53 protein-coding genes and 3 pseudogenes (1 of these 56 running past the window's edge) are annotated in these 57,671 nt (G+C 34.1%); 23 read left to right on the top strand and 33 right to left on the bottom strand.

Annotated features, from left to right (window positions below):
* Positions 1-259, bottom strand: partial view of a YisL family protein gene (locus tag ACTNDN_RS10970; RefSeq protein ID WP_031536629.1) — the 5' portion only. 80 nt of this gene lie to the left of the window's left edge; the window shows 259 of its 339 coding nt (coding positions 1-259); it begins with the start codon at positions 257-259; its stop codon lies beyond the left edge, outside the window.
* A 64-nt stretch (positions 260-323) separates the two neighbouring features.
* Positions 324-1,229, bottom strand: coding sequence for a fumarylacetoacetate hydrolase family protein (locus tag ACTNDN_RS10965; protein WP_235251549.1), 906 nt, complete (start codon positions 1,227-1,229; stop codon positions 324-326).
* A 289-nt stretch (positions 1,230-1,518) separates the two neighbouring features.
* Here ACTNDN_RS10965 and ACTNDN_RS10960 point away from each other — a divergent pair, with 289 nt between their 5' ends.
* The 7 genes from ACTNDN_RS10960 (at position 1,519) to ACTNDN_RS10930 (ending at position 3,881) form a co-directional block, all read left to right on the top strand.
* Positions 1,519-1,740 (top strand): spore germination protein, encoded by a 222-nt coding sequence (locus ACTNDN_RS10960; protein WP_031536631.1) that lies wholly within the window; start codon positions 1,519-1,521, stop codon positions 1,738-1,740.
* Between the two features lie 22 nt (positions 1,741-1,762).
* Positions 1,763-2,002 (top strand): spore germination protein GerPB, encoded by a 240-nt coding sequence (locus tag ACTNDN_RS10955; protein ID WP_031536632.1) that lies wholly within the window; start codon positions 1,763-1,765, stop codon positions 2,000-2,002.
* Positions 2,003-2,029: 27 nt separating this feature from the next.
* Positions 2,030-2,632 (top strand): spore germination protein GerPC, encoded by a 603-nt coding sequence (gene gerPC / locus ACTNDN_RS10950; protein ID WP_441131241.1) that lies wholly within the window; start codon positions 2,030-2,032, stop codon positions 2,630-2,632.
* Positions 2,629-2,808: a hypothetical protein gene (locus tag ACTNDN_RS10945; protein WP_031536634.1), complete on the top strand. Its 180-nt coding sequence runs from the start codon at positions 2,629-2,631 to the stop codon at positions 2,806-2,808. The genes gerPC and ACTNDN_RS10945 overlap by 4 nt, the downstream gene beginning before the upstream one ends.
* 2 nt (positions 2,809-2,810) lie before the next feature.
* Positions 2,811-3,317 (top strand): spore germination protein GerPE, encoded by a 507-nt coding sequence (locus ACTNDN_RS10940; RefSeq protein WP_065429055.1) that lies wholly within the window; start codon positions 2,811-2,813, stop codon positions 3,315-3,317.
* Between the two features lie 68 nt (positions 3,318-3,385).
* Positions 3,386-3,604 carry a spore germination protein gene (locus ACTNDN_RS10935; RefSeq protein WP_031536636.1) on the top strand — a complete coding sequence of 73 codons (219 nt, stop codon included), beginning with the start codon at positions 3,386-3,388 and terminating at the stop codon, positions 3,602-3,604.
* A 58-nt stretch (positions 3,605-3,662) separates the two neighbouring features.
* A complete protein-coding gene (locus ACTNDN_RS10930; RefSeq protein ID WP_031536637.1) occupies positions 3,663-3,881 on the top strand; it encodes a spore germination protein in 219 nt (72 codons plus the stop codon).
* 71 nt (positions 3,882-3,952) lie between these two features.
* On the opposite strand, the gene addA is transcribed toward ACTNDN_RS10930, so the two are convergent.
* From addA to ACTNDN_RS10900, 6 genes are all read right to left on the bottom strand, one after another.
* Complete coding sequence (addA, locus tag ACTNDN_RS10925) at positions 3,953-7,690, bottom strand: helicase-exonuclease AddAB subunit AddA (RefSeq protein ID WP_031536638.1); 3,738 nt, start codon at positions 7,688-7,690, stop codon at positions 3,953-3,955.
* Positions 7,677-11,168, bottom strand: coding sequence for a helicase-exonuclease AddAB subunit AddB (gene addB, locus ACTNDN_RS10920; RefSeq protein ID WP_441131240.1), 3,492 nt, complete (start codon positions 11,166-11,168; stop codon positions 7,677-7,679). Before addB ends, addA begins: the two co-directional genes overlap by 14 nt.
* Positions 11,169-11,436: 268 nt before the next feature.
* On the bottom strand, positions 11,437-11,991 hold the full coding sequence (gene lepB / locus ACTNDN_RS10915) for a signal peptidase I (RefSeq protein ID WP_031536640.1): 555 nt from the start codon (positions 11,989-11,991) through the stop codon (positions 11,437-11,439).
* Between the two features lie 39 nt (positions 11,992-12,030).
* Positions 12,031-12,651 carry a TVP38/TMEM64 family protein gene (locus ACTNDN_RS10910; protein WP_031536641.1) on the bottom strand — a complete coding sequence of 207 codons (621 nt, stop codon included), beginning with the start codon at positions 12,649-12,651 and terminating at the stop codon, positions 12,031-12,033.
* 227 nt (positions 12,652-12,878) lie between these two features.
* The gene (locus ACTNDN_RS10905) at positions 12,879-13,820 is read right to left on the bottom strand and encodes an LCP family protein (RefSeq protein WP_031536642.1); all 942 of its coding nucleotides are present in this window, start codon (positions 13,818-13,820) and stop codon (positions 12,879-12,881) included.
* Positions 13,821-14,198: 378 nt separating this feature from the next.
* Positions 14,199-16,190 (bottom strand): S9 family peptidase, encoded by a 1,992-nt coding sequence (locus ACTNDN_RS10900; protein ID WP_031536643.1) that lies wholly within the window; start codon positions 16,188-16,190, stop codon positions 14,199-14,201.
* A gap of 249 nt (positions 16,191-16,439) precedes the next feature.
* Here ACTNDN_RS10900 and ACTNDN_RS10895 point away from each other — a divergent pair, with 249 nt between their 5' ends.
* The gene (locus tag ACTNDN_RS10895; protein WP_031536644.1) at positions 16,440-16,805 is read left to right on the top strand and encodes a hypothetical protein; all 366 of its coding nucleotides are present in this window, start codon (positions 16,440-16,442) and stop codon (positions 16,803-16,805) included.
* 26 nt (positions 16,806-16,831) lie between these two features.
* Here the strand turns inward: ACTNDN_RS10895 and ACTNDN_RS10890 are convergent, their stop codons facing one another.
* Positions 16,832-17,419 carry a competence protein ComK gene (locus tag ACTNDN_RS10890; RefSeq protein WP_048717148.1) on the bottom strand — a complete coding sequence of 196 codons (588 nt, stop codon included), beginning with the start codon at positions 17,417-17,419 and terminating at the stop codon, positions 16,832-16,834.
* Between the two features lie 190 nt (positions 17,420-17,609).
* Between ACTNDN_RS10890 and ACTNDN_RS10885 the strand changes: the two genes are divergently transcribed.
* Complete coding sequence (locus tag ACTNDN_RS10885; protein ID WP_031536646.1) at positions 17,610-17,840, top strand: IDEAL domain-containing protein; 231 nt, start codon at positions 17,610-17,612, stop codon at positions 17,838-17,840.
* A 302-nt stretch (positions 17,841-18,142) separates the two neighbouring features.
* Here ACTNDN_RS10885 and ACTNDN_RS10880 read toward each other — a convergent pair whose 3' ends face one another.
* From ACTNDN_RS10880 to hemE, 6 genes are all read right to left on the bottom strand, one after another.
* Positions 18,143-19,423 carry a M48 family metallopeptidase gene (locus ACTNDN_RS10880; protein ID WP_235251555.1) on the bottom strand — a complete coding sequence of 427 codons (1,281 nt, stop codon included), beginning with the start codon at positions 19,421-19,423 and terminating at the stop codon, positions 18,143-18,145.
* Between the two features lie 271 nt (positions 19,424-19,694).
* Positions 19,695-20,684, bottom strand: a complete 990-nt coding sequence (locus ACTNDN_RS10875; protein WP_031536648.1) for a lipoate--protein ligase — start codon at positions 20,682-20,684, stop codon at positions 19,695-19,697.
* A 246-nt stretch (positions 20,685-20,930) separates the two neighbouring features.
* The gene (locus tag ACTNDN_RS10870; RefSeq protein WP_031536649.1) at positions 20,931-23,150 is read right to left on the bottom strand and encodes a YhgE/Pip domain-containing protein; all 2,220 of its coding nucleotides are present in this window, start codon (positions 23,148-23,150) and stop codon (positions 20,931-20,933) included.
* 73 nt (positions 23,151-23,223) lie between these two features.
* Positions 23,224-23,814 (bottom strand): TetR/AcrR family transcriptional regulator, encoded by a 591-nt coding sequence (locus tag ACTNDN_RS10865; RefSeq protein WP_031536650.1) that lies wholly within the window; start codon positions 23,812-23,814, stop codon positions 23,224-23,226.
* A gap of 343 nt (positions 23,815-24,157) precedes the next feature.
* Positions 24,158-25,102 carry a ferrochelatase gene (gene hemH / locus ACTNDN_RS10860; protein ID WP_031536651.1) on the bottom strand — a complete coding sequence of 315 codons (945 nt, stop codon included), beginning with the start codon at positions 25,100-25,102 and terminating at the stop codon, positions 24,158-24,160.
* 66 nt (positions 25,103-25,168) lie between these two features.
* A complete protein-coding gene (hemE, locus tag ACTNDN_RS10855; RefSeq protein ID WP_031536652.1) occupies positions 25,169-26,227 on the bottom strand; it encodes a uroporphyrinogen decarboxylase in 1,059 nt (352 codons plus the stop codon).
* 517 nt (positions 26,228-26,744) lie between these two features.
* Between hemE and ACTNDN_RS10850 the strand changes: the two genes are divergently transcribed.
* On the top strand, positions 26,745-27,263 hold the full coding sequence (locus tag ACTNDN_RS10850) for an antibiotic biosynthesis monooxygenase family protein (protein WP_048717151.1): 519 nt from the start codon (positions 26,745-26,747) through the stop codon (positions 27,261-27,263).
* Between the two features lie 35 nt (positions 27,264-27,298).
* Here the strand turns inward: ACTNDN_RS10850 and ACTNDN_RS10845 are convergent, their stop codons facing one another.
* The 3 genes from ACTNDN_RS10845 to liaF are packed head-to-tail and all read right to left on the bottom strand — an operon-like array spanning position 27,299 to position 29,716.
* Positions 27,299-27,934 (bottom strand): response regulator, encoded by a 636-nt coding sequence (locus tag ACTNDN_RS10845; protein WP_441131239.1) that lies wholly within the window; start codon positions 27,932-27,934, stop codon positions 27,299-27,301.
* Entirely contained in the window at positions 27,927-28,970 is a 1,044-nt protein-coding gene (locus ACTNDN_RS10840) for a sensor histidine kinase (RefSeq protein WP_349204127.1), read from the bottom strand. The genes ACTNDN_RS10845 and ACTNDN_RS10840 overlap by 8 nt, the downstream gene beginning before the upstream one ends.
* 8 nt (positions 28,971-28,978) lie before the next feature.
* A complete protein-coding gene (gene liaF / locus ACTNDN_RS10835) occupies positions 28,979-29,716 on the bottom strand; it encodes a cell wall-active antibiotics response protein LiaF (RefSeq protein ID WP_031536656.1) in 738 nt (245 codons plus the stop codon).
* A 454-nt stretch (positions 29,717-30,170) separates the two neighbouring features.
* Here liaF and ACTNDN_RS10830 point away from each other — a divergent pair, with 454 nt between their 5' ends.
* Entirely contained in the window at positions 30,171-31,574 is a 1,404-nt protein-coding gene (locus ACTNDN_RS10830; RefSeq protein ID WP_441131238.1) for a hypothetical protein, read from the top strand.
* Positions 31,575-31,850: 276 nt separating this feature from the next.
* Here ACTNDN_RS10830 and ACTNDN_RS10825 read toward each other — a convergent pair whose 3' ends face one another.
* Positions 31,851-32,510: a phosphatase PAP2 family protein gene (locus tag ACTNDN_RS10825; protein ID WP_349204129.1), complete on the bottom strand. Its 660-nt coding sequence runs from the start codon at positions 32,508-32,510 to the stop codon at positions 31,851-31,853.
* Positions 32,511-32,679: 169 nt separating this feature from the next.
* On the opposite strand from ACTNDN_RS10825, the gene ACTNDN_RS10820 reads away from it, so the two are divergent.
* Positions 32,680-33,888 carry a M20 family metallopeptidase gene (locus ACTNDN_RS10820; RefSeq protein WP_441131237.1) on the top strand — a complete coding sequence of 403 codons (1,209 nt, stop codon included), beginning with the start codon at positions 32,680-32,682 and terminating at the stop codon, positions 33,886-33,888.
* A 359-nt stretch (positions 33,889-34,247) separates the two neighbouring features.
* On the opposite strand, the gene ACTNDN_RS10815 is transcribed toward ACTNDN_RS10820, so the two are convergent.
* The 3 genes from ACTNDN_RS10815 to ACTNDN_RS10805 form a co-directional block, all read right to left on the bottom strand.
* Positions 34,248-34,973, bottom strand: coding sequence for an EcsC family protein (locus ACTNDN_RS10815; RefSeq protein WP_031536661.1), 726 nt, complete (start codon positions 34,971-34,973; stop codon positions 34,248-34,250).
* A gap of 118 nt (positions 34,974-35,091) precedes the next feature.
* The gene (locus ACTNDN_RS10810) at positions 35,092-36,312 is read right to left on the bottom strand and encodes an ABC transporter permease (RefSeq protein WP_284561463.1); all 1,221 of its coding nucleotides are present in this window, start codon (positions 36,310-36,312) and stop codon (positions 35,092-35,094) included.
* Positions 36,305-37,045, bottom strand: a complete 741-nt coding sequence (locus tag ACTNDN_RS10805; protein ID WP_031536663.1) for an ABC transporter ATP-binding protein — start codon at positions 37,043-37,045, stop codon at positions 36,305-36,307. Before ACTNDN_RS10805 ends, ACTNDN_RS10810 begins: the two co-directional genes overlap by 8 nt.
* Before the next feature lie 705 nt (positions 37,046-37,750).
* Here ACTNDN_RS10805 and ACTNDN_RS10800 point away from each other — a divergent pair.
* The 6 genes from ACTNDN_RS10800 to ACTNDN_RS10775 all read left to right on the top strand — a co-directional run bounded on the left by ACTNDN_RS10800 (position 37,751) and on the right by ACTNDN_RS10775 (position 42,378).
* On the top strand, positions 37,751-38,173 hold the full coding sequence (locus ACTNDN_RS10800) for an HIT family protein (protein WP_349204132.1): 423 nt from the start codon (positions 37,751-37,753) through the stop codon (positions 38,171-38,173).
* Between the two features lie 312 nt (positions 38,174-38,485).
* Positions 38,486-39,568 (top strand): 3-phosphoserine/phosphohydroxythreonine transaminase, encoded by a 1,083-nt coding sequence (gene serC, locus ACTNDN_RS10795; protein ID WP_031536665.1) that lies wholly within the window; start codon positions 38,486-38,488, stop codon positions 39,566-39,568.
* A 78-nt stretch (positions 39,569-39,646) separates the two neighbouring features.
* Complete coding sequence (locus ACTNDN_RS10790; protein ID WP_031536666.1) at positions 39,647-39,997, top strand: YtxH domain-containing protein; 351 nt, start codon at positions 39,647-39,649, stop codon at positions 39,995-39,997.
* Positions 39,998-40,496: 499 nt separating this feature from the next.
* Entirely contained in the window at positions 40,497-41,066 is a 570-nt protein-coding gene (locus ACTNDN_RS10785) for an HTH-type transcriptional regulator Hpr (RefSeq protein WP_031536667.1), read from the top strand.
* A gap of 367 nt (positions 41,067-41,433) precedes the next feature.
* On the top strand, positions 41,434-41,982 hold the full coding sequence (locus ACTNDN_RS10780; RefSeq protein ID WP_031536668.1) for a DUF3267 domain-containing protein: 549 nt from the start codon (positions 41,434-41,436) through the stop codon (positions 41,980-41,982).
* Between the two features lie 216 nt (positions 41,983-42,198).
* Positions 42,199-42,378 (top strand): hypothetical protein, encoded by a 180-nt coding sequence (locus ACTNDN_RS10775; RefSeq protein WP_035416273.1) that lies wholly within the window; start codon positions 42,199-42,201, stop codon positions 42,376-42,378.
* A 118-nt stretch (positions 42,379-42,496) separates the two neighbouring features.
* Here the strand turns inward: ACTNDN_RS10775 and ACTNDN_RS10770 are convergent, their stop codons facing one another.
* The 4 genes and pseudogenes from ACTNDN_RS10770 to ACTNDN_RS10755 form a co-directional block, all read right to left on the bottom strand.
* Positions 42,497-42,586 carry a YjcZ family sporulation protein gene (locus ACTNDN_RS10770; RefSeq protein ID WP_035416274.1) on the bottom strand — a complete coding sequence of 30 codons (90 nt, stop codon included), beginning with the start codon at positions 42,584-42,586 and terminating at the stop codon, positions 42,497-42,499.
* 92 nt (positions 42,587-42,678) lie between these two features.
* Positions 42,679-42,762 (bottom strand): YjcZ family sporulation protein, encoded by an 84-nt coding sequence (locus ACTNDN_RS10765; protein WP_035416275.1) that lies wholly within the window; start codon positions 42,760-42,762, stop codon positions 42,679-42,681.
* A 674-nt stretch (positions 42,763-43,436) separates the two neighbouring features.
* The gene (locus ACTNDN_RS10760; protein WP_031536670.1) at positions 43,437-43,631 is read right to left on the bottom strand and encodes a sporulation YhaL family protein; all 195 of its coding nucleotides are present in this window, start codon (positions 43,629-43,631) and stop codon (positions 43,437-43,439) included.
* A gap of 179 nt (positions 43,632-43,810) precedes the next feature.
* A pseudogene (locus tag ACTNDN_RS10755) lies at positions 43,811-44,017 on the bottom strand (3'-5' exonuclease); the annotation flags it as partial.
* 220 nt (positions 44,018-44,237) lie between these two features.
* Between ACTNDN_RS10755 and ACTNDN_RS10750 the strand changes: the two are divergent.
* Positions 44,238-44,405: pseudogene (locus ACTNDN_RS10750) on the top strand (recombinase family protein); the annotation flags it as partial.
* 455 nt (positions 44,406-44,860) lie between these two features.
* Here ACTNDN_RS10750 and ACTNDN_RS10745 read toward each other — a convergent pair.
* On the bottom strand, positions 44,861-45,301 hold the full coding sequence (locus ACTNDN_RS10745; protein WP_031536671.1) for a cell wall hydrolase: 441 nt from the start codon (positions 45,299-45,301) through the stop codon (positions 44,861-44,863).
* A 176-nt stretch (positions 45,302-45,477) separates the two neighbouring features.
* Here ACTNDN_RS10745 and ACTNDN_RS10740 point away from each other — a divergent pair, with 176 nt between their 5' ends.
* Positions 45,478-45,918, top strand: a complete 441-nt coding sequence (locus ACTNDN_RS10740; RefSeq protein WP_031536672.1) for an Hsp20/alpha crystallin family protein — start codon at positions 45,478-45,480, stop codon at positions 45,916-45,918.
* 807 nt (positions 45,919-46,725) lie between these two features.
* Positions 46,726-47,544 carry an AraC family transcriptional regulator gene (locus ACTNDN_RS10735; protein WP_031536676.1) on the top strand — a complete coding sequence of 273 codons (819 nt, stop codon included), beginning with the start codon at positions 46,726-46,728 and terminating at the stop codon, positions 47,542-47,544.
* Positions 47,545-47,676: 132 nt separating this feature from the next.
* Here the strand turns inward: ACTNDN_RS10735 and ACTNDN_RS10730 are convergent.
* The 4 genes from ACTNDN_RS10730 to ACTNDN_RS10715 form a co-directional block, all read right to left on the bottom strand.
* Positions 47,677-49,037, bottom strand: a protein-coding gene (locus ACTNDN_RS10730; RefSeq protein WP_109768643.1) for an IS3 family transposase whose coding sequence is annotated in 2 segments (ribosomal slippage) — positions 47,677-48,581 and positions 48,581-49,037 — 1,362 coding nt in all. Because the reading frame shifts where the segments join, the coding sequence is not laid out codon by codon here.
* A gap of 95 nt (positions 49,038-49,132) precedes the next feature.
* Positions 49,133-50,299, bottom strand: coding sequence for a Ger(x)C family spore germination protein (locus ACTNDN_RS10725; RefSeq protein WP_081836587.1), 1,167 nt, complete (start codon positions 50,297-50,299; stop codon positions 49,133-49,135).
* Entirely contained in the window at positions 50,296-51,822 is a 1,527-nt protein-coding gene (locus ACTNDN_RS10720) for a spore germination protein (RefSeq protein ID WP_251628979.1), read from the bottom strand. Before ACTNDN_RS10720 ends, ACTNDN_RS10725 begins: the two co-directional genes overlap by 4 nt.
* Before the next feature lie 3 nt (positions 51,823-51,825).
* Complete coding sequence (locus tag ACTNDN_RS10715; RefSeq protein ID WP_251628981.1) at positions 51,826-52,905, bottom strand: endospore germination permease; 1,080 nt, start codon at positions 52,903-52,905, stop codon at positions 51,826-51,828.
* A gap of 216 nt (positions 52,906-53,121) precedes the next feature.
* On the opposite strand from ACTNDN_RS10715, the pseudogene ACTNDN_RS10710 reads away from it, so the two are divergent.
* Positions 53,122-53,380 (top strand): annotated as a pseudogene (locus ACTNDN_RS10710) (hypothetical protein); the annotation flags it as partial.
* Between the two features lie 461 nt (positions 53,381-53,841).
* Positions 53,842-55,074 carry an HD domain-containing protein gene (locus tag ACTNDN_RS10705; RefSeq protein WP_048717159.1) on the top strand — a complete coding sequence of 411 codons (1,233 nt, stop codon included), beginning with the start codon at positions 53,842-53,844 and terminating at the stop codon, positions 55,072-55,074.
* A gap of 49 nt (positions 55,075-55,123) precedes the next feature.
* Here ACTNDN_RS10705 and ACTNDN_RS10700 read toward each other — a convergent pair whose 3' ends face one another.
* Together ACTNDN_RS10700 and ACTNDN_RS10695 are read right to left on the bottom strand one after the other, a co-directional pair.
* Positions 55,124-55,837: a hypothetical protein gene (locus ACTNDN_RS10700; protein WP_031540262.1), complete on the bottom strand. Its 714-nt coding sequence runs from the start codon at positions 55,835-55,837 to the stop codon at positions 55,124-55,126.
* Positions 55,783-57,381 (bottom strand): site-specific integrase, encoded by a 1,599-nt coding sequence (locus ACTNDN_RS10695; protein WP_031540261.1) that lies wholly within the window; start codon positions 57,379-57,381, stop codon positions 55,783-55,785. The genes ACTNDN_RS10700 and ACTNDN_RS10695 overlap by 55 nt, the downstream gene beginning before the upstream one ends.
* Positions 57,382-57,671 lie beyond the last annotated feature (290 nt).

Genomic DNA, 57,671 nt, shown 5'->3' with positions numbered 1-57,671 from the left:
TTTTTGTGCGAATAAGAACCATTTCAAGCATCCCAATCACCCAAATGCCGACTAGCATTTTTATTGTGTGCATGAAATCCATGCCTGTTTTTGCAAGCAAGCCAATTCCCGAACCAATAATCAGAATGTATACGACACGCAATACCATATGGAGGATTTTACTTCCCTTTTCTTTTCCAGCTTTATGTAAACCGAATGATATGGCAAATAGAACTAGTCCAATAATCCATGTCAGTACATGAGCATCTGTAGAACTCATATATCTCCCTCCTTTTCTCCATCATTTTAACACATATCGTAACCTTCCTTCTATTCGCGAAACATCATACGTCCTTTATTACTTTATTAAAAAGGGTGCCGATTCCTTCAACAGCAATTTCAATCGAATCCCCACCCTTTAAAAAACGTGGCGGATTAAAGCCTTTCCCCACTCCAGCAGGTGTTCCAGTTGCAATAATATCACCTGGCTCTAAAGTCATTCCTTTAGACAATACATGAATTACCTCTTCGATTGGAAAGATAAAATGCTTGGTATTCGACTTCTGTCTAATTTCACCATTGACCATTGTCGTAATATTTAATTCATTCGGATTCGGAATGCTGTCCTTTGTCACAATCCATGGACCCATCGGTGCACTTGTATCAAGGCTTTTTCCGATAAAAAATTGTTTATGTTTCTTCTGCAAATCTCTTGCAGTGATATCATTCAATATCGTATAGCCAAATATATAGTCCAATGCCTCCTCCTTCTTAATTCCTTTCCCTCTTTTTCCAATCACAACAGCAAGTTCACCCTCGTAATCAAGTTGTTCCGTTACTTCCCTATGCTCCAGAATGTTATCCGTATGTCCAATAATAGTTGTAGGAGCTTTCGTAAAGACCATTACATGCTCTGGAATATCCTCTTTACTTCCCATTTCAATTGCATGTTCCACATAATTTTTTCCTACACAAAAGATATTTTTTCTTGGTCTAGGAATAGGTGCTAGAAACTTCACTTTTTCCAGTGGGATATAATAACTAGCATGGTCATTTTGTTCTTCTACCCAATGAATTAACTCCTTCACATTGTCCAAAAATCCTTCTTGTTCTATGCATGTAACAAGGTCTTCCACATATGATCGTTTTCCCGTACGCTTCTCTTCTACATCATTTAAGGGCAATATCCCCGCTTCTTCTACTAATCCTATAAATACTTTGTCATCAAATCCAACCGTTGCAATCTTCATTTCTTTCCTCCCTTTTTTTCAAACATGTAAGAAAATTATAAACTTTCTTTATTAATTTTCCAAATAAAAAAAGATTTGTTCAAATAGAAGCAAAGTGAGCTTATCAACAGATAAAAAGAAATGAAAGGCTCTTTATAGAACTTCCCTTCCTTCTTGCTGTATTTCTTGTCATAGTACAACCATTCATAAGAATAAAGTAGTTAGGAGAAGAATTTATCTGTATAGGTGAATCACCTATTTTGCGGAGTTCCATAGTATGTATAAGAATATTGTATAAAGGATGTTGAATATGCCAGCAATTGTTGGAGTAGCTCAAGTTATTTCAGTGGGAGGTAGTTCTATTTTTAATATTGGGGATGTATACAAAATGATGCCTATCTCTAATGCGAAAACATTTTCTGGATCTGGCTCTTTTAATACAGGTGATGGATTAAGGGTTACTAACTATCGCAGTTCTACTAATACGTATGATAACGATGGACTGGATCAGCCAATCGCAGCAAATGCGTAAGTAGACTAAAGGGTGATGTGTAATGAATTATTTTATCCAACAATCGATAGTCATAAACACCATTAAAATTGGAGGTATTTCCAACTCCTCTGTATTACAAATAGGAAGTGCAGGTATTATTAAACCTGCTTCGTATTTATATAATACAGGCGGATTCACAGAATCAGCTCCTGAACTAAAACCAGATGAACCTGGTCCTAACGTAGCAGATGAGGAAACACTTTTCTCGCCTGCAGTTCCCTTGCAGTCTCCTCGAAAATAGGTATTAAGGAAAAAAGGGGGGATAGAAATGTCTTATGATTTTTACCAATATAGTGAAAAAATGAGCCATTATTTACAGCTGCTTGAAAAAAGAATAAAGGATTTAGAAAAACAAGTAGCCACCCTGACCAATGAGATTACAACAATAAAAGAAAAACCAAGTGTTCATATTGAACGAATTGACTACAGTTTTGATCAATTAAAAGTGGAGACACTAGAAGGTACACTAAATATTGGACTCAATCCAGAAGATTTAAGCAATATTGAAGAGCTAGCTATTAATCCGAATTCACCCATTGATCCAAAGCAAATGATGAATCGGTCCATGGATATTGAAGAAGAAATGAATCAATATATTCAATTAGAACTGCCAGACATCATTCGAAAGAAGCAAATAGAACTAAATATGCCGGAAGAGGAATCATATATCTCTTTTATACAAGAGGATATTATCAAGCAAATGCCAACCAGAATCCAATATTATTTACAGCAAGGTTCTAATCGTAAACAAAAGGAAGGCAAATTAACCAATGAAGATATTATCCAAGCCTTAAAGGAAGAAATGGAAAATGGAGTCCATTTATTTTTAAGCCATATACCAGATAACATGAAAGGAAGTGGAAAAGAATGAATTTTCAAGTATATAACCGAGAGCTTCAAGTTGGAAATATAAATATCATCGGTGTTGCGAGCTCCTCTATTTGCTTGGTAGGAGATGCACAATCCATTCAATTGGCCTCTACATTCGATACACCCGCTGAATCACTAATAATAGGTCCATTTGTTCCACTGCATCCGAAAATTTAATCATGCTACAGCGAACATCTGTTGTCGATTTAATCAATGTTAGGACAGTATCCTTTTCTTCGATTGTAGAGATTGGTGACGCTATTTACCATCAAGCCGTTTCACGAGCTATAGCTGTTCAAAGGCAGAAGGAGCTCTTTTATGGAAAGGAAGGGGCTTATGAAGACTATGCTGTCTTTAAAGAACCAATTCCATTAACCCCTATAATAGAAAACGTAGAATGCCATTTTGAAAATATGAAACCCATTATTAAAGTTCATCATATAGATATTACAGGAATATCTTCCTGCTCTTTATTGCAAATTGGCAATTGTCGACATATGTATGCAGAAGCACGGATTAAGCATATTCGTCAAATCGAGCAAACTATTGCGTCAGAGGTTGGAAATAATTTAATCCAATTAAATGAACCTAGCCAATTAGGTGTTCCAACCTCCCAAAGTCCTGTTACTGTTACTGGTACAGATAATACTGGGTCGCCATTTTCAGATGTGGAGCAAGAACAATAAAGGGATGGCTCAATAAGAAGGGCTTCCTCCCTTAATAAGAATAAGCTATGTAACAAGGAGGTAAAAAAATGCCTGCAATCGTAGGTCCAGTACAAATTGTTAACGTAGGGGAAGGAATTGTCCAATTTGGGGATTCATTGTTTATTTCTCCTAAAGGAAATTCTAAAGCAACCTTAGGCTCAGGTACCTCCAATACTGGAGCTTTTATCATTACAAACAATGGTGTGAATGCAAGTAACTATGTGGACACTAGTTTACTAGATCAACCAGTTGTTGCCAATAACTAACATAATATTCAACCCGTTCTATAGATAGTTATTTTTATCTTGCAAGGAGGATAGAATCATGCCTGCTATAATAGGTCCGATTCAAATTGTCAATACAGGAGCAGGAATTGTTCAGTTTGGAGATTCTCTATTTATCTCTCCTAAAGACAATTCAAAATCAACAATAGGTTCAGGCACTGGGAATAGAGGTGCATTTGTTATTACCAATAATGCGGTTAATTCCAGTAACTATACAGATAGTAGTGGCGTTGATCAGTCAATAACCGATAATAACTAAACGAAAAAAGGCATCTCGCAGAAGTTTTTGCGGGATGCCTTTTATTCTGCACTATTTAAATTAGAATGTTTTTATAACTCCAACACTTGTCCACCATCAAAGAAAAACAAATATTTCTCTTCTATGTTTCGCTTTAAGATTTTTTCTAATGCTTCTGTATATAGCTCCATTTGTATTTTATACCGTGATTCCAGTATCGGCTTAGCCTCTTCATACCCTCCTTTATACCGGGCAGTTATCGTGTCTGTTTTATAATCAAGCAACACCGTGCCTAACTCATCTTCAAAGAATACATCAATAATTCCCTGTACAAGAACTGGCTCTTCTTCTCCCGACCAGTCTGCATATACTCGACTTGCTGGATAGGCAATATTAAACGGAATTTCGCGTACAAGCTTTGGTGCTTGCTGCATTCTTTTTCCTAGAGAGGACTGGAAAAAAGATAGGATAGAGGAAATATCAATTACTTCCACTTGCTCACTTGTTAATAATTCTTTTCTAACCATCTCTTCTAATAATTGCTTCAGACTAGCTTCTGTAACCTCCGCTTTTACATCAACATGCTGCATAACCATATGCATTGCGGTTCCGATTTCTGCTGGACTTAATTTTTTTTCCTGCATAAACCTTGGTCGATTCCACACGGTTTGCTTCCACGCCTTTACAAGCTCTGTTCCACTTTGAGCATCTCGCAGTTCCCCTTGGCGTTTTAATTCAGAAACAGACTGCTTGGAGCGATGTGACGTACTTTCTTCTGAAGAATACGACCATGCAAATGTTTCTTTTATTGCTTCCTTGTAAACAGAAGAACTTTCTATTTTTTTCCCCTCTACTATTTTATTTAACCATTCCTCATCCTTTATCTCTTCCTCAACGGATCGGGTTAAAAGCTCTTCTTTTTGCAATACTTTCACTTCCCAATTGGATGGATGGGAAGAAATTTCGTCTTTTTCACTCCAGCTTTCTAAATGAATCCATGTATTGTCCCGATGTCTGACTAACGCCGGTCCAATCCAATCTAAATAAGACTTAGCTTGTGCACGATCAAATTCATTTAAAAGCCAATTCGAATGTCCTGCAATCTGTGACCATTTCTGTTTTGCCTTTTCTATATCTTTTACAGCACCTATTAAAATCAGCTTTTCCTTTGCTCGAGTTAAAGCAACATATAATACGCGCATTTCTTCTGCAAGGAGCTCCATTTTTTTCTTTTTGGAAAACGCAATTTGAGGAAGAGATGGGTAGGATATACGCTTTTTCGCATCAATATATTTCGTAGCAAAGCCTAAATCCTTATCAAGTAAAAAGTTTTTTCTTAAATCCATCGTATTGAAATTGCGTCCCATACCTGCCATAAACACAAAAGGGAATTCCAAGCCTTTACTGCTATGAATGGTCATAATTCGAATAACATCTTCTTGTTCCGTTAAGGCTCTTGCAGCACCTAAATCATTTCCTCGATCTCTCATTCTCTCCACGAAGCGAAGGAAGCGGAACAACCCACGAAACGATGTCTCTTCATATTGACGAGCTCTATCATAAAGTGCACGCAAATTAGCCTGACGCTGATTTCCTGCTGGTAAGCCCCCAACAAAATCATAAAAATACGTTTCACGATACAGCTTCCAAATCAGCTCCGATAAAGCTCCTCTTCTTGCCTCCGAACGCCACTCAGCCAATTTATCAAAAAACGGTCTGATTTTTTCATATAGTTCTTCTTCTTTCATCCTGTTCATATGGATATACACCTGAATAGCTTCATAAAAAGCTCCTTGCTTTTTCGCAATTCGCAATTTACTTAACTCCTCTTCTGATAACCCAACAATCGGGGAGCGAAGAACCGATGCAAGAGGAATATCTTGGTATGGATTATCAATAACCTTTAGTAAAGACATCATGATATCCACTTCTGTTGATTCAAAATAACCGGTTGTTAAATTAGCATATGTCGGTATATTATACTGCTTTAATTCTTCCATAATTTGCGGAGCCCATGTCATGGACCGTAATAAAATGACCATATCCTTATAACGAATTGGTCGGTATGCTTTTAGTTTTGCATCATATACCTCTTGGTTTGTTTCCAACAATTCTTTAACCTTTTCAGCAATAACTCTTGCCTCCAATTGTGATTGCTCTAGTTCTGCTGCATCTATACCTGTTGTCTCTCCATCTATTTCACTATCTTCACTAGAATCAGCACTTTGATTTACTAATGCAACTTCAATCGGATAAGAATTTTCTTCTGGATAACTCGCACCTAGCTTTAATTCAGCACTTTCATCGTATTCAATTTCGCCTACCTTTACTCCCATAATTTGCTTAAAGAGAAAGTTCGTTCCTTCTAATACTTCTTTTCTACTTCGAAAGTTTTTTGCTAAATCAATTTTAAAGCCAGCGTCCTCCCGCTCTTGAAAGCGAAGATATTTGGCTAAAAATAAGTTTGGTTCCGCTAATCGAAACCGATAGATACTTTGTTTTACGTCCCCGACCATAAAAAGATTTCCTTCCGATTCTCTATCCTTTGTCACTAGTTTTAGAATAGATTCCTGAACTAAATTCACGTCCTGGTATTCATCTATAAGGACTTCTTTAAATTGAGCTCGATAAAATAATGCAGCTTCTGATGGAATTAGTTCATTTTCTTCTGGACGACTTAAAATGGATAGACAATAATGCTCTAAATCAGCAAAGTCGACTAATCCTTTATCCATTTTTATTTGCTGAAATCTTTCTCCAAAGGCTTCCACTAGATAAACAAGTGTCTCCACGTGTGGCTTCATCTCCGCCATATCCTTTAAAAAGCTTTGCGGCTTTCTTGTAAAAAGATCACCTTGCATTTCTTGCAATATTTTTTTGGCACGCTCTCTAATTCTTTGCCCCTCTTCTACTAGTGAAGGATCATAGTCGTCTCCTTTACAAGGCTTTGCTCGTGAAAATTTCAATTTCTGCATTGCCTCATATAAAGTTTCCCAAGATTGAGCCTTTGCTTTTTCAAGAATGGAAACCAATTCCAAATCCTCTAGAAAATTGCTTGCACGTGGTGCTGGCCCTCCCGGAAGCTTCGTCAATTCATAGCCATATTCAAGTAGCTTCCTTACTCCTTCTAATTGCAGTTCCACATCATCGATTAAATGCTTCACAAATGGTAATTCCATGATATCTGCATCTTCTCCGATAGCATACATCTTGATTAAAGACTGTAAATAAGCAGAAGGAAATGGATTAGAACGAGAAAAATCATATATTTCTTGAATCATTCGCTGCAAAGCATCATCACTGCGATCATTTGTAAAGGCATCAACTAAATCAAAAAATGCTACATTATTTTCCTTCCCATATTCCTCTTCAAATAGATCTTCTAAACATTCATCTCTTAATAATTGTCCTTCTGTTTCATCTGCAATTCTAAATCCTGGATCTAAATCAATAACATAATAATATTTTCGAATGACTTCTAAACAGAAAGAATGAATTGTCGAGATATGAGCTTTATTTAAAAGCGCCAATTGTCTTTTTAAATGCTGAGATGTTGGATTCGCATTAATTTCCTTTTCTAATACTTCTCCAATCCGGTGCTTCATTTCAGCTGCAGACGCATTCGTAAACGTAACAACAAGCAATTCATCGACATTTATCGGCTGATCGGATACAATTTTCCGAATCATCCTTTCTACTAAAACAGCTGTTTTTCCAGATCCTGCTGCAGCAGCAACTAAAATGTCCTGCCCACTAGACATAATCGCCTTCCATTGATCATCTGTCCAGGTTACATCTGCTGGCTTGTCCGGTATGCTAATCTCTTTCATTCCTGTTAGCCTCCTCTCGGATTAATTGCAGCACTTCATCCTTTGAATAGGCTGGCAATTGTCTATATTGGTTTGTTTCTAATGCTTCATCAAATTGGCAAACAGATTTAAACGAACAGAAAGTACAAGGCTTTTTCTCATTTAAGCGATACGGTTCAATGCCTACTTCCCCACTAATAATTTTGTTTCCTGAATCCCTATATTTATGGCGAACAAACTTTTGCATTTCACTAAAGTCTTCTTTTGTTGCGACTTTAGAAGCTTTTGTTAGAGTTCCATCTGTCTTAAAACCTGCTGGCACAATTGGAGAACTCCCTTTTTCTAACGTTTCATCCATTAGCTGAATAACTCGCTCTTCTCCAAGCATTAGCCCATTCATTTTAAATTTCTTCAATAATTCTTCTTCGATTTCATCTAATGTTAATATTTTCTTACTAGAAATCATCGGATTGTGTACATGAAAATATAATACTCCTGCTGGGCTCGCTTCCTTATCTACTAATATTGTACTGTTTGTAATAATTAAATCTAAATAAGTAAGCATCTGTAAAGATAGTCCATAATATACTTCATTCATATTTAATTCTTGGCTACTTGATTTATAGTCGATGACTCTTAAATATACTTCTTCTCCAACAACCGCTTTATCGACACGATCGATTCTTCCAATCAAATCCATATTTGAACCGTTTTTTAACGGAAAAGAAATGGATGGAAGCTTTCCTTTTGGACCAAATTCTAGTTCTAAATCAATTGGTGAGAAGCCACTATGCTTAGCATGTTCGCTTAAAATAAGGGAAGCCCTACTGATGATTTGCTCTAACTTTCTTTTTATATAATGATGTCTATTTGTGCTAAGCAATATTTCATTTTGCAATTTAGGTGCGAGCATATCTACGGCATCCTTTGCAAGCCGCTCACATTGCTCTCTCGTTAAACTAGACCACATTAACTCCTTATTCATCACTGTTTCTGCTATATATTTCAAGGCAGCATGAAATAAATCACCGATTGCCGGTGCCTCTAAGCGATATACTTGTCGTTCTCGGAGCTTTAATCCATGTGTCGCAAAATGTGAAAATGGACAAGCATGAAATAATTCCATCCTAGAGACACTTGCCGAAATAGTATCTCCATATAATTCACTGCTTGTTTGTTCTGATAATTTTTCTGTTTGATTTTGATACGTTAAACTAGAGAACACCTTTTTGGCAGGTTCTCTCCAATTTGTATTCTCTATATATTCATTGTAAACATCCCACCAGAAATCATAGATAGGATATTCTCTTTTCTTTAAATAAAGCTGTCCTGTTAAATAAGATAAGGTCGTTTGAAAATGGACCACATAATCCAGCTGCCCTTCTTCTGACAGCTCTTTTGGATCTGACATAAAGAAGAGAGTAGTGGCATTAGGAAATAAATCTCTCATTCTTTTGATATAAGTAGATGCCAAAATAGATTTCCCTTCATCATTTGCTAACGGATAGGTTAAGTAAAGACAATCAGATGGCGTAGTAAATGCTTTGTATGCAAGAAATTCTTCATCTAACAGTCTCGTTTTACTTGTAGGAGCTAGCTTCATTCCTTTTTGTTGCAAAGCTTCTCTATCCGTGTCTGCAAGTATTCCTTCATCCTGAAATCTCGATGGAAAAACACCTTCGTTTAGACCGATAACAAACGCTACTTTTATATCATTTAACCGAGACTGTTCTATATCGGCGATTAAAACCTGATCCAGGGCTGGAGGAACGAGGGAGAATTTCAATGTATCTAAACCGGCATTCACAACTGTTGCAAATTGCTTCGTTGAAAATTCCTCTTCTCCTAGTATTTCTACAAATTGATCAAGCATTTCCACTATGCTATTCCATGCTTGATCATGTTCTCCAGCTTTTACTAGCTCTCCTTTTTCCTCTAACTCATTCTTCCAGTATTCCATTTTCAGCGGTACTTCAAGTTCTTCTAAAAATAGATATAAAGCTTCACATTTAGCGCGTCCTGTTTTCCCTCTTTTCAAACGGTTTTGAAGGCGAATTAACGGCGCAGTTAAAGACAAACGCAGTTCATTTAATTCTTGCTCGAATTCTTTTTCTGCATCTGTCTGAACTCCTTGCTCCCATTCTAATCCTTGGATTCTTCTATATTTCCAACGCTCTTTGGAAGTCCACTTATTTCCTTTTATTCCATAAGCAAGACAATAATTTTCAAGTCTATCTACCTTTTCTCGAATATTATTTTTGCGTTCATGGAGTGGGAAAAGTAACTCCGTTTTTATAGAACGAAATACAGGCTCATAACGCCAATTTGTTTCAAAAATTTCTAAAGAAGAACGAATCAGTTCTACTAAAGGATGATCATGCATTCTGCTTTTCTGATCAATAAATATTGGAATATGATAGTCTCTAAAAACCGTTTCAATAATATTTTGATACGTAGCCAAATTACGAGAAAGTAAACTTATCTCCCGATAACGGTAGTGCTTATCTCTAACAAGCTTGACAATTTCCCGCGCAATCCCTTCTATTTCTGCGCGTGGATTAATGCTTTCCGCAAATTTGATTGTTGTTTCTTCTGTATAAGCTTGAACTGGTCTGCTGTCAAAATGAGTTTCTATATGCATTAACGACGGATGGCTATCTTTTTTATATTCCGTAAACTCTACAATATCAACTTCAACTCCTACTTGCTTGGCCATCGAGTGAATGGTTTGAAAGGATTCTGTCGACATTCGAAATAAGCTTAAGTCATCATGTTGTGAAAATGAAGGATCTAATGTATTGGTAATTGTTACCCTTTCACAAAGGTGCATTAACTTTTGAATAATCAAATATTCTTGAGGAGTAAAGCTATAAAAACCATCGATATAAATTTCCGCACTTTTCAAATAGGAGGATTCACTCATCTTTTCCGCAAGTAAACGAAAATAATCCTCTCCATCGATGTATTTACCGATCAATCTTTGTTCAAATTGCTCATATATTAGTTCAAGATCACTGATTTTATCCATTAATGCCTTTGCTGATTCCTGGTTGTCCTCTATTTGTTCTTTTGTTGTTAGCAGTTCTTCAGGAGTAACCGTGTATCTCCTAAATTCAGTGACTAGTTGTTCAACCTGCTCTATAAATCCATTTTTATCGGCTACCTTTTTAAAAAGAGTTAGCTTATTTTTATTTTCTTCAATAATCTTGCGTATGAGCATATTAACACCAATACTATTTATATGGTAGCGACTAATTCCACCAGTCTCTTGCAATATTCTCCAAGCAAGACGAGTAAAACTATACACTTGTGCCCGAAACATTCCTTGAACCTCAGATCCGGATAGTAATCGCTGATCGGATAAAAAGGTCATCTGATCTGGGACAATATAAATTACAGGATTGCCTTCCGGATTTGCGGCAAGCTTTGCTTGGATCTCTTCTATACAAAACGTTGTTTTTCCAGTACCAGATCGACCTGCTAATAAGCGAACAGTCATCCAATCCCTCCCCTTTTTTTCTCTATCACCATAATACTTTATATGTATATAACATCATATCATAGAAACACATGTTTCCATAGAAAAGCGACACTGGATAATTTTTCTCATCCTCAACTTAAACGATACTACTCGAATAGTCGTGAAGAAATGAGAAATAGGGAAAAGCTTTATTACTCCTCGTGTGCTGATATCTCCTGACTTTATACCAATCAAAACAACATAAAGAAAAAAGAACTCAAACTTGAGTTCTCCTTTATCCATCCTTCTAAAAGGTAAATTGAATTTCATTAAATGGCCAATAACGCAAGCTAACTTTTCCAACTACTTGATCAATGGAAATGAATCCGAAATGGCGACTATCCCAACTTCCTAATCGATTATCCCCTAATACAAATAATTTCCCTTTTGGAACAGTAGCCTCCCCGGTTAGTTCTTTTAACGTAAAATTCCCCGTTAGCCTTCCGGATGAAACTTGTTTACGATAATCATTTAGAAATGGCTCCTCATACTTTTTCCCATTTATAAATAGATGGTCATCTCTATATTCTACTCTATCTCCAGGGATGCCAATTACTCGTTTCACATAATCATCATTTTCATTTGCATGAAAAACAATAATATCAAAGTGATCAAAATCAGTCATTTTATAACCAACTTTATTAACAACTAATTTGTTTCCGTCCTGTAATGTAGGCATCATCGATTCACCTTCCACTACATAATTGGAGAAGAAAAAAGCACGAATTATAACAAAGATGATAATCCCGATTGCAAATGCCTTTAACCATTCTATGCTTTCTTTCTTTATAGCTTCTTTCAACCTCTATCTCCTCCAAATAAATTTTGCAGACCATCTTTTCTAATGGCTTCTCTCTTTCTCTTCCATTCCCGGATTATTCATTTTTATCTCGATTCGTTTCCCAATAGCCCAAAGAATAAAGATAGCTATCCCAACAGGTATTGTACGTAATGGCTGCGCAATCATTGATTTCAAGTCATAGCCAATAAAGCTAATCGTACTAATCATGACTAGTTTACCTGCTATAACGGCAAGCACATATTGGCTCGTACTAATTCTCGATAAACCAGCCACTATATTTACAAGTGCAGAAGGTGTAAACGGAAAACATAGCATTAAGAACAACGGACCAAATCCATGTCGCTCAATCCAGATTATTGGTTTCTGCACCTTTTTATGTTTTCTTAAAAAGCTCAGCAGTCTTTTTTTCCCATACTTTCGGATTATCGAGAATACTAGCAATGCACCTAAGATTGTTCCAGCCCATGAATATAAAAATCCTAGCCAAAATCCAAAAGCATTTACATTAGCCATAATAAAAACAAAAAGCGGCAAAAAAGGGATAAACGCCTCAATCATTGGCAATAAGACCCCTGGCAACGGTCCGAACGAGCGATAACTGTCAATTAAGTCCATTATATTTTCAAGCGTAAACCATTCTTTAATTAAGTTCATATCCATGAGCAAAACCCCTTGTATAACAACTTACGCATCTTTTTGTATTTGTATTCTTTTAACTCTGGCGTTTTTGATGAATCCACTTAAAACACAAGTGGACTTCATACCATTTCCCTTCTATTAGAACCTTTTGTTGCTATAGCATTTATTAGCAAACAATCTACTTAACTATTCTAGTTTAATTCTTTATTCTTTCTAAAATATAAAGAATATGTTAAAGATAATTCAATTTATTGTGCCAAAAATTCTTTTATTGCTGTTTTATTCGCTTCTAAATCGACAGATAAGACAGCAGCTCCATTTACTCGCATATCTTGGAAACTTCCATCTACTGGAACTCTTAGCGACTCTACCTCATGATTTTTTGAAGTCAATAATTCCTTCCCAATAAACAGCATATCCCCTGTTTCCATACTCGTATTAATGTAAGGCATTATTACCCCTGCTAGTTTTGGCAGCTTAGCAAATGTCTGTACAGCAGAAACTTGATCAGCAAGTGCTTGCAATGTTTTTTGTTGTCTTGCCACCCTTCCGAAATCAGATTCTGCATCATGTCGGAAACGCACATAGCCTAGTAACTGCTTGCCATTTAAATGTTGCAATCCTGGCTCCAACGTTACGCCTATATTTTCAGACATTTGTTTCTCTACATTGATTTCCACACCATCTGGAAATACTTCATCAACTACAGCTTCAAATCCTTCAAAATTAATAATCGCATAATATTGCAATTCTATATCAAAATTTTGTTTGATTGTTTGCCTTAAAAGCTCAGGACCTCCGAGAGTATAGGCAGTATTAATCCTCCCTTGACTATATCCAGGTATATCCACATACATATCTCTCATGAGTGATATTAGTTTATATGTACCATTATCAGGATGATATTGGGCTACCATTATGGTATCTGTTCTGGATTGATTTTCCCCTTTACGCTGGTCACTTCCAAGCAAAAGGATATTCGTTCCACCATTACTATCCTTTTCCCCATTAAATTCGTATTTAACCTCGTCTACTCCAATCTTCCCTAACGACTGTTTTTCTCCTTGCTTAAATTGAATAATACTGTATATACCTACCAAAAATATAAATAGAATTAGGAATAGAAAGAAAACCCTCCCTTTACGTAATTTCCTTCTTTTCTTTCCTTTTCTATATTCCGCTCTCCCCATTTCATTAATCCTTTCCATATTAAAGTTCTTTTTATTTTTTTATGACTCTTTATTACTATCAAGTGTAACCTTTGTACAAAAATATAGACCTTCTTCTCCTTGTAAATCCTGTTTGCTATTGAACTCTTTCATTTCTTAATGGATAGCTTTCTTTTTACTATCATAACAAAAAAAGTTCTTTTCTACATTTTTTTCTTGCTTAAAATTACATTACAGGATAGAATTATACTTTTTCTATTTATATACACTTACTTATACTTCGGTATTTTATAAGTTAATCTTAAAAATGGAAGACCCATTTTGCTTCAGATTATATAGGCAAAAATAATAATTTTGCGCATAAAAAAAGGCGCCAGATGGCACCCTTTTATTTAATCGTTATACATATTTCAAAAACCAATTGTTAATATAGTTTAGTCTTTCTATTCTAAGTGTAGGTTTTCCACTTCTTGAAAGTTCATGATTTGATTCTGGGAAACGGACAAATTTCGTTTCTTTTTTTTGCACCTTTAAGGCAATAAATAATTGCTCTGCCTGTTCAATTGGACAACGAAAATCTTTTTCTCCATGCAATATAAGCAATGGTGTTTGCATATTATTTACATAAGCTAATGGAGAATGCTTCCACAGTGTTTCAATATCATTTAAGTCTGCTTTTATTTGCCAATCAGTAAAGTAGTATCCTATATCACTAACTCCATAAAAACTTATCCAATTGGAAATAGAGCGCTGTGTGACTGCTGCCTTGAAACGATCCGTATGACCTATAATCCAGTTTGTCATGAAGCCACCATAGCTCCCTCCTGTAACCCCTAAACGAGAAGCATCGATAAAATCAAATGTCTCTAGACAATAATCCACCGCATCCATAATGTCTTCATAATCCTTCCCGCCATAATCTCCACGTACAGCATCTACAAATTGCTGCCCATAGCCATGACTTCCTCTCGGATTAATAAACAATACCGCAAACCCATTAGAAGTTAGTGTTTGGAATTCATGGAAATAGGAATTAGCATACATTGCATGTGGTCCCCCATGAATTTCTACTACCATTGGATATTTTTCGCCCGCTTTAAAGTCTTGTGGCTTCATTAACCACCCATGCAGCTCCCAGCCATCTCGAGAATGAAATTGTAATGGCTCAGCTTCAGAAAATGTATGTGTTTCCGCAAACTCTTTATTTACATCTGTAATTTGCTGAACCTCGCCTGTCTCTAAATTTAGGGTGTATAAATCTCCTGGATGTGTAGGTGTACTAATAGCTACAATCGCTCTTTTTAAACTTCCGCCAGTTGATAACCCATACACATGATGATTATCGATAAGAGACGGATAGATTGCACCTGAAATATTTCCAAAATAGACAATGGTATTTCCATGGTCAGTTCCTAAAAAAGTAAAGCTTTCATTATCCTCTCCCCATAGTATGCCAGGTGTTACAGATCCCTGTTGAAAATCTCCGATTGCATAATCGCCAACATTTACATCCCATTCCGGTGTTAAGCATTGTAGATAATCAGATTCTAAATCATATACCCATATTTTTGACAGAGTCGCATTCTCGTATTCTCTGCCACTTCCTATCAATCCTAGTCTTTTGCTATCAGGTGTCCAAGTTGCTTTTCCATAAGAGCCATTACTTTCTGTAACCTTCTTCCAGTTCCGTTCTTTTCTATTATATAGATAAATATCTGCAATAAAGCTAAAATCCTTTTCATCGCTTTCATCTGCACTAATTGCTATGTACTGTCCATCAGGGGACCAGCTTTGCACATAATAATTATTTTCTCCTGATGTAATCTGCTCTAGATCGCCACTTTCTATATTTATGATAGCAATATGATCATAGCTTCCATCCCAAAAGCCCTTGCCGTCCGATTTGTACTTCATATTAGTTACTTCTAGTGAAGTAACCTTTTCCTCTTTCTTCTCCGTTATATTTTCTTTGTCTTCAACTGTTTCTCCCATTTTTAAATTACATTGAAAAGCTATTTCCTTGCTATCCGGGGACCAAACTGGATTACTTACTCCATTGGCTAAAAAGGTTAGTTGCTTTGCTTCTCCACCTTGCTTATTTAATAAAAACAATTGATTTTTCCCAGATCGATTCGAAATAAAGACAACTTGTTCTCCATTCGGTGACCATCTTGGTGAATAGTTTCGATCTTTCCCAAATGTCCATTGAGTTGTATCTAATGTATCTAGACGCTTATAAAAAATATTGGAATAATACTTATCGGTCTCTTTACAAATGGAAGTGAGTACATATAAACATTCCTGTCCTTTTTCATTAACCTGAGGATCAACGACAGATTTTAATTCATACAAAGCTTCTGCATTTATTCTATTGCTTTCTTTCAATTTCATCTTCCTTCCCTTATTTAAAGTAACTATATATTTCGACAACTGAAATAATTTCCCCTCCTTCTCTCTCTCTTTTCTTCTAAAAAATTTTTTCAGGAATTACAGCATTAATATCCACCTTCCTAAATTTACATGTAACATGCTTTTTAGAGACTGTGAAAAATATCATTATCAACTTGAAAATTACAGCCAAACAAGGTATTATCGAATAAGAACAAATGTTCTATAACATATAAGAAGGGGTCAATGATTATGACACGAATTCCTGAAATAGAAAGGGACATTATGGAAAAAGCTATTTATCTTCCTATGCTTTTAACTATACTTAATCGGGATCTGCAGGTCATCAAAAAAAGTAATTTTAAGCTAAAACAACCTTATATAGACCTTATAGAAAATACAATGAATGCAGTACAAACGGAGTTAAAAAAAACGAAGAATTATATGTATAAGCATGCTTTGAAGATTCAAGAAGTAAATCGTGATGAAGCATTTACCATGTTTTTGTTTATTTACAACGGTTATGAGGAATATCATAATTACTTTAACCCACGTCTTCGGAATAAAGTTCAAGAACTATTAGAGTATTATTTATACAAAAGGTTTACTATTAGTTAACAAAAGTAAATAAAAAAAGCTCCTTTTCAATTGCTATCCGATTTACTCCACTTCTTTTTATATTTCATTTGGTTTTCTGCCAGCTCTATCTGTTTATCCATTCCACTTTTATACGTGAGTTTGGGATTCATACTAGCTTCATAATTATAATGTTGCAAAGTTTTATATGAATTCGTCCTCATTATTTGATTTCTCAGAGAATAGATGGAAATCCCTATTTCAATCTTTTGTGAGTTTTGGAAGGTGATTCTTACTTTGGACGCTTCTATTTTTTTAATGTCAAGAATATGATGAAGTGAAATCCATGCACAGTTTTGATTTCTAGGAGAATGAGTAGGAAAAAAATAAACAGAATTATATGGATCAATTACGATTGGAACCTTATGGTAATAGGTCATTAACCGACGAGTTCCCTCTCTCCTTCCTTCATAGGAGCTCCCCAGATAACTACAGGTATTTTTAACAATCATTAGCGGGCTATGTTTGCATAAAAAAACGTTATTTTGTTCGTATATCTTTGAATAGATAACACCATTAGCCAACTTATAAGGGAGCACTGCTCGCGTATGATAATTAATAGCATAATTATCAACTATTACATATTTTTCTTCCATCAATAAATCACTCCTTTTATTTAGTAAACTAACCTAATAATAGCACTTTTTACCTAATTAACCTAAATACTTCCTAAATTTTCAGAACATAGACATACTTTATAATCAAATTTCTAAATTATTAAAAAATAGATTGATAATTATCAAATTTTCCCATATAATATTAAAAAGGCATCAGGAGGGAAAGACAATGAATGATAAGTCCTACACTGAGTTTACAAAGTTAAGTGGCAAGAAAAAGAACACAGAAACTTATGTAAAAGACCTCTACATTGAAATGCTGCTTTCTGAAATTCAATTAAATAATGAAAAAGCAAGTTTGATGTCCTTGATTGATAAAGCCATTGATGAACGAAATAAAGAAAAATTTAACGAACTAAGTATTAAATTCAACTTATTATGTAAGCGCTTCGGTACTTGATAATAAAGAGTTCTAAATAATTTAAGGATGCCCCAAAGAGCTAATCCAGCTAGCTGAATTAAGCCCTTTGAGACATCCTTTATCTTTTGCTCATGATAGTTATCTATGTTTTTAAATTTAGTCAAGTATAAAAACTAAGTCGTTTTTACATCTATGTTTAAAATAATAAACACGAGCATTTATGCAAAATGATTACATAATACTTCGTGTTTATCGTTATTTGAAATAAAGGTAGCTTTATTCAAGAGCTAAATTAGAGATTATTCGTCTTTAAAGATTAGTAGTATCCCACATGGAAACGATCATTCTTGCTGTTGATTTTGCAAACGGATACTTTCCTCTTCTAGCTTACTGATTCTTTCTAGCATTGTCGGATGACTATAACGGAATATTTTTACTAATAAAGGTGGGTTTACTTCACTCAATCCCGTTTTTGCTAACTTTTGAAAAGTAACAATACCTGCTTCTGGATCTTCTGTTAATTGGACTGCATAGTCATCAGCCCTTTTTTCTTCATATCTTGAAATTAAATTAGTTACTGGATTTACAGCAAACAGCAACATGGAAATTAATAAAAGTACTAGAGGAAAAGAATGGATATCCTCTACTCTCGATATTTTAAGTGCATCTCCCCATCTATTCACAATCCAGTGCATTAATTTATAAACAAAATATAAACCAAACAAGGAAAAGAATAAAGAAATGCCTATCCCAATATAAATATGTTTTTCTACATAATGAGCCATTTCATGTGCCATAACAAATAAAATTTCGTCATTCTCTAATTCCTTTAAACTCGTATCCCATAGGACAATTCTTGCATTGCTTCCTATTCCAGTAACATATGCATTTAATGCACTAGTTTTATCAGACATATTCACTTCGAAAACATGGTTAGCTGGTATATTCGAAGCACTCGCTAACTTCAATATTTCAGCCTCTAATGCCTTATCCTTTAAAGGGGTGAAATCATTATAGAGCGGATCAATAACAACCGGTTGGATAAACGTGAGAAATAATGTAAACGGAATAGATAAAAACCATGCATAAAGCCACCATCTCTTTTGACTTTTTTTCATAAGCCAATATAAAACGATGACAAGGAGATACAAAATAACATAATTCACCCAAAAATCAATCATTTCGTCCTTCATCCAGGATGGAAAGCTTTGTGTAGAGATATGATAAGTCTTTGATAAGGAATAACTGATATACCCAAGAGGAAAGGTCAAAACAAATGCTGTTATATTCAGCCAAAATAAATAAATAGCTGTTTGTAGCGGCTTATATTTAGCAGAAGACTCTCCCCATTTTTTAAATGCTTTCGAAAAACCAAATAATAAAATGAATAAGTATAGAAGCCATTCAAATGGTGTTGATATAAAAAACAAGAAATTTCTTACCCGTGAATATTCCTCACTTAATACTAATTCTCTGCTATTTAGAAAAGTACTTGGATCAGCTCTAGACCCCTGAAATTCAAATGGCAAAGTTGGACTAGTGTATTGAAATAAATACCAATAAAAAAACAAGCCGTATAACACATAGGCAACCACTGCATAAAAACCAATTTTTCTAGTCATAATCTCCCTCCTGCCTAGTACAACCTATTATTAATAAGTAGTCCAAAAAAGAATTTTTAGAACTAAAAGGAGTATTTTTTGCTATTTATTTTGTTTATCTTATTAGTCATTGGAATCGACATCTGTTTAACACTGTTTTATCAGTTAAACATAAAAAATTGTCCGCGCCATTCCACTAAAGAAATATTATTCACTGAAAGAACGTAAAAAAGCATCCTAAACAATAGGATAACCACTATCATTTTAGATGCTAAAATATGCTCTGAAGTTATTAATAAATCAATTGCAGAAAATCTTCTTTTGTTACATTCCCAAAATAATGCTTAATAGAAATGTCTTCTAATGCCTTTTCTAACTCTGCGCGGTCATAGCGGATACCAATAAGGCGTTTCTCGATATCCTCTACATCGCCAACACCAAAGAAGTCACCATAAATTTTACAGTTTTTCACAATTCCTTTAACCACATCGAATCTTACATCAATTTGCCCAACTGGGAAACGATGTGAATGCTGCAGATTGAATTTAGGTGATTTTCCATAATTCCAATCCCAATTTTGGTATCTTTCTTTTGATAATTGATGAATTTTCTCCCAATCTTCTTCTGTTAATACATACTCTTGGATATTCTCTTCCCCGTCAAAAAGATAAACTAATAAAAGACGACGAAACTCTTCCACCGATATTTTTTCTGGTAGAAATTCAGTAATGTTCGCTACTCTACTTCTTACAGATTTAATCCCTTTTGACTCAATTTTGTCTTTTTTCACTTTTAATGCTGACACAACATGATCCATTTCAGAATCAAATAACAAGGTACCATGGGTAAACATTCTTCCTCTTGTAGAGAATTGGGCATTACCAGAAATTTTTCTACCTTCTGCAAGAAGATCATTGCGACCACTTAATTCAGCATTTACTCCCATGCTTTTAAGCGCTTGGACAACAGGCTCTGTGAATTTTCTAAAATTATGAAAGCTATCCCCGTCATCCTTTGTAATAAAGCTATAATTTAAATTGCCTAAATCATGATAAACAGCACCGCCACCAGACAATCTTCTGACAACATGTATGCCTTTTGATTCTACATAATCGGTATTAATTTCTTCTATCGTATTTTGGTTTTTCCCAATAATGATGGAAGGTTCATTTATATAAAATAAAAGAAAAGTTTCATTTATGTCTAGATTTTTCAAAGCATATTCTTCTATTGCAAGATTAATACGCGGATCTGTAATCCCTTTATTATCTATAAATAGCATAAAAAGACACCCCTTAAAATTTTGTAGAATTATATCCTATTTTCCCGAATTTAATTACCCTTTTATACTATAACGAAAAAACCTGAAATAATCACTTCATTTGTACTTTTTTCATAGAATTGGCAAAGTTTTTTATAACACAGATTTGGCTGCACAATCAAAAAGCTGCTATTTGGCAGCTTCAAGAATTTCTATCATAAATATCCAATAGAGTTTCTATGAAGATACAAAGCAGCAGCTTTCTTATTATTCCGCAGTAACTTCCATGTCATTGTTTATATAATGACGTCTATATTTAAAGATAAAGTAAATAGCTGTACCTGCAAAGAACAATATTGGATAAATCCCCAAAATCTCTGCATTATGCCACATATACTCAAAATCACCAGTTGAGATTACCGCTTTTAAGCCAGCTACTGAATAAGACATTGGCAATAGATTGTGGATATGTTGTAATACATTTGGTATTAACTCTAACGGAAATGTTCCCGCACTTGTAGTTAATTGGAAAATCATGATTATTACGATAATAAACCGTCCAGGATTTCCAAATAACGTAACAAAAAATTGGATAATCGAGAAAAATACTAAACTAGTTAGAACAGTAAATAGGATAAACAACGGTACGCTTTGAACTTCCATACCCAAAATAACGAGCAATACAAAGGACGCAACTAGTGCCTGCAAGACACCCACTCCAACTAGAATGATCGTTTTGCTTAAAAACCAACGCATACCACTTTTTGGCTGTCTCTCTGGTTCGGCAAAAGAGAAAACGATAGATAACATTAAAGCACCAACAAACAATCCAAGTGAGATAAAATATGGAGCTAAGCCCGTTCCATAATTCGGAACATCCGATACCTTTTCTTGGTCCACTAAAATCGGTTCTGCAATCATATCATAGGTTTTTTCATCCGAATGTATGGAACTTGCTTCCTCCGCTCCATCGGATAATTTAGAAGATAGCTCTTTACTACCATCCAATAAGGTAGAAGTTCCATTAACCAGTTCCTTTGAACCGTTTTTCAGCAAGTTGGTTCCATCTGATAAAGCAGTGGAACCAGTTGCAAGTGTATTCATTCCTGTTAGCAATGTATTCGCACCTTCAGCTAAATTAAAAGACCCATCGACAGCTTTTGAGAATTCAGAGGCATACTGATTCATTCCAGACACAAATTGTTCTTGACCAGCTACCTGTTGCTTTACCCCACTTTCTAACTTCGAGCTACCATCACTTAACTGATTAACACCTGTTTGAAGCTGTTTTTGACCTTCATTTAATTCAGTTAGACCGCTTGAAAGGCTCACTCCACCTTCTGCCAGCTGGTCTGCTGCTTGGCTCAAAGCCACTGTATTTGTAGCAATAGAAGAGCTTCCGTCCACCAACCCTTGAATGGCTGCCATTAACTGCTGTTGATTTTCTTCTGGTAATCCTTGTAGCATCGGCATAATCGAATTTATTGTTTCCTGTAAGGTTTTAGCACCTTCATTTAATTGATTTGCTCCAGCAGCTAATTGTTCTGATTTATCACTCCATTCTGTTAAACTTTGCGATAAATTATCTGAACCAGTTTGAAGCTGATTTGTCCCTTCGATTAGCGAAGGTATACTCGCTTTAACTGTATTGATTCCATCTTTTGTTTGAGACACGCCATCCAGAATGGATTGATCCCCTGCTTGTAATTGCTCAGCGGCAGTACTTAATTCCCCTTGTGCGGATTGTAACTCCGATAACCCTTTATTCAAATCCCCCGCACCATCTGCTAGCTCTTTCACTCCATCATTCGCACTATTTACACCATCAGAAAATTGAATTGACTTTTCAGCAAGTGTTTTTAAGTTAGAATAAACCTCTTCTGTCCCAGATTTAATTTTATCTGTTCCTTCTTCTAAATCTTTTGCACCAGAGCTTGCTGTTTTTAAGCCATCTGACATTTCTGTAATGTTTTCAAAAATAGATTCCGCATAAGTTTCCGTTACTTCTTTACTTACACCTTGCTTAATTTTTTCAATTGCAGAGTTCCCTATTTGAGAAGAAATAAAGTTATAGCCAGGATTAGAGATATATTTCAAATCTAATTTCTGTGGATTATCTTCAAGTAAGGTCGTCGCATTTTCCGAAAAATCTTTTGGTATCTCTATCAACATATAATACTTTTGCTTTTCTAAATTTTCATATGCTGTTTTTTTATCAACAAAAATAAAGTGGAAATCTTCGCTGTCCTTTAAGTTTTCAACTAAATCGTTACCAATCTCTAATGATTTCCCGTTCATTTCTGTCCCGGTATCTTCATTAACGACTGCAACGGGTAATTTGTCTAAGTTTCCATAAGGATCCCAAAAGGCCCATAAGTAGATGCCTGCATATAATATTGGAATAAATACAATAGCAATAACAGAAATGAGCATCATTTTATTTTTAAAAATAGAGGACAGCTCTGCCTTTAATAAACTTTGTTTCATGTAATTCCCCTCCATTTTTCCATAACTCTATTATTCTTTTCCATTACTTTCAATTATTAATTACAAATCCCCTTTACTTAGAAACTAGAGAATCACCTGATAATCCATAAAATAAATGCATTTCTAAACTAGAAGCTATTTCCTCTGAGCTTAGAGGCGGGTGGTTTTTCTCCCACTCAAATATTAATGCTAAATATACTTTAAAGATAATAAACGAGGTTAATTCTGTATCCTTTATTTGAATTTCCCCTTTATCTACTGCCTCTTGCACACGTATCTTCATATAATTTAATATGGCATTTTCTAAATGACTAATAACTTCCTTTACTTCTAAAGTGCCGATTTCTCGTTGCTCTTGAAAAAGTTTAACCGTCAACTGATGTTCTTTGCGGTACTCAAGCATATTCATCAATGCACGATGGACATTTTCCATAAACGTAGAGGATGGATCAAATGACTCATCTGCTCTTTCCTTCATTTCTGCTATCAAATCATTTATGATTTCGTAAAAAAGCTCTTCCTTATTCTTAAAAAAAGTATAAATGGTTCCTTTTCCTACGTTTGCGATTTTAGCGACATGATCCATAGTTGTTGCTTTATAGCCGAACATGGAAAATGATTTTGCCGCTGCTTCTAAAATAAGATTCCTACGATCAACAGTCATATATCCCACCTCTTTCTTATAGCGCAATTTTCCATATGTAAGCAGAAAACAAAGCACCAGTCTTTTCCTTCCTATTATTAAGCGAGTAAATATTCTCCATTAACTGGTTCACTCAAAAACATGTCTCCAATGTACTCTAATCTTAAAAATATAAAGGAAAAACTCCCTTATGAAAGACCGCTTCTATTACGAGACTGACTAAAATAACGTTTCGGTCAGTTAGTACAAAGAAGAATATATCACAGTGTTAAGCTGCTTGCAACAAAAGAAACCAAGCGATTTTCGTAATAATCACTTGGTTCCGTTTACAATATAATAATGTCAAGAAAAATTATTTTTTAGCTTATCCTTTAGTAGGTACGGCAATTTCTTTTAATACGACTGTTGCTAATACATCAATAAATTCTGGCTGTGCGTTCGGCATTTTTGGTCGATAATAACTTGCACCAACTTCTTTTGTAACTACCAAGCATTCGTAGTCATTGTCATATAAAACCTCTAAATGTTCTGCAACAAATCCTACTGGAACATAAACAAATGCTTTATATCCATATTTATCGTATAGATCTCTTGTTAAATCCTGAACATCTGGTCCTAGCCAAGGATCTGGTGTATTGCCAGCACTTTGCCAACCTAGATAATAAGTAGAAATTCCTGCCCCTTTTGCAATTAAATTTGCTGTTTCCTTTAATTGCTCTGGATAAGGGTCTCCATATTGAAGAATTTTTTCTGGCAAACTATGTGCTGATACGATTAAAGCTGCATTATCTCTTTCTTCTTGAGACATTTTGCTATATGTCTCTTTTAGTTGATTTACCCAATAGTTGATAAACTTAGGCTCTTTATACCAACTTTCAATACTATGAATAGTTAAATCGCCTAGCTTATCCGCTTCTGCTTTTGCACGATTATTATATGATTTAATACTAAATGTAGAATAATGTGGAGCTAATACAATACTTACTGCTTCTTTTATCCCATCATCATGCATCATCTTTACGGCATCTTCTACAAATGGTTCAATATGCTTTAAGCCCAAATACATTTTAAATTCAATATCCTCTTGAATTTCATTAAGACGGGCCTCCAAGCCTTTTGCTTGTTCCATCGTAATTTTTGCTAATGGAGAAATCCCGCCAATTGCTTCATAGCGACTCGTTAAGTCTTGAAGCATTTCATCTGTCGGCTTTCTGCCATGTCTAATATCCGTATAATATCTTTCAATATCCTCTTCTTTATATGGAGTTCCATATGCCATCACTAGAAGACCCATTTTTTTACGACTCATTTCATTACCTCTCTTCTTTCCTATTATTTTGTATCTTATTTCTTTATATATCCTTTTAAATAATTTTTATTTACCTTCACGCTTGCTTAATAAATCACCAGAATAGTCATGAATAAATCCAGTCAATCTTTTCAACACCGCTGGATCTACATCCGGGAATACGCCATGCCCTAAATTAAAGATAAAGCCAGGGGTTTTAATACCTTGCTGAATAATTGCTTTCGTTCTCTCTTCAATGACACTCCATGGTGCAAGCAGAACTGCCGGATCCAAATTCCCTTGAACTGCTTTTTTTATCCCCATTTTTCTTGCCTCAGATATAGGTAATCTCCAATCTAGGCCAACTACATCGAGGGGAAGGTCGTTCCATTCTAAAGCTAAATGGCTTGCACCAACTCCATGCATAATTAGTGGTACATTTTCATCCTTTAACGCTGAAAAAATTCTTTCCATTACAGGCTTAATAAAAATACGATAGTCTACCACGTTCAATGCGCCAACCCATGAATCAAAAATTTGAATAGCACTAGCTCCAGCTTGAATCTGTGCCTTTACATAGGTAATAACCATATCGCCAAGTTTATCCATAAGAGTAGTCCAGGCTTCCGGTTTTGCATACATAAATGCTTTTGTTTTATGATAATTTTTCGATGGACCCCCTTCAATCATATAACTGGCAAGGGTAAATGGTGCACCAGAAAAACCAATTAAAGGAACATCTAATTGCTCGGTTGTAAGGAGCTTAATCGTATCAAGGACATACTTAATATCTTGTTCAGGATGTAACATACCAAGTTTTGCAACATCATCCATTGATTGAATGGGATTCTCTATCACTGGTCCAATTCCTGATTTTATTTCAACATCAACACCGATTGCTGGAAGTGGTGTCATAATATCTTTATAAAGCACGGCTGCATCGACATCATACTGATCGACTGGTAATTTCGTAACATATGCACATAATTCTGGCTGATGTGTTATTTCGAATAAAGAATATTTTTCTTTAATTGCTCGATATTCAGGTTGGGAACGACCAGCCTGTCGCATATACCATACCGGAACATAATCAGTCGGCTGTCCTTTTGCCGCTTTAATAAATGTATCTTTCACTTGTTTGCTCATCCTCTTAATGTCCACCTTTCAAAGGTATGATTTCCATTGTATCTATATTAGTGGTTATACTCAACTTATTTATAATCATTATTAAATTATAATATTTATAAATATTATGCAAGTAAAAAGTTTTGAAAGCGGGAAATTTTTTTGCACTTTCCCAATTACTTTTCTCAAAAACTTATCATCCCCAATAAAAAGGAATGTCCTCACTCACCAGACACTCCACCTTATTTTATGTAAAATTACTCCCACTCAATCATGCATACATTTTAATAATATATCTTTTTCACTACCTTTGCATAGATAACTCATCGGATTGTCACAATTTAGACATTTTTATCCGATTAGCCATGCAGCACCCCAACAATTAAAAGCATCTTAGAAAAACATCTGCTTCTTCCTATTTGCGATTATTTAAAAATCCGTTAAAGGTTTATTCATGTGCCTCCCTTCTCTATTTCCATAGTAACTTTTCCATTTTTATTGTATGCTAATAGTATCTTGTGACATAGGAGGAAGATCAGTGAACATCTATCTTACTAGCGGAACATATGATTATTTATGGAAAAAATACGAGAATGAATTTTCTAAAGAAACTTTATTGTTAATGCAAGATATAAATAGTGACAGGGCAATACTGCTTCATGAAAGTCAGAATCCTTCTTTTTTCAAGGAACCAAGAAGCTATGACATTTTATTTACCTATGGAATATTAGAAAATAACGGATTTATAACAATGAATTATGTACCTGTAAGTGAAGATAATAAACCTGTTTATGAGCATAATATAATGAAATATTTTTCATCTAATCCACATAGAGAAATGAAAGCCATTCGATTCCTCCGTCCTAAAAAAGGAGATACTTTTATTATCCTTTGTCTATGGGAAAATAAAGCAAGCTATATTAAGTGGATGCAGCATCCAGAAAATGCAAATGCGCCAATCGGAAATAATAGTGAAAAAGGCTGGAATAATTCGCAGCATTCTATCTTTAATGGAAAACCATATTTCATGCAATTAACGATTCCAGAGGAAGATTAATCATACATAATCCCTGTAGCCTGCTGAACAACTAACTACCTTGTCTTAATTATGCCATTTCGATTTGCATAAACAGCTGCTTGTGTTCGGTCGGCTACTCCTAGCTTGGATAATATATTGCTAACATGGGTCTTTACCGTTTTTATCCCGATATATAATTCCTCACTAATCGCTTGATTTGTCATGCCTTCTCCAATACACATTAGTACTTCCGATTCTCTTTCTGTTAGATCATCATGGGGTTTTCTTTCTGTTGCTCGTAATTTTTTGACCATAACATTAGCAACTTTAGGCTCAATTATTGCTTCTCCACTATTGGCTTTATTAATAGCCTGAACAACTTCAAAGGCACTCGCTGTTTTTAGTAAATAGCTAAAGGCACCTGCCTCTATCGCTGGAATTACTTGAGCTTCATCATAGAAGCTTGTTATAATAATGATTTTACAGCTAGGATATTCTGTTAGAATGGCTTTAGTTGCTTCGATTCCATTTCCGTTTTCCATCAGTAAATCCATCAGGACAATATCTGGCTTTTCTTTTATAACAAGCTGAACAGCATTTTGTCCACTATTGGCTTCTCCTACAATTTGCATATTCGACTCTGTCATTAAATAAGAAATAATCCCTTTCCGGACCATCTCATGATCGTCAACAACTACTACTTTAATCATTTTCCCACCCCTTAGTCGGAACTCTAATATCAATATATGTACCTTCTCCGATTTTCGAGCGAACTTCCATTATGCCACCAATTTCTTCACAACGCTCTCTCATCGTTTTTAATCCATAGGAAGCTATCCTTTCTATAGTTGGATCAAATCCTTTTCCATTATCTCCAATATGTAAATGAGCATAATTTCCGCGCTCTTCCAAAATGATTCTTACTTTATCTGCATGGGAATGACGAAGCACATTGGATAAGGCTTCCTGTACGATTCGAAATAAATGTTCTTGTCCAGCCGTAGTTAAACCTTCTATTTCATCAATGCTCGCAGAAAAATGGAGCGTTGTTTTTCCCTTCAATTCTTGAATTAGCTTAATAATTCCATCACACAATGTATCATTACTTAATTCAACGGGCCTTAAATGTAGCAATAATGCTCGCATTTCTCCTTGTGCTTTTCCTGCAATCGACACAATTTCTTTTAACTGTTCTTTTGCCAAAACTGGATTGCTGTCAAAAACTTTATATGCAGCAGAAGACATCATGTTTAATGCAAATAATTGTTGACTGACAACATCATGCAAATCTCTTGCAAGTCTTTGCCTTTCTTCTATAACTGCAGCATTATGAGCAGTTTGGCCAAGTGTTATTTTTTCATTTGCTAATCTTTGCAATGAATGGACTTGTTCTTGTTGATAGTCTGCAAGTTGATTAAGTTCTTCTTTCACACCGTATACATACTCATTCGTGGATAGCTGCATTTTCCCTGGTATTTTCCCTCTCCGTAAAGACGATGTAAACCAAAATACCTCATCTAATTGCTTCTTAATCGTGCTATTCCATTTAAAGGCGAAGTAAAAACCAATTATAGAAGTTAGGAAAAACCAAATAACTGCTAAAATGAAACTTTCTATAGCTGTCATAACAAAAGCAGAAAACAAATATAAATAAATTTGTATACTTATAAATAACAATAAAGCACTAATCATACTTGTTAAAGCTACATTTCGGTAATATCCATAACGGCTACTTGTCTGCTTCATGTTTCCTCCTATACCTTTTGCACAGCTATATCGCCTATATTTATTAAAATATTCAATTTAATTTTTTTTATTGCCTCTTCATAATCGGGTGTTACATACTCTAAGCTATTTCCAAGCCCATCTCTAATTGATTGAAGTATGCGTACTTCTCCAATTTTCGCTTCTGCAGTAACATTCATCGCTAAATCATCTGGAACAATAATTTTTATGTCACCAATTCTAGCATGTATAAACAATTCAGTTTCTCCTTCTGGAATAAAGGCTTTGCTAAAATCGATATAGACATCTCCTATCCCATGAGATATATGCATTGGTTCAACAGACCAGTTGTCTGTGTTATATTTCACGTCGCCAATTCGAAATGATTTCTTTGTGTAGCGGTTTCCTCCATTATCATATTCAAAAGAAAATTTCTTTGGGCTAATAAGCCTTAATGCCAAAAGAATAATTACTAATGGCCATAATCTCCAAAAATCCACGAAACCAAATTCCAATACTTGGAATCGATCCAATATTAATAAAATTGAAAACACAAGAATAAATAAAGTGAAAAACAAATTATTTTTCCTCTTTAATGAAATATGATAAAGAGATAGACTTCCATATATAAACAACAAAAACGGATATATTATGACAAATATTTTTTTTATTTCCAAGGAAATGACACCTATACTAATGAGTAATAGGATAACGCCTAGAACCAGTAAAGTAATGGAAAACAATGTTTTGGGGATAGATTTTTTCAAAGACTTCCCTTCTTTCTTTAAACATTTATACTTTGGGTGATATTTCTTCTTTCTATATGGATAAAATTCCAAAAAGGACAACAAGAATATAAACTTATTGTACTATCATTTCGACTATTTTTGTTCCTTCTATCGAAGTTTTTTTCTCCGTCCTTAGAAGTAGTCTCCATTTTTTCATGTAATAATTTCTCCTTACATCAGATATAGGGAGGTTCCATAAAACGAAGCAGAATCTCCCCTGATCGATAATAATAGAAATCTTCTACTCATTGTCCTCCTCCTTTCTCTTTATTTGCTATCTCGAGCAATAGATATTACTTCCGTTAAGAGGGATACCCATTTTTCTTAAAAGGACTTATCACCTTTTACATGCAGCCACATAGTCTGTATTAACCGAATTGTGATAAATGCCTATTGCATTATCGACCTTAAATCGGGAAAGGAGCTGCATTAAATGGGGATTGAATTAACAGTACTTCATTGGATATATGTATTATTTATTGTCTTTATTATCGGATTTATGGTTATGAGAAGAGATACTACATTTATTTGTATTGTCGGAATCTTTCTTTTAGCCATTACAGCAACTGGGTCATTAAGCACGTCGATTAGCAGTATTTTTAATAGTTTTATCTTTGCGATCACAGAATTGTTACCTACTATTGTGGTCATTTCCATTATCGTTGCAATGAGCAAAATTTTGACAAAAACAGGGATTAATGATGTGATGATTTCTCCCTTTTCGAAATTAATTCGTTCACCAAGTCTTGCATATTGGACGATTGGTATCGTAATGATGTTGATTTCTTTCTTTTTCTGGCCTTCTCCTGCAGTAGCATTAATTGGTGCTGTTTTATTACCAGTCGCGCTGCGTGTTGGTTTGCCAGGAATTGCTGTTGCCATGGCTATGAACTTGTTTGGTCATGGAATCGCTCTATCAGGAGACTATATTATTCAAGCAGCTCCAAAGCTAACTGCAGATGCTGCTGGTATCCCTGTGCAAGATGTCATGCATGCAAGTATTCCCCTAGTTATTGTTATGGGACTTGTGACCACTATTTCTGCTTTCTATTTTATTAAACGTGATATGAAAAGAGGAACATTAACTTATTCGACCGGCATCAAATCTTCCAGTACATCAGAACTACTTCCTTCAGTTAATCAATTACTGCTTAGCAGAACCCAAAAGAAATTATTTGCCATTCTTATTCCGATTCTTTTTATTCTTGACGTAGTTGCCATGTTTCTTCTAGATTTACAAGGTGGAGATGCTACTGCACTAGTTGGAGGAACATCCATTATTATTCTTCTTTTAATTACACTAGTAAGCTATAAAAACAAGGGGTTAGAAAAAACAACCAGTTATTTAATCGAAGGTTTTCAATTTGGCTTTAAAGTTTTTGGTCCAGTTATTCCCATTGCCGCATTCTTTTATTTAGGTGACTCAGGCTTTAATACGATTATCGGAGACTTTCTTCCAAAAGAGTCACACGGAATTGTAAATGATCTCGGAGTTGCTATAGCTTCCACTGTTCCATTAACGAAAGAAATTGGAGCAGTCACATTAACTGCTGTTGGTGTTATTACAGGCTTAGACGGTTCTGGCTTCTCCGGAATTTCTTTAGCAGGATCCATTGCTGGTTTGTTTGCCCATGCAATTGGCAGTGGTATAAGCACCTTAACTGCTTTAGGGCAAATTGCTGCAATATGGGTTGGTGGCGGAACTCTAGTGCCTTGGGCGTTAATTCCTGCTGCTGCAATATGTAATGTCGATCCATTTGAATTAGCTAGACGAAATCTTCTTCCAGTTTGTATCGGATTAGCGGTTACCACCATTTTTGCAATGTTTCTTATCTAAATAGACAGCCGGACCACACTAATAAACAATCAAGGTATTAAGCTCCATATTTTCAAAATAAAAAAAAGGCTGGGACAAAACTAAATAACTAATCTTTAAAGAGCTACAATTTCTAATTTAGTTTTTAAATATAGTTAAGCGTAAAAACTAAGTCGTTCCATTGCGCTACAGATGCTCCATTTCACTTCATTATTAAACCTTTTTCCAAATTAATAAACACGAATTTTTATGTAAATTAACCACATAAAAATTCGTGTTTATTATTAGTTGCACCGCTTATGTCCCAGCCTCATTCTTACGTCTATTCAGTCTATCTTTAAAAGTTTCGTACAAACCTACCCATATAAATAACCAGATTCCTCCTAATAAGTAGCCACCAATAACATCTGTTGGATAGTGTGCCCCTAAAGCAATTCTGCTTATCCCAATTAGTAGAATTAATACAAAGGCAGCACCTGCTAATATTAGTTTCCCTGCATTTGCTTTTATTTCCTTTGCGATAAGATGGGCAATAAACAAGTAGAGAAGCAATCCTACCATTGCATGCCCACTAGGGAAACTAAAACTGTCTGCCTCTATAGCATCCGCTGTTATCGGTCTAGGTCTTGCTACTAGATCCTTTATCCATTTATTTAATTCATTACCTATTCCCACACATAGAACAAATGTGACAATCCCAGCATAATCTTTCTTTTTCCACCAAAGAAAAAGGATGAAAAGCAAGGCAATGATTCCAATCCCAATCTTATCTCCTAAATTAGATACCCCTTCCCAAAAAGGATTTAAGCTAGTTGAAAAAAGGATATGTATAAAATCAGTTATCGCTGTATCAGTGGCCAATTTCTCCTGACCAGATACGCCAATAATAAGAAGGATAAAAAATAAGAACGAAAGGATTAACAGACCCCAAGCCATTTTTGATTTTCTAATATCCATGTTTTGCCCTCCATACGATATTCCATTTAAACCTTATTTTAACAACATTCCCTTCATTAGGATAGGGGAAAATTAAGAACTAATCCTTTTCCATCTACCTTTCTCCTATCCTCCTACTTTTTCCATGCTATAATAAAAATATTCAAAATAGTAAAACGAGGTGAAAGAGATGCTAGAAGAAATATGGGAACAATTAGAGAACTATTATGACGAAATGGTCGAAATACGAAGATACCTTCATCAGCATCCAGAATTATCATTTAAAGAGTATAAAACAGCTCAGTATATCATCTCTTTCTATGAAAAATTAGGAATTCAGGTTACTGGCAACATCGGCGGAAATGGAGTAGTAGCAAAAATAACTGGAGGAAAACCAGGCAAGACAGTTGCTTTACGCGCTGATTTTGATGCCCTTCCGATACAGGATGAGAAAGAAGTTGCTTATAAATCAAAGGTTCCAGGTGTTATGCACGCCTGTGGTCATGATGGACACACGGCGACATTATTAATCCTTGCTAAAGTAATACATGAATTTAAAGAAAAATTGTCAGGAAATTTCGTTTTCATTCACCAACACGCAGAGGAATCAAACCCCGGTGGAGCAAAAGCGATGATTGAAGCTGGCTGTCTCGAAAATGTGGATGCTATATTCGGTACTCATTTATGGGCGACGCTTCCTACAGGTACTGTTTCCTATAAAGCTGGTCCAATGATGGCTGCTGCCGATGAATTTAAAGTCAAGATTCAAGGACAAGGTGGACATGGAGCACAGCCCCATAAGACAAAAGATTCTCTTGTTACAGCTTCCCAACTCGTCATTAATCTGCAACAAATTGTCAGCAGAAAAGTTAACCCAATCCACAATGCTGTTTTAACAGTAGGCTACTTTGAATCTGGAAATGCTTTTAATGTAATTGCTGATACTGCTACAATAGGAGGAACAGTTCGAACATTTAATTTAGAAACGCAAGCACTTATTAAAGAAGAGCTGGAAAGAGTGATAAAAGGAACCTGCTATACAGCGAATAGCACGTATGAATTTGAATATGATGATGGATATCCAGCTGTTGTCAATCACTCAGAAGAAACTTCTTTTTTAGCTAGTTGTGCCGAAAACATCCCAGGAGTGTTTGTGCAAGAAGGAGAACCAGAATTAACAGGTGAGGATTTTTCCTATTACCTTCAGCATAGAAAAGGAGCTTTTTTCTTTACAGGTGCAATGCCTGATACAAACGGCCTTACTTATCCACACCATCATCCAAGATTCGATATTAACGAAAAAGCAATGCTTATTGCAGCAAAAACACTTGGGTCTGTTGCAATTAATTACAATCTTACCTTTTCTGAAGAAGAAACGAATACAATTAAAATATCGTAAATTCCAGAATCAAAAGAGGCTGGGACATAAGTATTTCAACCAACAGTAAATACGAACTATAATGTAATTATATTGTATAAAAGTTCGTGTTTGTTTTTTAGAAAAAGGTTTAAAACCGAAGTGAAATGGAGCGGAGGACGGTCGACTCCTGCGGGAAATAGAGGGAAGGCTGAGACCCCGCAGCGCAGCGAGGAGGCTCAGCTTCCTCCCCGGCGCATCGTGCGTCTGTAGCGCAATGGAACGTCTTGGTTTTTACACTTACCTATATTTAAAAACAGAGATTAAGTAGCTTTATTTTAGAGCTAAATTAAATATTGTTCGTCTTTAATGATTAGTTATTTTGTTTTGTCCCACCCTCTTTATTTTAATTGTTTCTGTTCTTGAAAATAACGCCAGCGATATACATTTTTAGCAGCCTCACCTAATTGATCTAATAAATTATAGTTTGCGTAGGCACCAACTGCGGCACCAATCCCTGGGACAAGCTGAAGCATTTTCACAAAATCAATAAAATCCCGATATTCCTGTTGTAGCTCCTGCCAGTTAAGACCCGCAACTTTTTGCTTTTCTTGTTCCCAATTCTCGATTACCTCTAAAACTTCTCTTCGTTTGCCTTCACTTGAAAAAGCTAACTGAAAGATATAAAGCAAATAGATTCTTTCTTCTAATTTGTCCGTATCATATCCATAGATAGTTGCTGTTTCCATCAAAAAGTTCATTTTAATAGAAAGTAATAGTGGAAAATCAGCCAATCCAAGCAGAATCCCACCGGCACCAGTTCCAGCGCCTTCTACAACAGCGATCTTTTTATATTGGCCAATCTTTTTCGTTAACTCCTCATCTTTTCCTTGTAAAGTGTGAAATCGTGGCAGATTCTTTTTCTTTAATATATTGCTACCAGCAAGCGTCGCTTGGATCATCTGTTTGATCGCTTCGGTAATTGTTTGCTGAATTTTATCGGGGATATAGGCATTTATTTTATTCTGTGCCTTCTTGGATACTCTATTTAAAATAGAAGAACGTTTTTGAAGTTTACGTTTCCACTCCTCCACTTCTATGAATGCTCTCTGTTCATATTCATTCATCTGCATTCCTCCTTTTGCTTATTATTACGTTGACTATAAACAAATAGTTCCCTTTTTTTCTACTAATCAATAAGGAGCTTTAATCCTTGGCAAATGAAGGTTTAAAGCTCCTTATCTTTTAGGAATGTTTCACTTTTTTATTTATATACATTAAAACAAAAAAAGCAATAAAGGCTCCATTAACTATTAAAGAAATCACTGCATATAAAAAGTCCCCTTTAAGTGCAATAATAAGCGTTAAAACAAATCCTTGCCATCCTAAAATAGTAGCCATTATTTGCTTAAAAGCTTTTTCTCTATAAAAGGATTCGACTGGATAAATAGTAATCCATAGCTTGTTATCATAAGCATTCCAAAGCGGCAATAACTGCAAACCAGTTAAGAAAACAAATAATACACTAATGAAAACTTGACCTGGTCCAAAAGATAAGAAAAAGATGAAAATTCCACTTATCACAGTTAACCTTAGTGTTAGTCCAAAATAGTCACCTGCACGTATATAGGTTCTCCAATATAAATGGGCAAACACTTTATCTTTCGCATAAGGAATTCGACTAAACAACAAATCAAGTAAACGTCTTCTTTTAATACGATTTCTTAGTTTAGGTACCTCTGTAAACATATTCGCAAAACGATAAAAAGAGGCTAATCTTTTTTCATCCTGTTCGATTAAATATTCCCAATTTAGCCCTTTCTTGCTTGTCTCCTTCTGGAAATAAACAAGCAAAAATGCCATGATAAGGAGTAAAACAAGAATAAAGTAGGGAGAAGCATCTGCAAATAATAAATAAAGTATAGCTAAATTCACAAAGAAACGCACAACAGTATCTGTGTAATGGTAGTGAACATTTACATAATATTGAACATGCCAGCGAATAAGCAAATTAGCCCCTTTCGTGATCAATAGCACAATTAGTAAATACCAAAAGCGGCTAAAGTCCCCCCCATGTACTTGTGCATACAACGGCATTAGTGCTGCCAAAAGGATCAACAGTAAATATCCTTGGATAACAAAGCTAACCACCATTGACTTCAGAAAATATTTCTTCATTTTCATCTCAACAGCAATCAAAAAGATCCGATCGGCATCCTTTAAAAAGGTATAGGTAGGACTATTTGTCAGAAAAAAAGTAAGGATAATGCTCATAATAAGCGCCACAGGAAAATCATCGGGAATCGTTTTCAGCCAGGCTTGATAGTAAAAGGCTGCAGTTCCTAACAAAAACACTAACACTATCACAAGATGTCCATTGAAAATATACTTTAAATATTGACCATATTCTTTTGCTGTTTGTCCAGCTCTATCTTTCCATAATTGCTTTTCATTAAATTCAAACATGTTCTTCTTCCTTTGTTAGAAGAATATATAGATCATCCAGTGTAGCACCAGGCATATTAAAGGCCGCCCTTAATTCCTCCATCGTTCCCTGACACTTAATTTTTCCTTCGTGAATAATGATAATCCGGTCACAATATCTTTCTGCAGTAGCAAGAATATGAGTAGACATTAAAATCCCTGCACCCTTTTCCTTCATTCTCTTAAGTTGATCGAGCAAAGACTGAATACCAAGTGGATCCAATCCAACGAATGGTTCATCCACAATATAAAGAGATGGTTCCACTAGAAAAGCACACATAATCATTACCTTTTGCTTCATTCCTTTAGAAAAATGAGCAGGAAACCATTTTAATCTTTTTTCCATTCGAAACTCTTTTAATAATGCTTCCATTCGCTTTTGATAGTCAGATTGAGATAATCCATATGCCATCGCCGTTATTTTCAAATGCTCTTCCAATGTTAATTCATCATATAATATAGGTGTTTCTGGCACAAAGGTAAACTCTTTTCGATAGGCCTCTTTGTCCCCTTCAAACGTCTTTCCATTAATGAATATTTCTCCTTTATGGGGTTCCATTAAGCCAATAATATGACGAATAGTAGTACTTTTCCCTGCACCATTTAACCCAATTAAACCGACCATCTCATTCTTATTGATGGAAAAAGAAATATCTTTTAGAACAGGATTCTTTGTATATCCCCCAGTAACATTCTTTATTTCTAACAACGCCATATTTTGTACCTCCAATATGTATTATCTATAGTTTAACAACATTCTCCGTTAATTAAAAATGATTGTGCAGAAAAACTTTTAATTCTTTTGTATATAAATTCTTAATCAGGACATTCTATTTATTGAAGGGGAGCACCAATGAAATATTGCAGTATATACTTCAATATTAAATGAGGTGTTTGCAAAAGATTCTATAGAGATCTTTTAAAAGAAACTTCCATTCGTTTTTAAAAGGGGATGTTTGCCTTGCATAAGCAAGATATAAACATAAGATCAGTAACACCAAGTTGCTTTCTATCAAAAGCAGCCTTATAAATCATTTCCACTTTGAAATGAGGTGTTTGTCGCAGACTGTCATCCAATCTTTATACGTTGATAAACTTATAAAGACATTTAAGGGGATGGTTCGTTTGAACAATGATCGATTTTTCTCATAAAAGTAAAACAATTCATTTTTAAATGAGGTGTTTATCAAAGAGAAGAACCCTGAACGATAAAAATAGAAGTTCTCTCCTTCAAAAAGAGGGTGTCCTTACAAGGTATTCTTATCATGTATTTCCATGTTAAAGGAGTTAACTTAAACTTCTCACTTGGAACATTTATGATAAGAGGCTCCTTACAAGGCACCCTCTTTCCTTTTGGTGTTCATTAAAATAGCTCCTGTGTTAAAATATTGGTAATACATAATGAAGGAAGGTTTTTTTTATGAGTGACTGCATTTTTTGCAAAATAATCGCTGGCGAAATTCCATCTAAAAAAGTTTTTGAAAATGAACATGTTATGGCTTTCTTAGATATAAGCCAGGTAACAAAGGGACATACATTGGTGATACCTAAAAAACATGTGAAAGATATTTACGAATTAACCCCTGAAATAGCAAGCAATCTGTTTGAAGTGGTACCAAGTATTGCATCTGCAATTAAAGAGGCTTATGAACCAATTGGTTTAAATCTCTTAAATAATAATGGCGAAAAAGCGGGACAGTCTGTTTTCCATTATCATATGCATCTCATACCAAGATACGGAAAAGGGGATGGATTCGGCGCAGTATGGAAAACAAATTTCGACGGATATTCAAATGAAGAATTAACAGAAATTGCCGATAAAATTAAAGAAAAAGTGAAGTAAAGAGACAAAAGTAACAGCGAGTAAAGATTTTTCTTAAAAAATTCATTTTTTCCAAAAGCTATATAATAATAATTTCCATTTCATCTCATTCGTTCTTTCTCCCCTATCGTATCAACTATAAACATTTTCGAAGCTGGGGAAAATATTTTTTTAATAGCACAAAACCCCAAAACACCATTTTGAAAAATTCTCATTTTTTCAAAAAAGGTGTTTTTTAATCTGTACAAATCAGCGGAATTTGTTAGTATAAGGGTAATCTTTTTGTCTTTACCACATTACTAGTTGAAAAAGTGAATTTAGGAGGAAAGAACGTTGAAAAGAGCATATAATTTTAATGCAGGTCCAGCTGCTTTACCTGAATGGGTTCTACAAGAGGCAAAGGAGCATTGGCTGAATTTTAATGATACAGGAATGTCTTTAATGGAATTAAGCCATCGCAGCAAAGACTATGAGGCTGTACATAATGAAGCAAAAGAGCTCCTTACGTCTCTACTTTCCATACCAGATAATTATGACATTCTTTTTTTACAAGGAGGAGCAAGTCTTCAATTTACGATGGTACCAATGAACTTGCTTCCGAAAAATAAAACGGCCTATTACGCACTGACTGGCGTATGGTCAGAAAAGGCAATCAAAGAAGCCGCTAAACTTGGCAATACAGCAATTTCAGTATCTAGTAAAGAGGATAACTACACATATATTCCGAATCCTGAACAAATTGAATTGCCAAAGGATGCTGCTTATCTGCATATTACAAGCAACAATACGATTTATGGAACTCAATGGAGCAATTATCCAACAAATTTATCTGTACCTTTAATAGCTGATATGTCCAGTGATATTTTAAGTACACCAATTGATGTATCACAATTTGGCATTATATATGCCGGTGCCCAAAAAAATCTTGGACCTTCTGGCGTAACGGTAGTTATCATTCGAAAAGATTTAATTAAAGAAGATAACACTTTGCCAACTATGTTAAGTTATCATACACATGCTAAGAATAATTCATTATTCAATACCCCTCCTACTTTAGGTATTTATCTTTTATCTCTAGTACTAAAATGGGTGAAACAACAAGGTGGTATCGAAGGAATAGCTAACATAAATAAGGAAAAAGCACAACAATTATATAATGTTATGGATCAAAGTAATGGTTTTTACCGAGGACATGCAGAAGAAAAGAGCCGTTCAAAAATGAACGTAACCTTCACTTTGCCGTCAGAAAAGCTTACAAAGGCCTTCTTACAGGAAGCAAAGGAAGCAGGATTTGTTGGTCTAAACGGTCATCGATCTGTTGGAGGTTGCCGAGCTTCTATATACAATGCTGTTCCACTGGAACATGTTGTCGAACTAGCTAAATTTATGAAGGATTTTCAAAACAATCACCTCTAATAAATACGAAATATCCTTAAAAATAGTAATGATAACTTGATTACGTTATAATAAGGAAAAAGAGCGAGGTGTTAGCAAATGAGCGCAAAATCATTCTTATCAGGATTTTTAATTGGAGGAATTGCAGCTGGAATTACTACCTTACTGACAACTCCTTACTCAGGAAAAGAAGTGAGAAGAGTCTGCAATGATAATGGAAAAGCTTTTCTACAACATATTCAAGAATTAAAAATCGATTTAAATGAAATAAAAGATTCCATTAAAACTGTTACTGTAGAAGGAAAAACAGTTTTAAGCGACTTTATTGAAGACCTTAAACAATCCTTAGATACGTGGAAAGAAGAAATTAAGCCACATCAGGAATTACTTCAACAGGAACTCGATGAATTACAATCAACCATTAATGAGTTAGAAAATGATTTAAAATAGCTTAGTCTTTACATGGCAAAAAATTTTTAAAAAAGTGGAGGTTTTCTAACAAGGAATCCCTCCATTTTTTTATCTATTCAAAATCGCCTTAGTTATGTCACCTTTTCTAACACAACAATGTTAAATCTTTATTCGCATATAATTTTCCTAGTCCTTTTTCTACCAATTATCACATTCCATTTTTTTACTTCTCTTTTTCAACAATTAATTTCTTATTCACTCTCCAAAAAAACTTCTCCCTTCTTTTTTCCTAATCCATAATTTTTTAGACAGGTAATCTCCCCACTTTCATTTTTTTCTATCCTTCCCAAACTTTATTTCCTCAAATATGTCTAAACAAATACATGAATTTTTATTTACTTTTTTACATATCTATTCAATTAAGCGCTTACTTTAAATAAAAATTCTTATTTCTAAAAATTTTGTTAATTTTTATCTTTATTAATTTTTGTTTTATTGGCATAATGTTTATAGATAACAGAAAAGTAGGTGATTGTGGATGAATGAAAGTCAGATTTCAATGAAGGATGCTTTACTCTTTACTCAAAGAATCGGACAACTTAGCAAAGCATTATGGAAGGCAATCGAGAAAGATTGGCAAAGCTGGATTAAACCGTATGATTTGAACATTAATGAGCACCACATACTTTGGATTGCTTACCAGCTAAACGGAGCATCTATTTCAGATGTAGCAAATTTCGGAGTAATGCATGTCTCAACAGCATTTAATTTTTCGAAGAAATTAGAAGAAAGAGGACTACTACAATTCTCGAAAAAAGAAAATGACAAAAGAAATACGTATATTTGCCTTACAGATAAAGGGAAAGAAGTATTTGTTCAAATTATGGAAGATTATAATCCAAATAATAGCTCAGCATTATCCGCCTCCTTGCCAATCAAAAATCTATATGGAAAGTTTCCAGAGCTTCTAGAAATGATGACAATCGTTAAGCATATTTATGGAGACGATTTTATTGAAATTTTCGAAAAATCCTTTTCTAATCTTGACGATATTTTGGAAGAGGATGAAGGACATCTAAAGAAAAAAGATCCAGTATATTCTAAATAGAGAAATAGAAATTGGGGAATAGGACTCTAGGTTTGGGACATTCTTGACCGGTGGTAAAAAAGATAAGAGAGCAGGTTGCTTTCTTATCTTTTTTTCGGAAAATTTAAATAAGTTTTACAAATGTAAGTAAAATACATATAAAGCATGATATTTTTCTGTTTGCAAATAATATTTTTAATAAATGTCATAAATTTGTATTAAGAGCCTATTGATTTTTTACTCTTTTCGTCGTAAAGTATCAAGGTAAGTTTGCTTGATTAAACGCAAGATAAGAAAAAGAAAAAGATATTCTTCCAATTATTAGTTATTCAAGCGAGAATTTATTATTAAAAGTAGCTAAAAATTTCTCCCTATGGAGGGTATTAACATGAACTGTTGGAAGACTGTCAACTTCCATAAAAAATATGGAACGCAGCGCCTATTTATTTTGTCTTCTATGACAACGATTGGTTGTTTTCTTTTCTTATATGTACCAATAACAACCTATTTTGCAAATAACAAACTTTCTGACGATTATTTTTTATTATTTATGACATCTATATTGCTTATATATCCTTTACACAAATTATTGCATTTATTACCAATGATTCATTTAGGGGATAAAATTAAGAAAACATGGAATGTACAATTTTTACCTGTTTTACACATTCAAGTAAAAGAACCAATCGGAAAAATTCAATTTCAATTCGCACTAATTTTTCCTTTTGTCATCATTAGTGGATTATTACTTGTATCTTGCTTCCTTTTCACGAGCTATGTTCATTATTTTTTAATGATTTTCGCTTATCATACAGGTATTTGTGTTCCAGATTTCATTCGGATAAAAAACCTCTGGAAATCACCACGTTCTTGCTATGTAGAAGAAAACGAGGATGGATTTGAGATATTAATAAATAATGTAAGTGAATTATCTTAAATGGATACTATTATTGTTTTACCAAACATATAATGAGATAAAACTAGAACGACTGATTTTCTAGCCTCCTAGAAAGATAGATTGTAAGGAGGCAAAAAATCCTTCTGACGAAGAATCTAAGTTTACTGCCTAAAATAGTTGATAATACTATCTTTTTGTCCTGTTATTTGATAATGTAAATATCATACAATAAATTCTGCTTAAAGGAGGGAATCAATGATGATCTCCATTTTCATTATTTTAGCTATTTTTATTTTATATAATATTAATAGACTAACAAATGCCCTATGTTTACAAAAAGAAATTCCTGAAGAAAAACAACCAAAAGTCTTTCGAACGATAAATGTTCTTATTACCATTCTTTTGATTTCTTCCTATGTAGATATTCTTTTTTAAGATTTTTTTAACTAAACAAACTCTGTCTTATATACGGAGATATGTAGAAAAGAAGCAATGTAATAGCAGTCCAAACAGACTATTACACTTGCTTCTTTTTATATGCCTTCAGATCAACTTATAGCCAAGCTGCTCCGATGATTACTAATAAGATGAATAGTACTACTAATAAAGCAAAGCCTCCACCGTAAACTCCTCCACCAGACATGAAGATTCCTCCTCTCTCTATCGTTCCAGTTGTTCTTTGGCGCATAAATAGGCACTCATCCTAGTAAGATTGCCTTTATACGCTATTATAGCTTACAGCCATGCAGCGCCAACGATAACTAATAAGATAAACAATACAACGATTAAGGCAAAACCTCCGCCGTATACGTTACCCATAGTAACACCTCCTTTAAGGTTGCTACCATTTGTTTAAAAATTACATGGTGTTTCGGTTTTTCTACTTTCTTTTATTTATTGGCTTCCATACAACCATAACCAACTTATTCTAAATTTGTTTTTTATCAATATTCGTCCGTCCCTATTGGATGTTATTGGTCACTTGTTAGCCACAGATCTTATTTTAGATCCTCCATAAAAGAATGAACTAATATTTATAATACTTTGTACTGTATTACCACTCTCACTTCATCTTTTGCCATATAAACCGTAACAACCTTATGAATTTGCTTAACGCGAATTCTTTGAGCTCTTTTTCAAGCTCAATTTATCATATGTATTCGCCCTAAATTCGGAACAGGACATATACCCATTTTTTTATAAGGAATGGAAGGCGCAAAAAAATAGCATCTCAAATAACTTTATGGAAAAGACATAAAAAAACAAAGAATCCAATCTACAAAATTCATTTCCATTAAACGAAGAAACGCTATTTAGGAATGAATCTTATACATTTAATCCTTTGTATCAAAGAAAGTAAAACTTCCCTCAACGGTGATTTTTTCCTATCACACTATTGGTTTGGTTAGTTGAACCAATCGAATTATTTACAGACAGTTTACTGCCATTTACCACTGTAAAAAAAGAGTTAAATAGAAACTTCAAGCAGTTGTTTAATTCTCATACACCCTCACTTCTCCATCTCTACGTTTTTTCTCCTCTTCTAGTCTTTTCATATAAACCTCTCCTTCCCGTTCAATTATTTCATTTTCAATTGCTCTATCCTCTTTTCCAGTTTTAACAGCCATAATCGCACTAATTGCAATTCCTCCCAATACAAAAATAACCCAAAGTGGAATTCCTAGCATTGAAAATTACCCCTTTCTAGTAATTTCTATCTTTTATTTCATCCTATGCTAGAAAAACTAGATTATTCCCTCTTATCGGCTTTTTTGCAAGAAATTACATTACTTGATTAGCAAAAGCAGCATTTATCTTTGGGATGCAAAAAAAAGGATGAGAACTCAGTGAACTCATCCTAGTCTTTTTATTTATGAAATGTTGGTTTGTAAAAGGAACGGTTTTCTAACGGAAAAACTCTTTCCGTAAATTCCCCTGGTTTCACTCGATCTAATACTCGATCCAGCATATTCATTTTTGCATCTAAGTTATCAATATAGTGTAAGATTTCCGCTTCTTTAATTAACGGAGCTTTTGGACTTCCCCATTCAGGCTTTCCGTGATGGCTGATTATCTATATATATAAAGTGAGAAAAATATTAAATATATAGTAGTTTCAATACTTCTCTTGCATTTTTCTCATATATAGTGAGAAAAAGTAAAGATTTATAGAGCCTACCTCTATTCAGGTGTAAGCAATTCTCTACCTTTGGCAATTTTCATTCCGCAACATCCTGTTTCTGTAAATTTTTAATTTATTTGTTCAATTATATATCAGTAGAGTCGCAACATAGGAGCGCGAGCAACTTCAAAAAATGTTAGAGGATCTACAGGAAGGTGACATTATTTTTGTTACTGACTCAACCCGAATCAATCGGAGTACACAGTACTTATTTGAATTGATTGATTTAATTCGAAGGAAAAAGGATAGCTTAAAATCACTCAAGGATACATGGCTAGAATCTTAATAAGCAAAAACTGTGGCATCTCTTTCAAGCGGTCACACCAATCATAAGTTTCCTCCCGTACAATCTTTACTTTAAAACAAAAGGTCCTTTTTCTATGGAAGAATGTATTTATAACTATCTAAAGTCAGAGTCTAAAAATTAGTGGGATAACTTAGATGAATATTACAGTGGAAAAATGGTATCAGTTGGAGGCTGAAGCGATAACTTTACTTCACTAACGGATGCGTTCATTTTCAGATGGAGATGGAGCAAAAAAAGTACAAGTACTATATTAAGATAACGAGACCTTATCTACAACAAGGATTGAATCCCTAATCGTTTTAAAAGACACGACTATTGAAGATAAGCAAGTAATATAAGCTTGTAACAATGATTCTTTGAAATCTTCGATACAAGCTTAATAATCGATAACAAATTATTTATTAATACATATCAATTCGTATGCTGCTTTACCATCTATAAACGCTTTCGCATGTATTAGCTTGGGGTTCATAATAACAATGTTGTTTATATTGACCTGCTAATGGTTGAGCGTACCAAGTAGGTGGGCATTTACCATATGGATTGAAATACCAAAGAGCATATTTAGAAGGATGCTCTCTCCAATAATCTAATGCTTTTCGTGCTAATCTTTTTTCGACATCTCTTGCACCTTGATAAAAAACATTCCCTTTTTGTACTGCTTCAAAAGAATAATTTCCTCCTTGTACTTGAAAAATCACGTCCCTTATTGACCTTAAATTTAAAAAATCTAAACAATCTGCTTTTAGTCGGTTTACAATGACATTACCAACCATAAGCATCCCTAGTCGTCCTTCTCCTTCAGCTTCTGCTCTCATCATCCTTGCCATCAATGCAACATCACTTTCGGTATATTTTACTCGTGGCACTTTTATCACTCCCTATATCTAATTATATGAACGTTGTTCATCAGAAATACCTTGTTGAAGTTTACTAATGAGCGAGTTAAAATGAATTGTGAAAAAATCAGGAAAATAATACATAAGCTAATAATTTCATGAGAAATGAAGAGAATATGAATGATAAATGAAGGAGGAATGTAACTATGGCATTAACACCTTATGACCCATTTAGACAATTAGTAAATATAAGAAGAGATTTTGACCGTATCTTTTCTGACCTACCGTTTGATTTTAGTGGGGACAAAGAGCACTTTGGAAGTATTAAGGTAGATGTGCATGAAAGTGAAAATGAAGTTGTTGCAACTTGTGATATACCGGGACTTGAGAAAAAAGAAGACGTAAACATTGATATTGAAAATAATGTATTATCGATTAGCGGTTCTATAAACAAAACAAATGAAACAAAAGAAAAAAATATGTATAGAAAAGAACGTTACACAGGTAGTTTTCACCGAGCTATAACACTTCCGAGTCTTGTATCTACCGAGGGAGTATCAGCAACCTATAAAAATGGTGTATTAGAAGTAAAAATGTTAAAGACTACACCAAATAATAAAAAGAAAATTGATGTGGAATTTCATTAAAATGAGCAAATTATATGAAGTTATGAAAGAATTTGATAAGGATTATTTGCAGGAGATATCTAATATGCAACCAGAATTAGTGGATTTGCTTATATTAACTTGTCATTCTTCAAATAATAAGAAGAAAGCTATATTAGATGAACTTGCTCATAACATTAAGTCATCATATATTAAAAACAATATTAACTAATCTTCCGATTAGAACTATCTAAACAAGGGGGTGTCGAATTTGGCATCCCTATTGTTGTAACAAAGTTAAGAGGTAAAAAAAATGCCCTTACTGTATTTTCTTTATTTTTTGTGAGTTTTCACCTAAAGATACATAAGAAACTATGTATAGATTGTTGTAAGAACCAAATCTATTATACTAGAGTAATACAGGGTATTTATTTTGAATAAATTCAAACTTCGTTCAATTAATTACCTCGGTAGATAGTATTTAACATAAGGATAACTTATCCCCCCCATTCCTTGCTTATTATTGCATAGAGGTAATTTCTTTTTCTACTTCTTCTTGAATTACATTGTTGAAAATAAGTATGCAAATAAATGTACTTTAACTAAACTGTTTTAATTCAATAACTACATATAGAAAGCTCAAAAATACATTATTTTACTTATTAAAATGGATTATTGTCTCTTTGTTACTTATCTTTGCCTTATAAAATCAGAAAATGATTAACAGATGTCTTGTTATTAGAGGATGCAATTCACTATAAAATGTGAATGATAACTTCCAGTAATGTGTTTCAGTTATTATAGCAGAAATTGTGTCATTCTACTTGATGTTCACAATTGGCTAAAAGAATGAACCATGCGTTAAACTTCATTGAAAATAAAGAAATAGACTACAAAGAAACTGCAAAAGTAGCTAAATTTTCCGAGTTTCACTTTTCAAGAATGTTCTCTTCAATCTCAGGTGTATCGCTCTCAAAATATATTAGACGTAGACGGTTAACACTCGCAGCATTTGAAATTCAAAAAAGTGAAATTCGGATCATCGATGTGGCAGTTAAATATGGTTATGTTTCTTCTGATACTTTCTCACGTGCTTTTCAAAAAATGCATGGAGTAACCCCTTCCAATGCTCATAATAGAGGGGTACAGTTAAAAGCCTTTCCCAGAATATCCTTTCAAATTACTATTAAAGGAGATACCGAGATGGATTACAGAATTGAAAACCTTGATTTTGAATTAAGAATTGTAGGAAAAAGTAAGCCAGTAAAAACAAGCAGAGCATTTAAAACAATCCCTACGCTTTGGAACACCGCGAAAAAAGATGGATTTATGCAAGAACTAGTAGCTATGTCATGGAAAAATCCAAAATGCACGCTTGAAAGCCTTCTGGGGGTTTGCGGAAAAGAAGCCGCCATAACAGATGAAGAATTTTCCTATTTCATGGGCGTAAGATACGATGGGGAATCCCCTGAAAATATGGAGACGCTTATTATACCCGCAAGTACATGGGCAGTATTTCCGAACATAGTAGATGCATGGAAACGTTTATATACCGAGTGGGTTCCTAACTCCGAGTATGAACTTGCAAATTTACCTTGTATAGAATGTTATTACGGTCCGAAGCATAAACCAAGACACGAACTCTGGGTCCCTGTTATCCCGAAGTAAATTCATATTCAGTAATAGAATGTGTTTATGGGACTCTGCAGACGAAACGCAAATATTATACGCTATCAGAAATATAATTAAAAAGTCAATTCCATACTGAAGTGACCCCATAAAGTTAGACAGGTTATTTCGTTAGGCGGCTTGCAGGGCATGAACTCGGTATTGTACCGGGCTCATGCCTTTTAATTTTGCCTTGATTCGTTTGTGATTATAGTAATTTATATATTTTTGTAGTTCTTTCTTAAAGTGTTCTATACTTTCAAATTCTTTTCGATAAAGAAATTCTGATTTCATGATGCCAAAGAAGTTTTCTATAACTGCGTTATCGTAACAGTTCCCTTTGCGAGACATACTTTGTGTAACACCCCGTTCACTAAGAGAATGACGATATTGCTTCATTTGGTAGTGCCAGCCTTGATCCGAATGAATGAGGAGGGTATCATCGTCTCTTAAACGTTCAAAAGCCTGATCTAACATTGTAGAAACAAGAGAGTAGGTCGGTCTTGAGCCGATGGTATAGGTAATGATCTCCCCGTTAAATAAGTCTAAAATAGGTGACAAATATAACTTTTCTCCAAATAACTTAAACTCTGTTATATCCGTAACCCATTTTTGATTTGGTTTTTCAGCTTTAAAATTGCGATCTAAAATATTGGGTGCAATTTTTCCAACCGTTCCTTTATAAGATTTATATTTTTTCATCCGAACCTGACATTTTATCCCTAATTCTTTCATGATACGCTGTACTTTCTTATGGTTGACCTTATGTCCGCGATTTCTAAGTTCATCACGAATACGGCGATATCCATAACAGCTATCATTTTCCTCAAAAATCGTTTGAATCAATACTTTCAGCTCTGCATCAGGATCGGGACGACTGAAGTTTTTCACCCAATAATAATATGTGCTGCGTGGAATGCTTGCGAGCTTTATAAGTGCTTTCACCGGAAATTCATGCCTTAATTCATAGACTACTTGCGCTTTGTCTTGTTTGGTGATTTTCCCTTGTTTTGAACTAAGGCATTCAACTTTTTTAAATACGCATTTTCCATACGTAGATGTTCTAATTCCTTCTGAAGTGCTTCCATTGATCCTTCAGTCTGTTCTTGTTTTTTCGGTAATTCTTGATTGTCATTCTTCAAAGATAGTCGCCCCTTTTTCTTTGGTTGTAGGGCATCATATCCTTTTGTTTCATAAGCAACTTTCCATTTTCGAACCGTTTCATAAGATGGAATATTAAAAATCGCTGCTGTATCCCTGATAGACGTCCCTTGTTCGTTCATATAATTGAGTACATCTAGTTTAAACTTTGCGGGATAGGATGTATAGCGCTTTTCAAAAGCATCTTCACCAAAGTACTCATATTGTTTAATCCACTGGTGAAGAATACTCGGATGAACACCTATAAATTCAGCAACTGATTTTCCTCCTTCATTTCCATTTAAATATTGTTTTACTGCCTGTATTTTTTCTTCTGGAGAAAACTTTGCCATAAAAAAACTGCACCTCCAATTGTTAGTTGTGTCTAACAATTGGGGTGCAGTTCATACATTAAGAATTGACTTTTGTGAAATTTGGCTAAATCACTCTAATAATGACTTTCTTGGTATTTCAATTTTCCTGAGTTCACTAACTTAACTTGAATGTTGATATGCTCGATACTATCCTTATTTAAAAAAAATGGCTTTTCTTTTATCTCTTGATTCCATCTCTGAGGGTTCTCCCGATATAATATTTCACCTAACCTATAAACATCTGAATTTATCTCCACTCCTTTTTCAAAAGTCTTTAAAATCTCATCTCTTATTATTTTTTTAGTGTTAGCAACTAACTTGTTTTCACTAATTTCTTTTAACTTTTCGTTTATTCCGGCTTGTAAGGATACGTTAATTTTATATCTCACTTGTTCGTTAGTAATAACTGGAGTTATCCTCACCTTTGGTTTTTCTAATACTATAGAAACAACCGGTTGATCATCTTCAACTATCCACAAAGGAGATCGAACAGTTTTTTCATCTATCCATCTTAGACCGTTTAAATCAGATTCAGAAAGCCATCCTTGTAGATGGTTATTTCTTATAAAGACAGCGCCGTCATTTCTTAACAATGGTGCTTTTTTATCTTCCTCTTTCCAATTTTCAGTGGATATTTTTATTGAAGGAATGAAAGCTGTTTGTCCAACAGGATTGCTATCTCGAATAAATTGGAAAAATTGAATGGGTTGTATGTAGGATCTTTGCTTATAACTTTCATTTGGTTCGTGAAGAATCGTCGAGAGTCCAGATAAAGTGAAAAATGATTTTGTTTTAAGTACGTCTTCAATGGATTCATTTGTAGCATAAAATTGGATATTATAACGTATTTCTCTATATCGATTTATAAAATCAATAGAGGATTTGATATCTTGCTCAAGTAATGTATTACTCAAAATCAATGTAGACACATGTCCCCAAAAAAGTCTTTGTTGTGCATCCTTGTATAATTGATTTAACGCTTCTGTCATCGTAATTCCCTCACCTCTCCCAATCCAAATCGGTGGTTGTTTATCAGGTCTAGCACCTTCTAGTTTAGCCACATTAGAAAAGTCCAGTAATTGAACATAAGCTATATATTTTTCATCTTTATAGTCAATTCCAAGTGCTGCAACATAGTAAATATCTTGTATTTCTTTGATATTCCAACATCCCGATAATACCAGACTAAAGAGAGTTAGTATGCTAATTAAAAAGAACCTACGTAGTTTCAGGATTGTCACTCCCCTTCATCCGTCTTTGTACTATCCCGCGTACGAACATAACTAACACGTTCTCTATAACTTTTCCATGGTAACCGAAATAGCGCCTTGAAAAGATCTGAACTAGACTTCGGAAATACTAAAGCTAAGTAAGGGATTCCGAAAGAACGTAACCTTGCCATATAAATGACAATCATAAATCCTCCCAACATAAAACCGTATAAACCCATAAAAATCGAGCAAACAAGAACAAATCCTCTAAGAATGGATATTGAACTTGCTAATATTTGGTTCACTAGTGTAAACCCTGAGATGGCAGAAAGAGCCGTAATAACGATGACCGAAGGAGAAATCAAACCCGACCGAATTGCAGCGTCTCCAATAATGAGTCCCCCAACGACGGAGAGAGTTTGTCCAAGAGGGGAAGGTAATCTTTGACCAGCTTCACGGAACATTTCAAACAGGAATAAAACGATCATAAGTTCTAATGGTGCAGGAAATGGCAACCCCGATCTTGCAACAGTTATAGTCGCAAGAAGAGGAAAAGGGATTTGATCTTGATGGTATGCAAGCAATGCCATCCAAAACCCGGGTAAGTAGACAGCTAAAAGAAATCCCGCCCATCTATAAAATCGAGCTAATGACATGGGTAAATAATTAAAATGTGAATCCTCTGCTGCTTTAATCAAAAAAGTAATGGTTACAGGAGCAATAATGACTAATGGTGAGCCATCTACTACTATGATTATTCTACCTTGTAATAAACATTCAACTGCAAAGTCAGGTCTGGATGTATCAGCAGAAAGTGGGAAAATAGAAAGTGATTGTTTGGAAACCATCTCCTGCAATTGAGTTGAACTAATAATTCCATCAATCTCAACATTAGATAATCGTTCCCGAATAGTATCTAGCATCTCCGTATTAACCACATCTTCTAGATATAATAATCCCACCTTAGTTTGAGTTCTTGTTCCTATCGTATAAGTTTGATAAGATAGCGTTGGCGACCTTAGTCTTTTTCGAATTAGTGCAATATTTGTTGAGATATCCTCTGTGAAATTATCTCTTGGGCCACGAACAGATACCTCGTAATTGGATTGTTCAGTTGAACGGTTTGGTTTATTGGATGCACTAACAGAAAAAAAAGCGCTAAATTCCGGAAAATAAATGACTAAATTACCATCGAAGATCTCTAAAGAGATGGAATTTAACCCTGTTTCCACCTTTAAAGGTGTCCATTCTAGTTCATCTTGATTCCATTCCACGCAATCTTTGAATATTTTATAGTCATTTTTTGTTGTCATTTTTTTTAGTTGTGGAATAATGATTTGATTTATTTGTTTTTTATCAACCAAATTCTCACAATAGATAAATATGGTATCTATTTCTTGTTGTTCATCAGTAAATTTATGTAGTACAACTTTAACATCCTCACTTTTTTGATAAGTTGAACGAATTTTCTCTTCATTTACTTCATCAGTATTCTGAAAGGTAGTATGATAAGAGTTCAGTTCCTTTTGTTTTTTATATTTATTATATTTCAAGAATTATCTCCCCTTTTCCCCTTTTAAAAATGCTAATAACCCAATGCTAAAAGAAAAGATAAGTAAAAATAGAAGCGATAAATAAAAATATATATTTTGCAAAAAGCGAACAAATTGCATATCACTTATAGGTAGAAGAACCATCAACGATGTAATTAATGAGCTAAATCCTATTAATAAATGTCTATTCTTATCGTTCTCAAATGGAAAGAGCTGTCCAATTATAAACAAACCTAAACTTATTCTTATAAATCCACCTGATAGCCATTGGTAAATAGAAAAAAAATCTACATGTTCAATATATTTACCAATTTTTAATAATCGCCATTCCTCGTATGCCGGATACCTCTGATTAGCAGCCTCTTCTGGACCAAAAATAGCAATCGAACCTAATAAGGGACCTAGGGTTAACCCTATCAAGATAATTCCGAGGAAAAGTAAACTTCGAACCTTAATGTTGGGTTTTAATTTGTGTTGTAAGAAAAGTATAAGTGCAACTTCCATTAGAGAACCTGAACTATAGATCATGCCTTTCAAAACAGGATTCAAACCATGTTCTAATATAGGAAATATTTGAGCGTAATCCTTATGAGGAATATTTAGGCTCATGACAAAAAAACCTAAAGCAACAACAAAAACAAACAAAAAACCTGAAATAATAGATAGGGTGGCAAAGCTAGATGTCGCAGCAAAAAAACAAATGATTAGAAAAACTATGGCTAAGATGAAAGTTGGACTTTGAGGGAAATAGGAAGTAACTGTCCAAACAATCATATCCTTTAAGGTAACTCCAATTAATAAAAGGATAAAAACATAGGCAACCGAAGAAAGACCCCAAGCAACAACTTTACCAACTCGGTCCTTCATCCAAGTAAATAAATGGGAGTAATTTGTTTTTTTAATAATTACTCGTAGAAAAACAAGCCACCCCAAAAATAAAACTCCTGAAATTAGTACAGATATCCAAGAATCCCTCTTTGCTGTGCTTAGTAACATGGGTATCACCATTACATGGTTCATTAATCCTATACTCATCATAGAGAGAACAAATATAGTAGAAAAACTTGCTTTATTTTGATCCATTTTCAACCCTCTTACTCCATTATTTTTTTAACTATCCATCTCGTTTTTCCTTTTTGTTATCATATTTTATATAATTACCTAATATTTGATTTATATTCACAAAAACAACTAAATAAAGTGTTGTGAAACAGCCACAGAAAATAATAGAAACCTTTAAAAATTCAAAGTATAACCAAAATCAAATTACTAGGTAGGAACAATCGCGTTCTTAACTACTTACGTAAACATACCCCAAAATTGTTAGATGCCTTAGAAATCACTTCTATATAAAATCAGGAGAGTCATTGCTTCACGCTATTGTGACCATTAAAGAGATGAACAAAAAATAATAAACGAAGAATTCCAGAAGGCGCACCTTTGAACTTTCTCTCAAATCGCTGGCAAAAGCACGTTTATGATGATGGGAATATAAATCGCCAATTATGCGTTGTCTGTTCTTACCAAGTTAAGAAATCTTGTACGCTCAGGTAACGTTTTTCTCCCGCACATATCACCATTGGATCGGATCGGAACGTACTTTCTAGGAGAATATTTATTTATATCTAGATTTTAAATCCATCCCTACATCCACTTAGGATATAAAAAAATGCCTTAGCCTATAATATCAGCATTTTGTCGGCTGTACCTCTTTATGGGGTAAAAAAAAAAAGAGCCGAATTTCTCAGTTTAGGGATTGGGAAATCAGGCTTTTTATATTGGAAATTCCTTATCGTTGTAAATCCGCATTTTCCTGATGCACAACGATTATAGGAATTGGATATACCCTTATTTGTATAGTGGAAGTAGTTTCAAATCTTCAAGCTTGATTTTCAACGGAAGGTAGTACATTAATCAAATTTTACTTACTTAATCAAACATTTAAGTTAAAATGATATAGAAAATGATAAATAAAAAAACTTTTACACTTTAGTGTGTAAAGTTTAGGAGTGATAATCAATGAATGACATAAAATTTTATTTCTATGATTTTATCCCAGTTAAATTTGAGTTAACTGAAGATGATAGAGAACAGGTCCTAAAAGAATTTCCAACTCCTATTCTCCCTACTGGTGAAGAAATTTTCAACATAAATGAATTTGAAAAAGGAATCAATGTTAAATTACGATTACTTCTTAATGACTTTAATATCGAATCAACCAAAACTAACAAACAATATTTAAAAATAAGATTTAGTAATAATTTTGGTTCGATAAATGCAAAATTATGGGACAACCAAAATGCCGTTGAAAATACTATCCCTTTACTTGAAGAATTCTCTATTTTCGATGTTGAGGCTAGAATAGAAGATTATCGGGGGCATAAATCACTTACTATAAATAAAATGAAACCATGTGAAGAAGATATTAATCCCTTCACTTTTCTAGCTTACACTAAGCAAAATATTGAAGATTTTACTGTAGAACTTTTCTCATATATAAATGAATTGGAACAACCTTTTAAGGACATATCCTTAGCTGCAATGAAACGTTTTTGGGACCAATTTTCTATTAGGCCAGCAGCAAAAGGATTTCATCATAATTATTTAGGTGGCTTATTAAAACATACAGTAGGTTTAATGAGGTTCGCAAGATTCATATTAAAACAAGAAGATAACCATTATCAAGCAATTATAAAGCTAATAAACGTAGTTGAAAAAGCACATAAGAAGGATATTTGGAATCAACTTCAATCGGAGTCTATAAATCCTCAGCACATTGTATGGAAAGATACTATTGATCATCTTTATACAATGTTATATGGCGCAATGCAACATAGAAGTTCAGCTCCTAATTATGATTTAGTTTTTACAAGCATTTTATTTCATGATATTGGAAAATTACTAGAATATGATCATGCTGGCAAAAAGTTTGAGGAATTTAAATTCTTATTCCCAACGGCTGATCATTCTAATATTGAGAATAGGAAACAAACTGGAATAATCATGGATGAGTTAGGAGTAATGATAGGACATATCCCATATGGTGTACTTATCCTCTCGAAAATAATAGAAACAGAAAATATAAGGATTTCTTTAGAAGACATACACCATATTTCCCACTGTATTTTATGTCATCACGGTCTTCCAGAATGGGGGGCATGTGTACGGAATCCACAAACAATTGAGGGTTACATTATTCATATAGTTGACTTTTTAGATAGCAGATATGAAAATACGGAAGAATTGAAATAACCCAAAAGCCCAGCTAGGCACTTTATATATCTGCATAGCTGGGCTTTTTTTATAAGTCATTCCACAAATCCAAACTAGAAGACTCTTTTTTACGCTTCTTTATATCAATAATTTTTGTTTCTTTATATATTTTTTCGCCAGTTTCAAGATCAAAAAATTCAAATGCTTCATGGTTAAATAAATTTTCTAATGCTCTATTAACAGGCTTTGTTGAATTTTTTGTAGTAGTGAGTAAGTTTATTAGATTTTTTTCTTTCCTATCCTTACCATAATAAAAGAGTTTATAAATAGTAGATTGAGCTAGTTTATTTAAATCTTCTAGTTCTTTAATTTTTTTCTTTTGATCAATTATTTTGTTGTTTAACTCCTTTATTTTCTTTTCACTTTTCTTTTCTTTTTTTAATAATAATTTTAATTCCTTTTCATAAGGCTCCAACGTCTTATATAGTTTAGATGGGTCTTTAATTAGTTTTTCGATTGAATCCTTTATACTTGGAAGTTTAATTTCCGGATTCTCATTTTCTATAAGTATTGGAGTATTTACAGCTTCATTGTATCTTTCAATATAATGAAATCCTTCATAGGCTGCTTTTCTCCAATAGTATTCAGGAATGGATTTATCTAACCAACTAAGTTCGCCTTTTTCGAATAATTCTGTCACAAATTCAGCAAATGGTCTTTTGTTAATGATTTTGACCTTATTTTCTTCTACATATCTGTCAAGTAATTCGTCGATTTTGTCTTTTGGATACTTGTTTGCCATTCAATGTTCACCCCTGTCTGTTCATAGATATGATCAACACAAGCCCCGATACTTTCTAATAAATCTTTTAATTCCTTTGATTTTGTGTATAACACTTTTTTTAGTTTTATATCCAATTTCAGCTGCTCATTTTTATTACTATGAATTTGGTCATAGATATGTCCCAACGAATTATAAACCTTAATTGCTTTGTTCTCCGTAGAATCCATCCACTTAATAATCTCATTATATTTTGTCTTAAATTCATCAAATTCTATTTTCCAATATTCATCACATATAAAACAGTGACGTTTACAACGTTTTATACTCGCTGAACACCAACCTATTTCTAATTTATCCCACTTATCTCGGTCAGGCTCAGCGTTTTTTAATACAAAACGTCTTCTAAATTCATCATTTATTTTTGAACTAATTATTGGTTCATTTATTGTTTTAAAAAAACTTGTTTTAAAGTATTGGCAATCCATGTCAAATAATCTCAATAGTTGAATAGTTGAAGAATCAGTTTCAAATTCCCTATGCTTAAAATAATGGGTTTGTGAGCTGAGAGATAAATGACCACCTAGACGAGCTATTTCTACCGGATGAAGGCCTTGAAGCTTCAAAAACATAAATGCTAAATGTCTTGTATCATTAGGTCGTAATCGCCTCTCAATATCGAAATAATTTCCTTCTTCACGACTTTTTGAAATTGTTTCAAGATTGTCATTCCCGACATCTCGAACAGAAAAATTATATGGTGGATTTTTAATAATGAATTCATAAAAATCGTATAACAATTTTCTAAAAGTTTCATGATCAATTATTCTATCATTACGTTTCTTGACAAAACTATTAATTTTATTCTCTATAACATTTTCTCTAAGTTTTCTAATTACCATATAAGATATTAATGAATCCGACTCTCCGTATTTATTTGATTCAATAATATAGGAATCTATGAAATTGTAAAAACTCTTATCAATCTCAATTTTATCAATAACTTGAATTCTTTTTTTGTTGTTTTTCTCCTTAGATCTAGGTAGCTCTAGATAATATCGAACTTTATTATCCGTTTCTTTTACTTTAAGAGAATCCCTTCGTATTTTAAGAAATTCACCGATTCTCATTGGGATTTTGGTAGTTAGTATCCACCAAATCCTTATTGGAGTAAAATATAAATATCGCCAATCTGATGAAGGAGTATTATCAAAAAAATTATTTAAGGCGAATAGGAACATTAAGCAATCTCTGCTTGATGGAATTTCCCTCGGTTCTATTTCGAGTTTTTCATGAAGCTCACTGGCTAGCTGTATATATTCTTCCGTTGAATCCAATTCATCATAAAAATCTAAAAAATTCAATAAAGACTTTATCATTTCATGTTTTATCGATTTCGTCGCTTCGGATAATAAATATTCTTCTAAATCACTAACTTTTGACTTAGCTAAAGTTGAAGTAATATTTAAAACATCCACTAAATACTTGAAATATGCCGCAATAGTATTACCTGCATAATCCAATAAGAAATTCGATACCCAACATTTTAATACATCTAACATCATTGTATTTTTACATTCTATATATTTTCTGAAATCTATAGTGAGTATAGTATCACTATTTTCACTATAGACATACCATACAATATCTTGTATGAGTAAAATGTTTGTGGGAGAATAAATATCCTTTTTGTCTAGTTGGGGGACGAGTCCCCCAACTAGACAAAAAGGTCACCAAGCGAAAGCGCGGTAGCTGGAAAAAATGAAGCATTAAAAAAGAGAGCTTCCTTTTGTAAAGTAGAATTTGACTAGAAAACTACGAAAAGGAGAGGCTCTCATGAATCAATGTAACACAA

It is taken from the genome of Niallia sp. HCP3S3_B10 (assembly GCF_052064465.1).
GTDB classification, from domain to species: domain Bacteria; phylum Bacillota; class Bacilli; order Bacillales; family Cytobacillaceae; genus Niallia; species Niallia hominis.
Note: the sequence above shows the minus strand (reverse complement) of the source record. Positions and strands in the feature narration are given on the sequence as shown.

Bases quoted from the DNA above. Each gene is read 5' to 3' on its own strand.
- ACTNDN_RS10930 (WP_031536637.1), top strand. From the start codon at position 3,663: ATGCCTGCTATAATAGGTCCGATTCAAATTGTCAATACAGGAGCAGGA.
- ACTNDN_RS10825 (WP_349204129.1), bottom strand. From the start codon at position 32,510: ATGGATATTAGAAAATCAAAAATGGCTTGGGGTCTGTTAATCCTTTCG.
- ACTNDN_RS10880 (WP_235251555.1), bottom strand. From the start codon at position 19,423: ATGACTAGAAAAATTGGTTTTTATGCAGTGGTTGCCTATGTGTTATAC.
- ACTNDN_RS10700 (WP_031540262.1), bottom strand. From the start codon at position 55,837: ATGGCAAACAAGTATCCAAAAGACAAAATCGACGAATTACTTGACAGA.
- ACTNDN_RS10885 (WP_031536646.1), top strand. From the start codon at position 17,610: ATGAATGATAAGTCCTACACTGAGTTTACAAAGTTAAGTGGCAAGAAA.
- ACTNDN_RS10890 (WP_048717148.1), bottom strand. From the start codon at position 17,419: ATGGAAGAAAAATATGTAATAGTTGATAATTATGCTATTAATTATCAT.
- ACTNDN_RS10935 (WP_031536636.1), top strand. From the start codon at position 3,386: ATGCCTGCAATCGTAGGTCCAGTACAAATTGTTAACGTAGGGGAAGGA.
- ACTNDN_RS10820 (WP_441131237.1), top strand. From the start codon at position 32,680: ATGCTAGAAGAAATATGGGAACAATTAGAGAACTATTATGACGAAATG.
- ACTNDN_RS10910 (WP_031536641.1), bottom strand. From the start codon at position 12,651: ATGGATATGAACTTAATTAAAGAATGGTTTACGCTTGAAAATATAATG.
- ACTNDN_RS10790 (WP_031536666.1), top strand. From the start codon at position 39,647: ATGAGCGCAAAATCATTCTTATCAGGATTTTTAATTGGAGGAATTGCA.
- ACTNDN_RS10875 (WP_031536648.1), bottom strand. From the start codon at position 20,684: ATGCTATTTATAGATAATAAAGGGATTACAGATCCGCGTATTAATCTT.
- ACTNDN_RS10905 (WP_031536642.1), bottom strand. From the start codon at position 13,820: ATGGGGAGAGCGGAATATAGAAAAGGAAAGAAAAGAAGGAAATTACGT.
- ACTNDN_RS10770 (WP_035416274.1), bottom strand. From the start codon at position 42,586: ATGTCTGGTGGAGGAGTTTACGGTGGAGGCTTTGCTTTATTAGTAGTA.
- ACTNDN_RS10895 (WP_031536644.1), top strand. From the start codon at position 16,440: ATGACACGAATTCCTGAAATAGAAAGGGACATTATGGAAAAAGCTATT.
- hemH (WP_031536651.1), bottom strand. From the start codon at position 25,102: ATGAGTCGTAAAAAAATGGGTCTTCTAGTGATGGCATATGGAACTCCA.
- ACTNDN_RS10945 (WP_031536634.1), top strand. From the start codon at position 2,629: ATGAATTTTCAAGTATATAACCGAGAGCTTCAAGTTGGAAATATAAAT.
- ACTNDN_RS10705 (WP_048717159.1), top strand. From the start codon at position 53,842: ATGAATGACATAAAATTTTATTTCTATGATTTTATCCCAGTTAAATTT.
- ACTNDN_RS10800 (WP_349204132.1), top strand. From the start codon at position 37,751: ATGAGTGACTGCATTTTTTGCAAAATAATCGCTGGCGAAATTCCATCT.
- ACTNDN_RS10810 (WP_284561463.1), bottom strand. From the start codon at position 36,312: ATGTTTGAATTTAATGAAAAGCAATTATGGAAAGATAGAGCTGGACAA.
- ACTNDN_RS10830 (WP_441131238.1), top strand. From the start codon at position 30,171: ATGGGGATTGAATTAACAGTACTTCATTGGATATATGTATTATTTATT.
- ACTNDN_RS10865 (WP_031536650.1), bottom strand. From the start codon at position 23,814: ATGACTGTTGATCGTAGGAATCTTATTTTAGAAGCAGCGGCAAAATCA.
- ACTNDN_RS10960 (WP_031536631.1), top strand. From the start codon at position 1,519: ATGCCAGCAATTGTTGGAGTAGCTCAAGTTATTTCAGTGGGAGGTAGT.
- ACTNDN_RS10805 (WP_031536663.1), bottom strand. From the start codon at position 37,045: ATGGCGTTGTTAGAAATAAAGAATGTTACTGGGGGATATACAAAGAAT.
- ACTNDN_RS10900 (WP_031536643.1), bottom strand. From the start codon at position 16,190: ATGAAATTGAAAGAAAGCAATAGAATAAATGCAGAAGCTTTGTATGAA.
- addA (WP_031536638.1), bottom strand. From the start codon at position 7,690: ATGAAAGAGATTAGCATACCGGACAAGCCAGCAGATGTAACCTGGACA.
- ACTNDN_RS10775 (WP_035416273.1), top strand. From the start codon at position 42,199: ATGATGATCTCCATTTTCATTATTTTAGCTATTTTTATTTTATATAAT.
- addB (WP_441131240.1), bottom strand. From the start codon at position 11,168: ATGACTGTTCGCTTATTAGCAGGTCGATCTGGTACTGGAAAAACAACG.
- ACTNDN_RS10740 (WP_031536672.1), top strand. From the start codon at position 45,478: ATGGCATTAACACCTTATGACCCATTTAGACAATTAGTAAATATAAGA.
- ACTNDN_RS10940 (WP_065429055.1), top strand. From the start codon at position 2,811: ATGCTACAGCGAACATCTGTTGTCGATTTAATCAATGTTAGGACAGTA.
- ACTNDN_RS10785 (WP_031536667.1), top strand. From the start codon at position 40,497: ATGAATGAAAGTCAGATTTCAATGAAGGATGCTTTACTCTTTACTCAA.
- hemE (WP_031536652.1), bottom strand. From the start codon at position 26,227: ATGAGCAAACAAGTGAAAGATACATTTATTAAAGCGGCAAAAGGACAG.
- ACTNDN_RS10715 (WP_251628981.1), bottom strand. From the start codon at position 52,905: ATGGATCAAAATAAAGCAAGTTTTTCTACTATATTTGTTCTCTCTATG.
- ACTNDN_RS10765 (WP_035416275.1), bottom strand. From the start codon at position 42,762: ATGGGTAACGTATACGGCGGAGGTTTTGCCTTAATCGTTGTATTGTTT.
- ACTNDN_RS10965 (WP_235251549.1), bottom strand. From the start codon at position 1,229: ATGAAGATTGCAACGGTTGGATTTGATGACAAAGTATTTATAGGATTA.
- ACTNDN_RS10760 (WP_031536670.1), bottom strand. From the start codon at position 43,631: ATGCTAGGAATTCCACTTTGGGTTATTTTTGTATTGGGAGGAATTGCA.
- ACTNDN_RS10815 (WP_031536661.1), bottom strand. From the start codon at position 34,973: ATGAATGAATATGAACAGAGAGCATTCATAGAAGTGGAGGAGTGGAAA.
- ACTNDN_RS10955 (WP_031536632.1), top strand. From the start codon at position 1,763: ATGAATTATTTTATCCAACAATCGATAGTCATAAACACCATTAAAATT.
- ACTNDN_RS10840 (WP_349204127.1), bottom strand. From the start codon at position 28,970: ATGAAGCAGACAAGTAGCCGTTATGGATATTACCGAAATGTAGCTTTA.
- ACTNDN_RS10695 (WP_031540261.1), bottom strand. From the start codon at position 57,381: ATGATGTTAGATGTATTAAAATGTTGGGTATCGAATTTCTTATTGGAT.
- ACTNDN_RS10735 (WP_031536676.1), top strand. From the start codon at position 46,726: ATGAACCATGCGTTAAACTTCATTGAAAATAAAGAAATAGACTACAAA.
- ACTNDN_RS10845 (WP_441131239.1), bottom strand. From the start codon at position 27,934: ATGATTAAAGTAGTAGTTGTTGACGATCATGAGATGGTCCGGAAAGGG.
- ACTNDN_RS10870 (WP_031536649.1), bottom strand. From the start codon at position 23,150: ATGAAACAAAGTTTATTAAAGGCAGAGCTGTCCTCTATTTTTAAAAAT.
- gerPC (WP_441131241.1), top strand. From the start codon at position 2,030: ATGTCTTATGATTTTTACCAATATAGTGAAAAAATGAGCCATTATTTA.
- ACTNDN_RS10780 (WP_031536668.1), top strand. From the start codon at position 41,434: ATGAACTGTTGGAAGACTGTCAACTTCCATAAAAAATATGGAACGCAG.